59 protein-coding genes (2 of these 59 running past the window's edge) are annotated in these 54,552 nt (G+C 70.1%); 28 read left to right on the forward strand and 31 right to left on the reverse strand.

The window, feature by feature from the left end; translation table 11 throughout:
- Positions 1-301, forward strand: partial view of a TetR/AcrR family transcriptional regulator gene (locus KAF39_RS05625; protein WP_307805093.1) — the 3' portion only. The gene continues 272 nt to the left of window position 1, outside the view; the window shows 301 of its 573 coding nt (coding positions 273-573); its start codon lies beyond the left edge, outside the window; the stop codon is at positions 299-301.
- A gap of 442 nt (positions 302-743) precedes the next feature.
- Here the strand turns inward: KAF39_RS05625 and KAF39_RS05630 are convergent, their stop codons facing one another.
- The 3 genes from KAF39_RS05630 to KAF39_RS05640 all read right to left on the reverse strand — a co-directional run bounded on the left by KAF39_RS05630 (position 744) and on the right by KAF39_RS05640 (position 3,411).
- A complete protein-coding gene (locus tag KAF39_RS05630; RefSeq protein ID WP_210676342.1) occupies positions 744-1,019 on the reverse strand; it encodes a hypothetical protein in 276 nt (91 codons plus the stop codon).
- A 375-nt stretch (positions 1,020-1,394) separates the two neighbouring features.
- On the reverse strand, positions 1,395-2,330 hold the full coding sequence (locus tag KAF39_RS05635; protein WP_210676343.1) for a hypothetical protein: 936 nt from the start codon (positions 2,328-2,330) through the stop codon (positions 1,395-1,397).
- Between the two features lie 436 nt (positions 2,331-2,766).
- A complete protein-coding gene (locus KAF39_RS05640; protein WP_210676344.1) occupies positions 2,767-3,411 on the reverse strand; it encodes a hypothetical protein in 645 nt (214 codons plus the stop codon).
- 469 nt (positions 3,412-3,880) lie between these two features.
- Between KAF39_RS05640 and KAF39_RS05645 the strand changes: the two genes are divergently transcribed.
- On the forward strand, positions 3,881-4,054 hold the full coding sequence (locus tag KAF39_RS05645) for a hypothetical protein (RefSeq protein WP_210676345.1): 174 nt from the start codon (positions 3,881-3,883) through the stop codon (positions 4,052-4,054).
- A 12-nt stretch (positions 4,055-4,066) separates the two neighbouring features.
- Here KAF39_RS05645 and KAF39_RS05650 read toward each other — a convergent pair whose 3' ends face one another.
- Positions 4,067-4,585 (reverse strand): monooxygenase family protein, encoded by a 519-nt coding sequence (locus KAF39_RS05650; protein WP_210676346.1) that lies wholly within the window; start codon positions 4,583-4,585, stop codon positions 4,067-4,069.
- Positions 4,586-4,655: 70 nt separating this feature from the next.
- On the opposite strand from KAF39_RS05650, the gene KAF39_RS05655 reads away from it, so the two are divergent.
- The 4 genes from KAF39_RS05655 to KAF39_RS05670 all read left to right on the forward strand — a co-directional run bounded on the left by KAF39_RS05655 (position 4,656) and on the right by KAF39_RS05670 (position 7,703).
- The gene (locus KAF39_RS05655) at positions 4,656-5,276 is read left to right on the forward strand and encodes a MerR family transcriptional regulator (RefSeq protein WP_210676347.1); all 621 of its coding nucleotides are present in this window, start codon (positions 4,656-4,658) and stop codon (positions 5,274-5,276) included.
- A gap of 177 nt (positions 5,277-5,453) precedes the next feature.
- The gene (locus tag KAF39_RS05660) at positions 5,454-6,467 is read left to right on the forward strand and encodes a DUF262 domain-containing protein (RefSeq protein ID WP_210676348.1); all 1,014 of its coding nucleotides are present in this window, start codon (positions 5,454-5,456) and stop codon (positions 6,465-6,467) included.
- A gap of 7 nt (positions 6,468-6,474) precedes the next feature.
- Positions 6,475-7,467 carry a GTP pyrophosphokinase family protein gene (locus KAF39_RS05665; RefSeq protein ID WP_210676349.1) on the forward strand — a complete coding sequence of 331 codons (993 nt, stop codon included), beginning with the start codon at positions 6,475-6,477 and terminating at the stop codon, positions 7,465-7,467.
- A 95-nt stretch (positions 7,468-7,562) separates the two neighbouring features.
- On the forward strand, positions 7,563-7,703 hold the full coding sequence (locus tag KAF39_RS05670) for a hypothetical protein (RefSeq protein ID WP_210676350.1): 141 nt from the start codon (positions 7,563-7,565) through the stop codon (positions 7,701-7,703).
- A gap of 4 nt (positions 7,704-7,707) precedes the next feature.
- On the opposite strand, the gene KAF39_RS05675 is transcribed toward KAF39_RS05670, so the two are convergent.
- From KAF39_RS05675 to KAF39_RS05695, 5 genes are read right to left on the reverse strand one after another with little or no spacing between them, the layout of a single operon-like run.
- Positions 7,708-8,586, reverse strand: a complete 879-nt coding sequence (locus KAF39_RS05675; RefSeq protein WP_210676351.1) for a metallophosphoesterase — start codon at positions 8,584-8,586, stop codon at positions 7,708-7,710.
- Between the two features lie 41 nt (positions 8,587-8,627).
- Positions 8,628-9,650 (reverse strand): LacI family DNA-binding transcriptional regulator, encoded by a 1,023-nt coding sequence (locus KAF39_RS05680; protein ID WP_210676352.1) that lies wholly within the window; start codon positions 9,648-9,650, stop codon positions 8,628-8,630.
- Positions 9,647-11,506, reverse strand: a complete 1,860-nt coding sequence (locus KAF39_RS05685; protein WP_307805094.1) for an iron ABC transporter permease — start codon at positions 11,504-11,506, stop codon at positions 9,647-9,649. The genes KAF39_RS05680 and KAF39_RS05685 overlap by 4 nt, the downstream gene beginning before the upstream one ends.
- Before the next feature lies 1 nt (position 11,507).
- Positions 11,508-12,527, reverse strand: coding sequence for an ABC transporter ATP-binding protein (locus KAF39_RS05690; RefSeq protein ID WP_210676353.1), 1,020 nt, complete (start codon positions 12,525-12,527; stop codon positions 11,508-11,510).
- Positions 12,528-12,562: 35 nt separating this feature from the next.
- The gene (locus tag KAF39_RS05695) at positions 12,563-13,642 is read right to left on the reverse strand and encodes an extracellular solute-binding protein (RefSeq protein ID WP_210676354.1); all 1,080 of its coding nucleotides are present in this window, start codon (positions 13,640-13,642) and stop codon (positions 12,563-12,565) included.
- A gap of 266 nt (positions 13,643-13,908) precedes the next feature.
- Between KAF39_RS05695 and KAF39_RS05700 the strand changes: the two genes are divergently transcribed.
- Positions 13,909-15,252 carry an HNH endonuclease signature motif containing protein gene (locus KAF39_RS05700; protein WP_246878243.1) on the forward strand — a complete coding sequence of 448 codons (1,344 nt, stop codon included), beginning with the start codon at positions 13,909-13,911 and terminating at the stop codon, positions 15,250-15,252.
- 46 nt (positions 15,253-15,298) lie between these two features.
- Here the strand turns inward: KAF39_RS05700 and KAF39_RS05705 are convergent, their stop codons facing one another.
- The 3 genes from KAF39_RS05705 to KAF39_RS05715 all read right to left on the reverse strand — a co-directional run bounded on the left by KAF39_RS05705 (position 15,299) and on the right by KAF39_RS05715 (position 19,316).
- On the reverse strand, positions 15,299-16,900 hold the full coding sequence (locus tag KAF39_RS05705) for a glycosyltransferase (protein ID WP_210676355.1): 1,602 nt from the start codon (positions 16,898-16,900) through the stop codon (positions 15,299-15,301).
- A 129-nt stretch (positions 16,901-17,029) separates the two neighbouring features.
- Positions 17,030-18,532 carry a DUF4127 family protein gene (locus KAF39_RS05710; RefSeq protein ID WP_210676356.1) on the reverse strand — a complete coding sequence of 501 codons (1,503 nt, stop codon included), beginning with the start codon at positions 18,530-18,532 and terminating at the stop codon, positions 17,030-17,032.
- A gap of 67 nt (positions 18,533-18,599) precedes the next feature.
- Positions 18,600-19,316, reverse strand: coding sequence for a GntR family transcriptional regulator (locus KAF39_RS05715; protein ID WP_210676357.1), 717 nt, complete (start codon positions 19,314-19,316; stop codon positions 18,600-18,602).
- Positions 19,317-19,444: 128 nt separating this feature from the next.
- Here KAF39_RS05715 and KAF39_RS05720 point away from each other — a divergent pair, with 128 nt between their 5' ends.
- The 8 genes from KAF39_RS05720 to KAF39_RS05755 all read left to right on the forward strand — a co-directional run bounded on the left by KAF39_RS05720 (position 19,445) and on the right by KAF39_RS05755 (position 28,765).
- Entirely contained in the window at positions 19,445-20,734 is a 1,290-nt protein-coding gene (locus tag KAF39_RS05720; protein WP_210676358.1) for an ABC transporter substrate-binding protein, read from the forward strand.
- 10 nt (positions 20,735-20,744) lie between these two features.
- Positions 20,745-21,713: a sugar ABC transporter permease gene (locus tag KAF39_RS05725; RefSeq protein ID WP_307805095.1), complete on the forward strand. Its 969-nt coding sequence runs from the start codon at positions 20,745-20,747 to the stop codon at positions 21,711-21,713.
- A complete protein-coding gene (locus KAF39_RS05730; RefSeq protein ID WP_210676360.1) occupies positions 21,700-22,566 on the forward strand; it encodes a carbohydrate ABC transporter permease in 867 nt (288 codons plus the stop codon). The genes KAF39_RS05725 and KAF39_RS05730 overlap by 14 nt, the downstream gene beginning before the upstream one ends.
- Positions 22,563-23,246 carry a putative N-acetylmannosamine-6-phosphate 2-epimerase gene (locus KAF39_RS05735; RefSeq protein ID WP_307805096.1) on the forward strand — a complete coding sequence of 228 codons (684 nt, stop codon included), beginning with the start codon at positions 22,563-22,565 and terminating at the stop codon, positions 23,244-23,246. The genes KAF39_RS05730 and KAF39_RS05735 overlap by 4 nt, the downstream gene beginning before the upstream one ends.
- Positions 23,243-24,154, forward strand: coding sequence for an ROK family protein (locus KAF39_RS05740; protein WP_210676361.1), 912 nt, complete (start codon positions 23,243-23,245; stop codon positions 24,152-24,154). Before KAF39_RS05735 ends, KAF39_RS05740 begins: the two co-directional genes overlap by 4 nt.
- 71 nt (positions 24,155-24,225) lie before the next feature.
- Positions 24,226-24,849: a PadR family transcriptional regulator gene (locus tag KAF39_RS05745; RefSeq protein WP_210676362.1), complete on the forward strand. Its 624-nt coding sequence runs from the start codon at positions 24,226-24,228 to the stop codon at positions 24,847-24,849.
- 45 nt (positions 24,850-24,894) lie between these two features.
- Positions 24,895-26,673 carry an AarF/ABC1/UbiB kinase family protein gene (locus KAF39_RS05750; protein WP_210676363.1) on the forward strand — a complete coding sequence of 593 codons (1,779 nt, stop codon included), beginning with the start codon at positions 24,895-24,897 and terminating at the stop codon, positions 26,671-26,673.
- Positions 26,674-26,788: 115 nt separating this feature from the next.
- The gene (locus tag KAF39_RS05755) at positions 26,789-28,765 is read left to right on the forward strand and encodes a BCCT family transporter (RefSeq protein WP_210676364.1); all 1,977 of its coding nucleotides are present in this window, start codon (positions 26,789-26,791) and stop codon (positions 28,763-28,765) included.
- A gap of 20 nt (positions 28,766-28,785) precedes the next feature.
- On the opposite strand, the gene KAF39_RS05760 is transcribed toward KAF39_RS05755, so the two are convergent.
- The 3 genes from KAF39_RS05760 to KAF39_RS05770 form a co-directional block, all read right to left on the reverse strand.
- Entirely contained in the window at positions 28,786-30,384 is a 1,599-nt protein-coding gene (locus KAF39_RS05760; protein ID WP_210676365.1) for an SDR family oxidoreductase, read from the reverse strand.
- Positions 30,385-30,459: 75 nt separating this feature from the next.
- Positions 30,460-30,999, reverse strand: a complete 540-nt coding sequence (locus KAF39_RS05765; protein WP_307805097.1) for a MarR family transcriptional regulator — start codon at positions 30,997-30,999, stop codon at positions 30,460-30,462.
- Positions 30,996-31,232, reverse strand: a complete 237-nt coding sequence (locus KAF39_RS05770; protein WP_210676366.1) for a hypothetical protein — start codon at positions 31,230-31,232, stop codon at positions 30,996-30,998. Before KAF39_RS05770 ends, KAF39_RS05765 begins: the two co-directional genes overlap by 4 nt.
- 131 nt (positions 31,233-31,363) lie before the next feature.
- Between KAF39_RS05770 and KAF39_RS05775 the strand changes: the two genes are divergently transcribed.
- Together KAF39_RS05775 and KAF39_RS05780 are read left to right on the forward strand one after the other, a co-directional pair.
- Positions 31,364-31,810, forward strand: a complete 447-nt coding sequence (locus KAF39_RS05775) for a MarR family winged helix-turn-helix transcriptional regulator (protein WP_210676367.1) — start codon at positions 31,364-31,366, stop codon at positions 31,808-31,810.
- A gap of 68 nt (positions 31,811-31,878) precedes the next feature.
- A complete protein-coding gene (locus tag KAF39_RS05780) occupies positions 31,879-32,205 on the forward strand; it encodes a hypothetical protein (RefSeq protein ID WP_210676368.1) in 327 nt (108 codons plus the stop codon).
- Positions 32,206-32,373: 168 nt separating this feature from the next.
- On the opposite strand, the gene KAF39_RS05785 is transcribed toward KAF39_RS05780, so the two are convergent.
- A complete protein-coding gene (locus KAF39_RS05785; RefSeq protein ID WP_210676369.1) occupies positions 32,374-33,126 on the reverse strand; it encodes an SDR family NAD(P)-dependent oxidoreductase in 753 nt (250 codons plus the stop codon).
- A 194-nt stretch (positions 33,127-33,320) separates the two neighbouring features.
- Here KAF39_RS05785 and KAF39_RS05790 point away from each other — a divergent pair, with 194 nt between their 5' ends.
- The 3 genes from KAF39_RS05790 to KAF39_RS05800 all read left to right on the forward strand — a co-directional run bounded on the left by KAF39_RS05790 (position 33,321) and on the right by KAF39_RS05800 (position 36,154).
- Positions 33,321-33,728 carry a metalloregulator ArsR/SmtB family transcription factor gene (locus KAF39_RS05790; protein ID WP_210676370.1) on the forward strand — a complete coding sequence of 136 codons (408 nt, stop codon included), beginning with the start codon at positions 33,321-33,323 and terminating at the stop codon, positions 33,726-33,728.
- 1 nt (position 33,729) lies between these two features.
- Positions 33,730-34,707 (forward strand): SRPBCC family protein, encoded by a 978-nt coding sequence (locus tag KAF39_RS05795; protein WP_210676371.1) that lies wholly within the window; start codon positions 33,730-33,732, stop codon positions 34,705-34,707.
- 94 nt (positions 34,708-34,801) lie between these two features.
- Positions 34,802-36,154 (forward strand): NAD(P)/FAD-dependent oxidoreductase, encoded by a 1,353-nt coding sequence (locus KAF39_RS05800; RefSeq protein ID WP_210676372.1) that lies wholly within the window; start codon positions 34,802-34,804, stop codon positions 36,152-36,154.
- Here the strand turns inward: KAF39_RS05800 and KAF39_RS05805 are convergent.
- The 6 genes from KAF39_RS05805 to KAF39_RS05830 all read right to left on the reverse strand — a co-directional run bounded on the left by KAF39_RS05805 (position 36,145) and on the right by KAF39_RS05830 (position 39,954).
- Positions 36,145-36,852 carry a Pr6Pr family membrane protein gene (locus KAF39_RS05805; RefSeq protein WP_307805098.1) on the reverse strand — a complete coding sequence of 236 codons (708 nt, stop codon included), beginning with the start codon at positions 36,850-36,852 and terminating at the stop codon, positions 36,145-36,147. The genes KAF39_RS05800 and KAF39_RS05805 overlap by 10 nt on opposite strands.
- Positions 36,853-37,045: 193 nt before the next feature.
- On the reverse strand, positions 37,046-37,432 hold the full coding sequence (locus KAF39_RS05810; RefSeq protein WP_210676373.1) for a MauE/DoxX family redox-associated membrane protein: 387 nt from the start codon (positions 37,430-37,432) through the stop codon (positions 37,046-37,048).
- Positions 37,433-37,460: 28 nt separating this feature from the next.
- The gene (locus KAF39_RS05815) at positions 37,461-38,255 is read right to left on the reverse strand and encodes a ribonuclease H (RefSeq protein ID WP_210676374.1); all 795 of its coding nucleotides are present in this window, start codon (positions 38,253-38,255) and stop codon (positions 37,461-37,463) included.
- Positions 38,256-38,354: 99 nt separating this feature from the next.
- Positions 38,355-38,576, reverse strand: a complete 222-nt coding sequence (locus KAF39_RS05820) for a hypothetical protein (RefSeq protein WP_210676375.1) — start codon at positions 38,574-38,576, stop codon at positions 38,355-38,357.
- Positions 38,577-38,597: 21 nt separating this feature from the next.
- Positions 38,598-38,909 (reverse strand): protealysin inhibitor emfourin, encoded by a 312-nt coding sequence (locus KAF39_RS05825; protein ID WP_210676376.1) that lies wholly within the window; start codon positions 38,907-38,909, stop codon positions 38,598-38,600.
- The gene (locus KAF39_RS05830; RefSeq protein WP_210676377.1) at positions 38,884-39,954 is read right to left on the reverse strand and encodes a M4 family metallopeptidase; all 1,071 of its coding nucleotides are present in this window, start codon (positions 39,952-39,954) and stop codon (positions 38,884-38,886) included. Before KAF39_RS05830 ends, KAF39_RS05825 begins: the two co-directional genes overlap by 26 nt.
- A gap of 67 nt (positions 39,955-40,021) precedes the next feature.
- Between KAF39_RS05830 and KAF39_RS05835 the strand changes: the two genes are divergently transcribed.
- The gene (locus KAF39_RS05835) at positions 40,022-41,539 is read left to right on the forward strand and encodes an SDR family oxidoreductase (protein ID WP_210676378.1); all 1,518 of its coding nucleotides are present in this window, start codon (positions 40,022-40,024) and stop codon (positions 41,537-41,539) included.
- Between the two features lie 49 nt (positions 41,540-41,588).
- On the opposite strand, the gene KAF39_RS05840 is transcribed toward KAF39_RS05835, so the two are convergent.
- Entirely contained in the window at positions 41,589-41,915 is a 327-nt protein-coding gene (locus KAF39_RS05840; protein ID WP_210676379.1) for a helix-turn-helix domain-containing protein, read from the reverse strand.
- 77 nt (positions 41,916-41,992) lie between these two features.
- Here KAF39_RS05840 and KAF39_RS05845 point away from each other — a divergent pair, with 77 nt between their 5' ends.
- Positions 41,993-42,649: an FMN-dependent NADH-azoreductase gene (locus KAF39_RS05845; RefSeq protein ID WP_210676380.1), complete on the forward strand. Its 657-nt coding sequence runs from the start codon at positions 41,993-41,995 to the stop codon at positions 42,647-42,649.
- Positions 42,650-42,655: 6 nt separating this feature from the next.
- Here KAF39_RS05845 and KAF39_RS05850 read toward each other — a convergent pair whose 3' ends face one another.
- Positions 42,656-43,756 carry a HAMP domain-containing sensor histidine kinase gene (locus KAF39_RS05850; RefSeq protein ID WP_210676381.1) on the reverse strand — a complete coding sequence of 367 codons (1,101 nt, stop codon included), beginning with the start codon at positions 43,754-43,756 and terminating at the stop codon, positions 42,656-42,658.
- Positions 43,749-44,420, reverse strand: a complete 672-nt coding sequence (locus tag KAF39_RS05855; protein WP_210676382.1) for a response regulator transcription factor — start codon at positions 44,418-44,420, stop codon at positions 43,749-43,751. Before KAF39_RS05855 ends, KAF39_RS05850 begins: the two co-directional genes overlap by 8 nt.
- A gap of 87 nt (positions 44,421-44,507) precedes the next feature.
- Between KAF39_RS05855 and KAF39_RS05860 the strand changes: the two genes are divergently transcribed.
- Genes KAF39_RS05860 through KAF39_RS05875 form a run of 4 tightly spaced genes read left to right on the forward strand, consistent with a single transcriptional unit; the run spans position 44,508 to position 47,670 of the window.
- On the forward strand, positions 44,508-45,170 hold the full coding sequence (locus tag KAF39_RS05860; RefSeq protein WP_210676383.1) for a M15 family metallopeptidase: 663 nt from the start codon (positions 44,508-44,510) through the stop codon (positions 45,168-45,170).
- Complete coding sequence (alr, locus tag KAF39_RS05865) at positions 45,167-46,291, forward strand: alanine racemase (protein WP_210676384.1); 1,125 nt, start codon at positions 45,167-45,169, stop codon at positions 46,289-46,291. The genes KAF39_RS05860 and alr overlap by 4 nt, the downstream gene beginning before the upstream one ends.
- Positions 46,288-47,238: a D-alanine--D-alanine ligase gene (locus KAF39_RS05870; protein ID WP_210676385.1), complete on the forward strand. Its 951-nt coding sequence runs from the start codon at positions 46,288-46,290 to the stop codon at positions 47,236-47,238. The genes alr and KAF39_RS05870 overlap by 4 nt, the downstream gene beginning before the upstream one ends.
- A 42-nt stretch (positions 47,239-47,280) precedes the next feature.
- Positions 47,281-47,670, forward strand: a complete 390-nt coding sequence (locus KAF39_RS05875) for a VOC family protein (protein ID WP_210676386.1) — start codon at positions 47,281-47,283, stop codon at positions 47,668-47,670.
- Positions 47,671-47,686: 16 nt separating this feature from the next.
- Here the strand turns inward: KAF39_RS05875 and KAF39_RS05880 are convergent, their stop codons facing one another.
- From KAF39_RS05880 to KAF39_RS05905, 6 genes are all read right to left on the reverse strand, one after another.
- Positions 47,687-50,272 carry an RNA helicase gene (locus KAF39_RS05880; RefSeq protein WP_210676387.1) on the reverse strand — a complete coding sequence of 862 codons (2,586 nt, stop codon included), beginning with the start codon at positions 50,270-50,272 and terminating at the stop codon, positions 47,687-47,689.
- 24 nt (positions 50,273-50,296) lie between these two features.
- A complete protein-coding gene (locus KAF39_RS05885) occupies positions 50,297-50,767 on the reverse strand; it encodes a hypothetical protein (protein ID WP_210676388.1) in 471 nt (156 codons plus the stop codon).
- Positions 50,764-51,324, reverse strand: coding sequence for a hypothetical protein (locus KAF39_RS05890; protein ID WP_210676389.1), 561 nt, complete (start codon positions 51,322-51,324; stop codon positions 50,764-50,766). The genes KAF39_RS05885 and KAF39_RS05890 overlap by 4 nt, the downstream gene beginning before the upstream one ends.
- 71 nt (positions 51,325-51,395) lie before the next feature.
- Entirely contained in the window at positions 51,396-51,767 is a 372-nt protein-coding gene (locus KAF39_RS05895; protein ID WP_210676390.1) for a hypothetical protein, read from the reverse strand.
- A gap of 140 nt (positions 51,768-51,907) precedes the next feature.
- The gene (locus KAF39_RS05900; RefSeq protein ID WP_210676391.1) at positions 51,908-52,567 is read right to left on the reverse strand and encodes a DNA alkylation repair protein; all 660 of its coding nucleotides are present in this window, start codon (positions 52,565-52,567) and stop codon (positions 51,908-51,910) included.
- Between the two features lie 103 nt (positions 52,568-52,670).
- Entirely contained in the window at positions 52,671-53,708 is a 1,038-nt protein-coding gene (locus KAF39_RS05905) for an aromatic acid exporter family protein (RefSeq protein WP_210676392.1), read from the reverse strand.
- A 101-nt stretch (positions 53,709-53,809) separates the two neighbouring features.
- Between KAF39_RS05905 and KAF39_RS05910 the strand changes: the two genes are divergently transcribed.
- Together KAF39_RS05910 and KAF39_RS05915 are read left to right on the forward strand one after the other, a co-directional pair.
- Positions 53,810-54,265 (forward strand): SRPBCC family protein, encoded by a 456-nt coding sequence (locus KAF39_RS05910; RefSeq protein WP_210676393.1) that lies wholly within the window; start codon positions 53,810-53,812, stop codon positions 54,263-54,265.
- Between the two features lie 96 nt (positions 54,266-54,361).
- On the forward strand, positions 54,362-54,552 hold the 5' portion of the coding sequence (locus tag KAF39_RS05915) for a DUF998 domain-containing protein (protein ID WP_246878244.1). 898 nt of this gene lie beyond the right edge of the window; 191 of the gene's 1,089 nt are visible here — the first part of the coding sequence; it begins with the start codon at positions 54,362-54,364; its stop codon lies off the right edge, out of view.

Raw genomic sequence — 54,552 nt, forward strand, 5'->3', positions numbered from 1 at the left:
GGGGCTCGCTCGACCCGAGGGCGTCTCGCTCGCGCGGGCGCTCATCGAGGTGACGGCGGCTGATCCGGAGCTGGGGCTCGTCTTGAACGAGCGGCTGGCGGCGCCGATCCGGGAGTGGGTGGCGGAACGCGTCGCGCGCGGACGCGATGCGGGGGACGTGCGTGCGGATGTGGATGTCGCGGCGGTCGCCGACGAGTTCATCGCGATCGCCTCATACTCCGCTCTTATCGGACAGCCGTTGAGTGTGGAGCGCGTGGAGGAGACGGTGGTGCGGTTGCTGCGGGGGATCGCGGCGGGTTGAGTCTCTCGAGGGCTCTTGAAGGTGTAGTCGGGAATATGGCGAGCGTCGTCATATGTATGCTTTTATTGCCCACATGAACCAAATGACCCGATCGCGCGACCTGCTTCTTGCAGCTAGTCTCCGCCGTCGGAGAGCCGAGAAGACCACGGTGCGGGCGGAAGGTGTGGAGACGACGGTAGCTCTAAACGGAATCGGCTGGATGCGACCTTGGGCGACTAAGCCATGTCTTACATTGCGGTAGGGGTGGCGCTTCTCCTCTGGGGCGCCTTGGTGGGGCGGCTTGGTTTGAAGGTTGGTGCTGTCCTCGCGGTCATCCCTGTCCTGATCTGGTTGGGTTTCGTGGCCTGGTTCTCGTGGACGGGAAACCTCGATACTCCCGCAGGAGACGCGCTCCCCGCTTATTTGGTGATCGGACTCCTTGCCTTCCTCACTGGTTCACACCTCACTGGTCGATCGGCTGCTTCGGGGAGTGCCCGCGATAACTCGTGATCATCGCGACGTACCAGGTGGAGACGGCGACGGCGGCAGTCGCATCGAGCGCGGGAGCGAGCGGGGGAAGGAAGTCGTCGCCGACCAGAGCCACGACGAACCACGTCCATACGCACAGGGTGAAGATCAGGTGGCGGCGCGGGTGCGTGATCGTTTCGAACCACGTCGAATGCGCGACGATGAGCGGCTGCTCCGATCGCACGTCACGCACCATCGGGATTCCGGCCATTCGTCGCCCTTCGGGTTAGCCAACGCCTCATCATGTGCATGTACCACGCAGCACCGATCAGCGCGGTGATCACGAACAACCATGGCCCTGTAGGGGGATAGAGCACTGAGAGCACCGTGGTTGCTGCGATCAGCAGACCCATCGCGATCGTCAGTGCCCGTTCTCGCCCGCGCTCTGTGATGACTCCCCACCACGTTCGCGGCACATCTCTCATCTGCGGGGACCCCCTCGGTACGTGTCGACCCACCAGGCCAAGCCCGGAACGACGTACGGCTGGGTGGCGGTGACCTGGACACAGCGTTTCGGGCTGGGCCTTTGGGGGCGAAGCATCGTGGCTCCCTTCTCGCGTGGCTCGGTGTGAGCGAAAGACGCGCATCAGCGACTCGCGATGCGCTGCAGATCCGCATCGGTGACGTCCTGAAAGCCGATCGACACGGGCGCGAGGCGAGCGGTGTGTGTCTTGCCGCTATCGTCCGTGTAGTCAATGGCCGGGCTCATGACGCGGAAGTCGAAGTCTCCTTCGCACGCAAGCTCCGCTGTGACGGTGTGCGACCGGGCATCCAACGAGACCTCGTCTGCGCGGACGTCTGGTGACCCCGGGTCGAAGCGCTGGACCGACGCCACCGCATCAGGAACGGGGAAGTCGGCTGTTGTGCATCGCGGCATCCCGACCACGTCCGCACCGGCGTCTTCGGAGACGAAATCGTCGGCCGGCGCACCCGTCAGCGACCAGCCGCCGACGGGCACCTGGATGATCGTCGAGGAGCCTGCGAAGACGAGGCCGACCGTATGGAACGACAGCCCTGTGGGGGGAATGGCGACAGTGAAGGTGACGTTGCCGAGCGTGACCCCGTCGGCATCGTCTCCGCGGGCGACGGTGAAGTCGCCCGGTGGGACCGAGAGGTCGTCCGAGAGCACGATGCCGGTGAGGTTGGTCCAGATCGCGTCGTCGGCCTCGGCGACGAAGATCAGGTTGATCGGGTAGGTCGCGCCGGTCGGCTGGACGATCGTCGCGGATGTGCGAGCGAACGAGGCGGTCGAACGTGGCGTCTCCCCGGGAGAGCAGGATGCCAGGGTGGCGAAGAGGCTCAATGCGAAGATGCTCCACATGCTGAGCGTTGCGACGAGGTTCTGACGGGGGCGCGAGAGCATTGAGACCCACGGGCGGTCGCCTTCGGGCGGATCATTAGCGAAGATGTGGACTCCCACGGTGCTCCTGCTCGATATCAATACGAGAGTTGCGCTGAAGTCGGCGGTAGGCCGATCTTCCCGAGAAGGAGATGACGTACCCCGTACCACCGACGACGACAAGCCAGAAGAGGATGACCGTGACCGCGAAGACGTTTCCGAACATTGGGGTTCCTTCGTGCTGCGGCGCCGGCGGCGCCTAATAGGTGGAGACGGATGTGCCGCTAACGCGGACCCCGACTGCCACTTGTCGTTGTGTTGGCCGGCCGGCGGTACCGGCAGCGTCACGCTCTCGGACCGTAGCCCGGCCGTGGCTCACGGCGTGGGCCTGGGCGGCGACCAACCCCGGCGCGCGTCGCGATATCGCTTCATCATCCAGAAGTGCCACAGGGCGGCGCCCGTTCCCGCGCTCGGTTCGAGCGCCGGAGCGAGCTGCGGCACAGAGTTCGCGCCTACGAGCACCGCGAGGAACCAACCCCATACGCACAGGGTCGCGATGAGATGGCTTCGAGGGCGCGTGATCGTAGAGAACCACGTGACGGGCTTCATCGGCTGTTCCTCATCGGCAGGGTCCGCCGCGGTAGGTATCGACCCACCAGACGAGGCCAGGGAAGACGTAGGGCTGCGTCGCCGTCACCTGCACGCACTTCTTCGGGCGGGACTTCTCGGCGATACCGGCGTTCCACACCAGTGAACCCGCGGCGACGAGGCGCACGGGCGACATGGCCCCGCACGCGAGCCCTCCGAGGGCGCCGAAGCCGTTGTCATAGATGATCGCCGTCTCCGCACGGTTGAATCTCACTCGGTATTGGAAGAAGTTGGGGCGGTCGAACGTCGGGTCCGCGACGATCGGATACGTGTAGGCGCCGCTGCGGTGCTCGACGACTTGAACCAGCGTCGATCCGGAGGCCTCGTATCGTGTCGGCACGTCGATACCGTCCGCATCCCGTGCCCAGGGCGTCGCGACGTCGGCGACGATCTTCTCAATCGGGGTGGTCACGCCCGTGTCCGGGTCGGTGACCTCTTCCGTCGTATACGTGATCGCACTCCCGTCCTGCTGGATTTCGACCGTGACCCCTCCGCCGAAGTCGTACTCGAAGCGCTCGGTCTGCGAGGCATCGCTGATGATCGTGCTCGTGCGTGTCTTTTCCTCGCCTGCGATGACGTTGATCGATGGCGTGTTCGCGTCGCCGAGATAGGTCACTGACCCGTCCTTTCCGATGCTCGCGTCGTCAAGGTGGCCAGCGCCGGGAAGCGACACGGACATCGTTTCTTCACCGTCGGACGAGCGGACGGAGACTCCGTCGTCCGGCGCCGCGGCAATCGTGGCCGTTCCGTCGCCATGAGGGTGGCCACGATCTGCCCGGAACTCTCGCTCGTTTGGGTGGCGGTGATGGGGGCCGGCGCGACCTCCGCGACCAGGGCGGTGATCTCCTCGGTCGTGAGGTCGATTCCGTCCGCACCGGTATCTGCGGAGGCGGCTGGGACGGCCGCGAGGGATGATGAGCCGACGATCGCAGCGGTGAGCAAGCTGGCGAGTCTGAGGTGGTCGCGCACGTTCTCTCCGATCAGATCAACTGCCCGCCTGCGACCAATTCAAGACCTCATATGACGACATATGCAATATATTCGAGGAGCCCGCTGTGGAGCGGGCGGAGCGCTAGGATCCAGGCATGAGTGCGTCGCTCTTCAGCTGGACCGGGTTCGCCATCACCGCAGCGGTCGCGGTCGTGATTCTCGTGCTCGCGTTCCTTCTCGTGCGCGCGGTGTCGCGAGTGATCGCGCGACGTCGGAGTCGTGGCCGCGGGCGTGTGCCATCCGCACCTCGCCGTCCGTCCGGAAGTTGAGTGCGACCCGTTTCACGCTGTCGGCTCGTGCGCGGGCGCTGCCGCGGGGGCCACTGTCTTTCCGTCCGTGAACCGCGCCTGCGCACGGTCGTGGCGTCGCGGTACGGGAACGTGCTCCGTCGCGGCTGCGAGGCCCATGCGCTTCGTCGACACGTACACGCTCTCGGCGGTGTCGACGAGGAACGTCTCGTGCCACACGCCGACCGCTCCCGGAGCCTTGCGGGCGGCGCGGTTGAAGGCGGTCCACGCCGGACGATGCTGCTGGTCCGGGTTCGAGGCGTAGGCGTAGAGCTTGTCGACGGACGACCAGAACTGCACGACGTAGGGTCCGCCCGATCCGAGGAGGAGCTGGTAGCCGAGCAGGCCGGAGTCGGGCTCGGTGCTCAGCTCGCGGAGCATGCGCGGCATGGCGACGAACGCCGGCAGCCACAGGTCAGGGCGCCACCAGCGGTTGATCTGCATCCCGATGTGGAACACGACGAGCTCGCCCTCGTGGCGGTGGGTCATGCGACCCGTGATGACTTTCGACATGGCGACTCCTCGATTGGATAGTAGTGCTATCCATAATGGATAGCACTACTATCGAAGTCAAGAGGTGGCCATGAGGATTTCCGAACTGTCAGCGCAGACCGGTGTGACCGTGCCGACGATCAAGTACTACCTGCGCGAGGGGCTGCTGCCCGAGGGCGAGCGCACCTCCGCGACGCAGGCCGTCTATGGCGAGAAGCATGTGGAGCGGCTGCGCGTCATCCGGGCGCTGCTCGACGCTGGCGTGAGCATCGCCGAGACGCGACGGGTGGTCGCGGCGCTGGATGATCCGCCCGCGAACCCGCACGAGCTGCTGGGGACCGCGCATGCCGCGATCACCCCGCCGGCCGATGACGCGTTGGACCTCTCCGGCGCCGAGGCGCTCGCCGCCCGACTCGGGTGGAAGCCGGGGATGTGTGATCCGGCTGTGTTGCATGCGGTCGCGCGCGCGTTGCAGGGGCTGGAGCGCGTCGGGTTCTCGGTGCCGGACGCGGTGATGGCGGAGTACCTCGCAAGTGCGCGGCGAATTGCGGATGCGGAGATCGCGGGGGTGCCGGAGGAGTCGGCGGAAGCGGCGGTGCGGTATGTGGTGCTGGGGTCGGTGTTGGTGGAGCCGTTGTTGCTGGCGTTGCGGCGGGTGGCGCAGCAGGTGAGCTCGGGGGAGCGGTTTGGAGGAACTGGCACCGCCGTGTAACGCTCGCGCAAATCGAGCAGATGTCGACCCCGGTGCGCTGAGTGATCTTCTGCCGCGACTGAACTAGGGAAAGACAGATGTCTCGACATGCGCCCCGCTAGGCCTGACGTCGGCGAGTCGGTAGCGTAAGCCCAAGCCATATACTGGCGATATCGTTCGAGCCGAAAAGGAGCCGTCTTGGCGCCGAAGATCACGACCACCACCAAAGATGTCGGTCTACTGAAGCAACTCTACGATGACGGTCAACTGCAACTAAGTCCGGAGTTTCAAAGAAACGCCATATGGCCTCGCCCCGCGAAGGCGTATCTGATCGATACGATCCTCACAGGAAATCCCATCCCGGTACTCTACTTCCAGCGTTCGGTGAGCGCCCAAACCGGTCGAATCGAATACACGGTGGTCGACGGACAGCAGCGCTTATCGGCGGTGATGGACTTTCTCGCCAATAGATTTTCGCTAACCGAGTCGGAAGATCAGCCGTGGAGTCGGTTGAGGTGGAAGGGGCTTTCGGCGGAGGATCGTTCCAAAGTTCTCGAGTATGACTTTGTGATTCAGGAGCTTTCTGGATTTAGTCCCGCTTCGATAAGAGCGATGTTCGCACGAATGAACCGATTCGTCGTCGCTCTCAATCCCCAGGAGCGCCGCCACGCCGGAGAGGATGGTGAGTTCAAGAAACTGGCGGAGAGCGTCGGGCGCTGGAGTCATTGGAAGCGGATGGGAGTCGTCTCCACTCAAGCCGCGAAGAGAATGAAATCTGACGAACTCGCCGCGGAGCTCTTGATTCTAATTCAAGAAGGGCCGCAGGATAAGAAGCAATCCATCGACCTGTATTACGATGCCTACTCCGCTGACTTCCCGGATGGGGACGCTCTGGAGGCTCGCTTGTTGGGCTATGTCGAGTTGGTGGAGAGAGCGCTCCCAGAAATCAAGCATCTTTTTGTGAAGCGTCCAGCGAATTTCTATGCACTCATCGGCGCTCTCAGCGAAATCGAGCAGGACGGGGAGCCTCTTCCCTCTGATGATCAAGTCCGCGAACGACTAACGCGGTTTGACGCGGAGTTGCGAGATGAGGATGAGGTAAGTCAAAGGAAGGCGGCGTACGAGATGGCGCAGTCCAGGCAGACGGACAATATCAAGCCCCGACGAACACGTATAGACATCCTTCGCCAAATTTTGACCGGCCAGATCTGAGGATGTTGTGGGTATCGTCGCCGACCGATGGCTCGACGAGTATCGGGCGAATTTCAGAGACTACGAGGATGCGGCGCTCGAGGTGCGGCAGCAGATGGAGGACGCGCTGAAGGGCCGGGCCCTCGGCGTTCAGATGATCGATGTGAGAGCTAAAGATCCGGACTCCGCGGCAGAGAAAGTGTCGCGCAAGAGTTATGGTCGTCCCGCGATCCAAATGACTGACATCATCGGTGCCCGAGTTGTGACGCTCTTCGACCACTCAATAAAGCCTGCTGGAGATATGCTTAAGCGCCGCTTCGAGGAAGTGCCTCAGTATTCAGTCAACAAGACCGATGACCTCGGCCCCGGAGAAGTAGGATATCGGAGTGTGCACCTCGTGCTCAAGCCCAAAGTGACGGGGCTGGGCGGAGTGCGTGCAACACTCAGGAAATCTGTCGTAGAGGTGCAGATCCGAAGCGTAATCTCGCATGCTTGGGCGGAGATCGAGCATTCGTTCAGATACAAGGCGGGAGAATCGGTTCCGCCTGCTCTTAAACGGCGATTTGACGCGCTTGCCGGTGCGCTCGAGCTTGTCGACAGAGAGTTCTCCTCAATCGCAGGAGACGTGGTCACTCACGTGGCGGAGCTCAGCGATGGCTATGAAAAGGGGACCGGGCTGTCGGAACCCTTGAGCGCTCTACGTCTGCTCGGAGTGTTGTCGGCCAGTCTCAAGAACGCACCAAGGCTTGGTCCGGACGGGCTGCCATTGGAGATCGAGGATGCGTCGCGACTAGTGACCGTCCTAAGGGACGTTGGTGTGTTGACAGTAGCCGACATGCTGGGGGCTGTAGAGGATCCGCGGACGCTCGCGGTCCTGAGGGCATACTCGGACGCCTCGGGACACGACACGGAGCAAGCGTCAGCGATTGTCTATCTGGGAGCGGTTGTCGGAAGCCGTGACTTGGCGGTCCTCAAGAGAACGCGCTTACTGCACCACGACGCGATGTTGGCCGCTTTTTAAGAGTTCGAATGGTGAGAGTCTTATGAGGACGTCGATGCTTTGAGCGCACGGCGCTGCGGACCCTGGAGTGGGCGCAGTACGGCGTCGGGCTGCTCGTGGTGGTCGCGATCATCGTCTCGCACGTGTGGTTCGCGCTGATCCCGCTCGAGCAGTTCACCGGCGACTCCTGGACCGTGTTCAGCCCGTTCCCGTTCGGCGCGATCGACGTCGAGGTGACGCCGATGACGACCTCGTGACCGCTTAGTCGCGCCAGTCGATCCCGACGCCGGCGATCCGTCGCCCGGCCTCGTCGGCGGCGACCGGCTCTCCGACGTCCGCCCCGCGTTCGAGCGAGACGGCGGAGTGCACGATGGTGTCGGCGTACACGTGCACGAGGTTGTAGCCCTGCGCGGCGTCCTGTCCGCGTGTGGCGCCGACGGGCTGCGCGAGGTCCTGTCCGTACGCGCTCGACGAGGCGACGGCGACGGGGATCCCGGCGAACGTGCCGAACGACGGATGGTGCACGTGGCCGGACAGGATGCCCCGCACGTCCGTCCCCCGCAGCACCTCCGCGAGCGCGTCCTGATCCCGCAGCTCGACGGTCACGGCGAGGTCGAGCACCGTGGGCAGCGGCGGATGGTGCAGGAGCAGCAGCGTGCCCTGTGGTGCCGCCGTCGACAGCTCTCCCTCCAGCCACTCCAGCTGCGACGACGGCACCTCCCCCCAATGCGCGCCGGGCACCGTCGAATCGACGACGATGACGCGCATCCCCCCGAACCACCGCACCTCGACGATCGGCTCGTCACCCGCCCCCGCGAGTCCGAGCTCTGATCGCATGGCACGGCGGTCGTCATGGTTGCCGGCCGCCCACACGACCTCGCACCCGAGCGCCGCGGCTGCGGGCGTCACGAGCTCGCGCAGGCGCCCGTACGCGGCGGCATCGCCCCGGTCCGTCAGATCCCCCGTGAACAGCAGCGCGTCTGGACGGAGCCCCGAGGCGACGAGCCGGTCGAGCATCTCCGCCAGGTTCGCGTCGGCGTCGGCCCCGCTGCCGTACAGCGGCGACCGCTCACCCGGCAGGTGCGTGTCGGAGATGTGCACGAAGGTGTGCGACGGGCGAGGGTGTTCGGTGAGGATCATGTCTCTTCCTGGTCGGCGGACGGAGGCAGGTCGGGGCGGGGTCAGACGGCGGCGGCCGTGGACCCGGGGACGAGGGTTCCGGTGAAGGAGCGGCGCACGAGCGTCTCCGGCTCGTCCGCGGTGAGCAGCTGCTGCATGGTCTCGACGGCGGCCGCGGCCACCGCCTCCACGGGAATCCGCAGCGTGGTGAGCCCGAGCAGGTCGGCGCCGGGCAGGATGCCGTCGCAGCCGGTGACGCTCACGTCCTCCGGGACGCGAAGGCCCGCCGCACGGAGGGCGCGCATGACGGCGAGCTGCCGGTAGTCCGACGCGCACATCACGGCGGTCGATCCGGCGCGCACGGCCGCGAGGGCCTCGTCGACGCCGTCGTCGGGGCGGGCGCCGGCCGAGATCATCGTGACGGCGACCCCGGCGCGGATCAGCACCTCGCGCATCGCGAGGGCCCGCAGGTGCTCGGGATAGGACGCCTCAGGACTCCCGGCGAGCACGACGACCTTCCGGTGCCCGAGCGCGACGATGTGCTCCGCGAGCAGGCGCCCGTGCCCCTCGTCGTCGTAGTGGGCGGTGTGGATGCGGCCCGCCGACTCCACGCGCCCGGCGCGCAGGATCGGCACCTGGTCGGCGAACGGCTCGAGCTGCGCCGCGGAGATGCCGCCGGTGGCGACGATGAGCCCGGCGACGCGCATGCCGAGCAGTCGGTGCAGCGCATTCACCTGCTTGGCGCCCTGTTCGTCGGCGCCGATCGTGACGGTCACGAGGTCGAGGCCGCGCTGATGCGCCTCCTCCTGCAACCGGGAGAAGAGGAGACCGTACGCGGGGTTGCTGGCGTCGCGCAGCATGAGACCGACGGTGCCGGTGCGTCCCGCGGCGAGCTCGGCGGCCATCGTGTTGCGCACGTACCCCAGCCGCTCGGCCGCTTCCAGGATGCGCTCCTGCGTCTCCGGCGCGAACCGGCCCTCACCCTTCAGCGCCCTGGTCGCCGTCGCGCGGGACACCCCGGCCGCCGCGGCGACGTCGCTGATCGTGACCCGCAGGGCGGGCGTCCCGGCATCCGCCCCGCTCATGCGCGCTGCTTCCGTCGGCGGGGCGCTCCGGCGCGCGATCCTCGTCCATACACGAGATACATGGTGACACCCATGATGATCATGAGCAGCACGGTGTAGACGAACGTGATGGGCATCGCGTCGAGGTTGTTCTCGCCGCGCGTGCTCTCCTGGATCGCGACGCCGAGCGGCTTGTACAGCGGGTGGTAGAGGAAGATCGCGGCGTCGTAGTCGTCGAGCAGGCTGTTGAAGTTCAGCGCCGTGATCGCGGCCGCGGTCGGCAGCACGAGCGGGATCAGCACGCGCCGGAACGTGGTCAGCGAGCGGGCGCCGAGGATGCGGGAGGCATCTTCCAGCGAGTCCGGCACGGACGCGAAGCCGGCCTTGAGCAGCCGCAGCGTGAACGGGATCTTCACGCAGATGTACGCGACGAGCAGCAGGACCGGCGTCCCCGTGAGCACGATGTTGCCGACGAGGGGCTGCGGGGCATCGAACGCCATCACGAACGCCAGGGCGATCAGCACGATCGGCAGGATCCACGGGATGTGCAGCACGTACTCGATCGCCGTGGTGAGCAGGTTGCGGTGCTTCTGCATCATCCGCGCGACGAACAGGAGCCCGCCCACCACGATGACCGCGGCGAGGGCGCTGTAGACGACGCTCACGACGAACGGCCGGAGGGCCGCCGCGCTGGAGAACACGGTGATGTAGTTGTCGAGCGTGAAGTTGTCGAGCGTGATCGACCCGGCGAGGATGCTCCGCGCGTCGACGAACGAGAAGATCACGATGAGCACGACCGGGATGAGGTAGATCACCCAGAGCAGGTAGGCGACCACGTGCACGACCGCGTTCGCGAACGGGTTGCGGATCCGCTGCTTCTGGATCGGCGTCGCCACCTTCGCGACCGAGAAGTACACACCGGACTTCTCGGCGCGGTTCATGATCGCGAGCAGGATGATCGTCGCGACACCGAGCACGATCGCCAGCAGCGCCGCGATGTCACGCGTGATCGGGCTGCGCGACAGGTCGATGATGAGGGGCGCGACGGTCTGGAAGTCCGGCCCGCCGAGCACGAGCGGCGCGGTCAGCGCCCCGAGGCCGATCAGGAACGTCAGCACCGTGACGGCGAAGAGCATCGGCTTCATGACCGGCAGCACGATGCGGCGCAGGATCGTCCACGTCGAGGCGCCCATGAGTTTCGCGGCCTCGATCGACGCGTAGTCCACCTTGCCGAGCGACGACGACAGGAAGAGCATGTGGTTCGTCGTCGTCGCGAACGTCATCACGAACACGACCGCGAAGTAGCCGGAGAACCAGTTGCGATCCATGTCCGGCCAGATGTTCACCATCAGGTTCGTGATGAAGCCGAACTTGCCGTAGATGAAGTTGTAGCCGGCGGCGAGCACGATGCCGCCGTAGATCAGGGTCGTGGCGTAGCCGAGCCACAGGAGCTTCGCGCCGCGCACCTGGAAGTACTGCGTCACCAGCACGATGAACACCCCGACGACGTTCACCGTGACCGACAGCGTGATCGCGAGGAGGAAGCTGTTGCCGAGCGTCTTCAGCGCGCGCTCGCTGCCGAGCAGCTTCTCGACGGCACGGATGCTGAACTGGCCGTCCGGGAAGAAGGTCGCGGCGAGCAGTTCGGCGTTCGGCAGCACGAGGAAGGCGGCGGCGAACCAGATCACCACGATGCCGGTCACCCACGCGAGCGGGGAGCGGAGCATCGCCCGCACGCTGCCGGGACGGCCGCGGCGGAGGCGGGGCTTCGTCGCGGTGCCCGCCTCGGCGGCCTCGGTCGTCAGGGCGCCGGGGGTGTCGGTCATCGCCGCGGACGGCGGCGGCACCGGACGGGAATCGTTCTGCGGAGCGCTCATGTCACGCCGCCGGGTACTGCAGGATCCACCGCGGGTCGACGTCGATGCGCACGGCATCGCCGACGTCCCACCGGTGCGCGCTCGCCGCGGCCGGCACGCTCACCCGGAGCGTCGCATCGGCCGCCGACACCGTGTAGACGCTGTGGCTGCCGTGGTACGTGCGCTCCGCGACGGTGCCGTCGAGCGACGCCGTGCCGTCGGCGGTGGCGTCGGACGGCGACGCGAGGTGCAGCTTCTCCGGCCGCACGTAGCTCTCGGCCGTGGCGTCGAGGCCCGCGCCGATCGCGACGAGCTGCGCGGGGCTGAGCCGGTTGTTCTCGCCGATGAACCGGCAGACGAAGGGGGTCGCGCTGCGGTCGTAGATCTCCTCCGGCGTGCCCACCTGCTGCAGGGTCCCGGCGTCGAGCACCGCGATGCGGTCGCTGAGGGTGAGCGCCTCCTCCTGGTCATGCGTGACGTACACGGTGGTCACGCCGACCTCGTGCTGCAGCTCCTTGAGCTGCTCGCGCAGCTGCACGCGGAGCTTGGCGTCGAGGTTCGACAGCGGCTCGTCGAGCAGCAGGATGCTCGGGGTCAGGGCGAGTGCCCGGGCGATGGCGACGCGCTGCTGCTGGCCGCCGGACAGCTCCGCCACGTTCTTCTCCAGCTGCGACGCGGCGAGTCCGGTGCGGTCGGCGACTTCGTCCACGCGCCGCCGCTGCTCGGCCTTCGACACCTTCTGCACCGACAGGCCAAACGCGATGTTCTCCCGCACGTTCATGCTCGGGAACAGGGCGTAGTTCTGGAACACCATGCCCACGCCGCGCTTCTCGCTCGGCACCCTGGTCACGTCGCGACCGGCGATGTGGATGCGCCCGCCGGTGGGCTCGATGAACCCCGCGAGCGTGCGCAGGGCGGTGGTCTTGCCGCATCCGGACGGACCCAGGAGGGTGAAGAACTCACCCTCCTGGATCTCCAGATCGAGGTGCGAGACCGCACGGTGGTCGCCGAACACGACCTCGACGTCGTCGAAACGGATCATCGTCTTCTCTCTCTGCCGGTGCGGGACTGCGCGGGTCAGCCGATGTACTCGAGCGTGACCTTCTCGACCCAGGCGCCGAGGTTCTCGCTCACGAAACCGAAGTCGATGTCCTGACGGTCGAGCGTGCCCATGAGCTCGACGACCTCGGGGTTGGCCTTCTCGACCGCGCCCTCGTTCACCGGCATGGCGTTGAACTCCGCCGCGAACTCACCCTGTACCTCGGCGCTGCCGAACCAGTCGATGAACTCCTGTGCCTTCTTCTCGTTGTCCGTGCCGTTGATCTGCGCGATCTGCTCGGTCACATAGGGGACGCCGTACTCGGGCACGATCATGCCGGTGCTGGTGCCGTACTCCGCGTCGCGGGCGGCGATGCCGCTCGACGGCAGCACGCCGTAGTCCACCTCGTCGCGGGTGATGCGGGCGTAGAGGTCGGTGCCCTCCACGGCGGGCGAGCCGTTGGCGTAGTACGACTTCACCAGGTCCCAGCCCTCGTCGCTCACGCCGAGGTCACCATCCTCGTCGAGGTGGCGGGTGAGCATGCTGGCGAGCACGAGCTGCGGGGTTGCCTGGCCGAGCGCGGGGTTGACCTCGTAGCGGCCCGCGAACTCCTCATCGGTGTAGAGGTCGTCGGGGTCGGAGGGCGCATCGGTGATGCGGTTCGAGTCGTAGACCGTGACGATGGCCTGCTCGACGAGCGGCCAGAACGCGCCGTCCTTCGGGTCGCCGGCGTCCGCGGGCACCTCGCCGCTCCAGCTCGGCTCGTAGGCCGTGATGGCCTCTTCCGTCTTGAGCTGCTCGAAGAACATGTTGTTCAGGCCGAAGACCACGTCGCCGACGGGGTTGTTCTTCTCCGCGATGATGCGGTTGGTCAGGTCGGCGCCGCCGAGGCCCACGATCTCGATGTCGATGCCCGCGTCCGCCGCCTTCTCGGTGATCCACTCGCCGCGGCCGTCGCTGTTCGAGTTCGTGTAGACGATGAGGGTGTCTCCGGAGCCGCCGTCGCTGCCACCGTCGCCCGCGTCTCCGTCGCCGCTCGCGGTGCATCCGCTGAGCGCGATCGCCGCCGCGGCCGTCATTCCGATGAGCGCCCAGCGCCTCTGCTGCCTGTCGGCCATGTTCGTCCCTTTCTCGCCTTCGAGGTGTGTCGATGCGACACTACCGGTTCTTGTGGTGAAGGCACAAAGATTGTCTGGTTTCGTGGGCGCGGTCGCGCGTCCGCACTCAAGGTAGGCGGGGAGCGTGAACAGGAGGATGCGGTGAGGTGAACGGGCGGGGGATGGTCCCGGACCGGAGTGTGGGGTGTCCTGCCGGAGGGCGCTGAATGCCGGTATTGACTCGAACATTTCTTCGAAACTCGCGCCTCGCGGAGATAAAATGAAGCATGTCGAAAATGTCCGGGTTGCGCGAGGCGATGGATCGCCTCGACGAGGCGTGGGGCGCCGCGGACGAGGCGACAGAGCTCTCCCGCGCGCAACTCGTCGACGTCGTCGACGCGATCGGGCGTCTACAGCGCCGGCTCGACGCGATGCACGTCGACGTGGCCGCCGGCATCGCTCGGGAATCACGCGCGGAGCTCGGGGCCGACAGCCTCGCCAAGCAGCGCGGATACCGTACGGCGGCGAAGCTCATCGCCGCGATGACGGGCATCTCGACGGGGGAGGCGCAGCGCCTCGTGAAGGTCGGAGAGGCGACGGCGCCGCGCAGCGATCTGCTCGGCGCGCCGCTGCCCGCGCGGTATCCGCTCCTCCGGGAAGCGCTCGCGTCGGGTGCACTCGGTGCCCCGACGACGGCCCTCCTCGTCGCTCTTCTCGACCGCTGTCGTGTGGCCGCCGGTGCGGAGCGCATCGCCGAGGCAGAGCGCGTGCTGGTCTCGGCCGCCGAAGGTCTCGAGCTCGACGCCGTGCGCAAGCTCGTCCTCCGTGCCGAAGCGTGGCTCGACCCCGACGGCGTGGCGCCGCGGGCGGAGGAGCAGCGGGGCCGGCGCGGGCTGCGCATCTTCGAACGGGACGGCATGGTGCACCTGCACGCGCAGCTCGATGCCGAGACCGCGGCGCCGGTCGTCACCGCGATCCGCGGTCACGTGTCCGCCGTGTTCGCCGCCCGCCTCGACGCGCCCGACGCCGACGCGCCCGACGCGGATCGGCGTACGGTCACGATGATCCAGGCCGATGCGCTGTCCCTCTTCTGTGCGCACGTTCTCGGGTGCGAGAGCGACCGGGTGCCGCTCGCCGGAGCGACGGTGGTCGTCCGGGTGTCGCTGCGCGACTTGCAGGCGGGAACCGGGTCGGCGACCATCGACGGGCTCGACCAGGTGATCGACATCGGTGCCGCTCGGCGGATGGCCGCCGGCGGCGGCGTCATCCCGTGCGTCCTCGGCGGGGCGAGCGAGGTGCTCGACTGGGGGCGCCAGAAGCGCCTCTTCACGCGGGCCCAGCGCCTGGCCCTCGTCGAACGGGACGGCGGGTGCGCCATGTGCGGGTTGCCGCCCGGAATGACGAAGGCTCACCACCTCCGCTGGTGGCAGCGCGACCGAGGCCCGACCGATCTCGCCAACGGGATCCTGCTGTGCGAGACCTGCCACCATCGCATCCACGACAACGGGTGGGAGATCGTGATCGAGGGGGCCGGTGTGACCGGACGCCCCTGGTTCGTTCCGCCGCGGTGGGTCGACCCGCGGCGTACTCCGCGGCTGGGCGGACGGGCGCGCTTCGATGTCGCTGCGTGAGCAAGATCACACCTGCGTCAGTGTGTGTGGCTGGCGTGTGGTGGGGTCAGCGGCGGAGTCGGGCGCGGATGCGTCGAGCGGTGTGCGCGAGGGCATCGCGCCAGGCACCGCCCGGCCATTCGCGGCGCAGCCGCAGGCTGCCGTCCTCGTTCCGCACGATCTCGACCCGGCGACCCGCGAGAAGCGGCGACCTGCCGAGGTGCGCCGTCACGTCCGGCGCGGCGGTCAGCGGGGCGGTGAACATCCACCCGGCGAAACGCACGGCCACCGACAGATCGGCCTCGCGCTCGCCGTCCTCGCGGAACACCTTCATCGGGTCCAGGGCGATCGGCACCGCGTCGAGGCGCTTCGGGCGGCGGCCGCCCACCTTGCGCTCCGAACCCGCGGTCGACTCCGTCGGCTGTCCGGGCGCCGGCGTATCCCGCGCGACCAGGTCCACACGGTCGGCGCGGCGCTCCTTGCGGGCGTTGAGCAGCCCCGACGGAAGGTCTGCGGTCGTCGACAGGGGGAGGGAGACGAGGCGGTCGGCGGACCCGACGGTCTCGAACACGAACGCCTCCTCGCCGTCCCGCATCAGACGGACGCGCACGGTCAGCTGCAGGCCGCCGCGCGACCAGCGCGCCGCCGTCACGGTGGCCGTGCAGGTGGTCTCCGCCTCGAACGCGGCGAACGCGATGAGGTCGTCCCGGCGGTCTGCGCGCAGCAGCGCCGCCCGGATCCGCTGCGGGAACGACAGCCCGGCGTCGACCCCCGGGCCGAAGCGCCGCTGCACGAGCGGCACCACCACATCCAGCAGGCGGTCGCGGTACTCCGCCGGGTACTTCACCATCCGGCGGCCGGCGATCCGGTTGAGGATCTTGCCGCGGAACCAGTGCCGCAGCAGCCGGTCCCGCACCTTGCCCGGCTCGGTGTTCGCCTCGACCACGTCGAGCACGGTCTCCAGATGAGGGAAGTACGACTCCGGCTCGATGCGGGCCGAGCTCGCGCTCCCCGGCTCCTTCACCCAGGCGTAGCAGGGCTCGCTCGCGAGCACCGAGATCGTATCGGCGGCGAAGTACGCCTGCATCACGAAGAGGTGGTCCTCGAGCCGGACCTTGCCGTCGGGGAAGCGGATGCCGTGCTCACGCAGGAACGCCGTACGGAACATCTTGTGCGGCGTCAGCATCTCCAGGATCGGGTCCTCACCGAGCACCGCCCGCGGGATGTCGCGCTGGAAGATCTTGGCGGGCAGCTTGCGCCCGATGCCCACCTCTTTGCCGATCACGACGTCGGAGCCATTCTCGTCCGCGTAGTCGCACAGCCGCTCCAGCGCCCGCGGGTAGAGGCGGTCGTCCTGATCGACGAACTGCACGTACGTGCCGCGGGCCTCCTCGACGCCGCGGTTGCGCGGCGTGCCGGGCCAGCCGGAGTGCGGCAGGGACAGCACGCGCACGTGCGGGCGGTCCTTCGCGATGTGCGCGAGCCGTTCGGCGGTCTCCTCTCCGGAGCCGTCGTCGCACAGCAGCACCTCGAACGCGTCGCGGCTCAAAGTCTGGGCGTCGAGCGACGCGATGAGGTCGTCGAACGACTCCTTCGGCCGGAACACCGGCACCACCACGCTCACCCGCACCCGGCCGTCTGCCGTCTCACCCGCGGTCGCACTGCTCATGGACGTCGTCCCCCCTGTGGTCATGCCCGGCTCGAATCTCCCCCGCCGGAGATCCCAGCCAACCATCCCTTCCTGTGGGGCGCACCAGGCTTGCGTCGGCTCCGGGTGTATGCAGCCGTCCGGACGCGCTCAGCGCAGGGTGAGTCCGATCTCGAAGGAGCGCCGCCAGGGGAGGGTCAGCTCCTCGATCCGCACGTCATCGGCGGGCAGCATCGACTCCAGCAGTGCCGTCAGCTCCGCGCGGATGACGCGCTCGGCGGTCGCCACCTGTGCGTCGTCGACCATCGGGTAGATGTCAGGGAAGAGCGACGGGCCCACATCCGTGCGGACGACGGCCTGGTAGGCGAAGTCGTCGAGCAGGCGGGTGAGCAGGGCGATCCGCGCGGCGCGTTCGTCGAACGAGCCCGTGGCTCGGCCGACGACTCCGGCCGCCGCCACCGCGACCACGCTGCCGAGCGTGTTCCCCGCCGTGTTCCAGCCGCCGAACGCCTCCAGGCGCCCGAGCAGTCCGGCCTCGGCCAGCGCGCGCACGAGCGCCTCGTCCGCGCCGTTCGGATACCGCACGTCGGCCAGGGCCACGTGCTCCCCGGCGTCCAGACGCTCCCGCACGAGGGCGACCGTGCCCGCGACGGCCTCCGCGTCGACGACGTCGGGGCGTCCGCGGAACATGTCGTGCCGGTCGGGATCGGGAGCGTGCAGCACGAGCGTGACATCGCCCCTGGCGGTCACCTCGACGGCGCCCGCGGCACGGATCTGCCGGCTGGCGGACGCCGCGAGCGACATGTTCTCGTACGGCGGGATGCGCTCCATCCCGGCGGCATCCGCGCAGGCGACCGAGAACGACGCCGTCACGCCGGCGTTCGCGGCCAGGGCCCGCGCGACCAGCGCCGCGCCCACTTCGTCCGCCCCCGGGTACATCAGCACCTGACGACCCGACGGCAGCATCCGCATCCAGTGCCGCAGCCACACCTGCTCGGCGCTGCCCGCCGCGAAGGGCGCGGTGTCGTCGGCGGTGATCGCCAGGAAGTCGAGGGTCCCGTCCTCCACGAGGCCGAGGGTGGAGAGATTCACGATGTGATTGCGCAGCCGCCGCGACGAGTAGTCGGAGACGACCTCGGCGGGCACCGGGGTCAGTTCGTCGAGCGGCAGCACCTCGGTCTCGCCGAGCAGTCGGTGCGCGTCGCCGCCGAGCGCGTGGATCTCCTTGCCGTGCTCCGTCCAGTAGGTCGGCTCCTCGGCCGCAGAGTACGAGTTGCTCGCCCGGGTCACCAGCGACACCGCCGAGATCGGCAGGTCGGGCCGCAGCCGCCGCACCTCGCGCAGCACGTCCAGGCGCGCCAGCACGTCGCGCGTGGTGTCGGCGCTCGTGCGGCTCGCGATCAGTCCGCCGTACAGGAGCATGTCCACCGACACGACCACGTGCACGGTCGCCGGGTCTGCAGCCCGCTCGCGCAGCCAGGCGCCCAGCGCGTCGGCGTCGCCCGCGGTGCGGTAGGAGGGGAGGATCTCCGCGGGCGGGACGTCGAGGGTCACCCCGGCGACGGCCGCGACGTCGCCCGGGAGCTTGACGTTCACCGGCCGGTCGTCGAGGGGGAGCAGCGCGATGCGCGGGCGGAGGGTCGGGTCGGACACGAGGAGCCTTTCGTCGGTGAAGGGGATCGCAGGTCGGGGGTGGTCGAGTGTCAGGAGCGGGCGAGGATCAGGGGCGGGCGATGGAGACCAGGTACGAGTACCGGTCGCCGCGGTACACCGACTCGGCGTACTCGATCGGGCGGCTGCGGGCGTCGTAGGTGGTGCGCTTCACGAGGAAGGCGGGCGAGAACGGCGGGGTCTGGAGTGCCGCCGCCTGCTCCTCGTCCAGGACGACCGCGTGGATCTCCTGGTCGGCACGCACGGCGGTGATGCCGAAACGGGTGCGCAGGTCGTCGTAGAGCGAGTCGCCCTCGATGCCGTCCTCCAGGCCCGGCACCGCGTCGGCCGCGATCGAGCACACCTCGAGGCAGATCGGGATGTCGTCCGCGGTCCGTACCCGGCGGATGCGCACGACGGGCGATTGGGGACTGAGGTGCAGCGCATAACCGGCGGTCTGTCCGGCCGCGGCGGTGCCGACGTCGACGGAGAGGGAGCCCGGCCGCATGTTGCGCGCGAGCATGTCCTCCGAGAACGAGGTCAGCTCGAACGCCTTGCTGATCCGCGAGGCGCTGACGAACGTGCCGGCGCCCTGCAGGCGGTACACGAGGCCGTCCCGTTCGAGTTCGTCGAGGGCGCGCCGCACGGTCTGCCGGTTGACCTCGAGGGACTCGGCGAGCTCGCGCTCGGTGGGGAGCTTCTCGTGGGGCGCGAGACCCTGCTCGATGACGTTCTCCAGATGCCGTCGCACGCGTTCGTGCTTCGTGACGCCCTCGATGGCCGACATGTCTTCCCCCTCATTTGGACTAACCCAATCTTGACGATCACCCCGGATTGTGTCAATGTCTCCTCTCAGCGGTTCTTAATTGGTCTATTCCAATCCTTTGCACGGTCAACGATGAGCGGAGAATCCCCATGCACGTGAAGCACAACCTGCGCCGACGCGTCCTGGTCGCCGGAGCGCTGGGCACGGCGACGATCGTCGCCCTGAGCGGCTGCGCCGGCGGCACCGGCGACGCAGACGGCCCCACCGAGATCACGTTCTCCTACCTGTGGGGCGGCGAGGAGGCGAAGGCGCTGGAGGCGATCATCGCCGACTTCAACGCCAGCCAGGACGACATCGTCGTCACGGGCGTCTCCAGCCCCGACACCCAGAAGCAGCTCACCTCCATGTCGTCGTCGAACGGCTCGTTCGACATCTCCGACAACTTCGGCAACACCGTCGGGGCCTGGGCCTCGAAGGGCATCCTCGCCCCGCTCGACGACGCGATCGCGGCCGAGGGCATCGACGTCGACGACTTCGTCCCCAGCGCCATGGAGCAGATGAGCTACGACGGCAAGATCTACTCCCTGCCGATCGCCATCCACAGCTTCCAGCTGCTCTACAACCCGCAGCTGCTGGAAGAGGCGGGCGTCACCCCGCCGACCACGATGGACGAGCTCGCCGCCGCCATCCCGAAGCTCACCAAGAAGGACGCCTCGGGCAAGATCACGCAGCTCGGACTCGGGTCGGCGAACGACAGCACCACGCTCACGACCCTGGGCTACGCGTTCGGCGGCAGCTGGGACGGTGAGGACGGCCCGACCCCCGCGGAGGACGGCAACCTCGAAGCGCTCCAGTGGTACCAGGACAACGTGATCGAGCCGGTCGGCGCCGACGCCATGGCGACCTTCGTGTCCGGACAGGGCGAGTACCTCTCCGCGCAGGACCCGTTCTTCAGCGGCCAGGTCGCCATGATCATCGACGGCGAGTGGCGATCGGCCAGCGCCGCCAAGATCGCCCCCGACTTCGAGTGGGGCGTCACCGCGATCCCCGCCGCCTCGCCCGACCTGGAGAACAGCACGCAGGTCACCGCGAGCACCCTGTTCATCCCCGCCAACTCGAAGCACAAGGAAGAGGCGGCCACGTTCCTCGCCTACCTCGTGAGTGACGAGCCCATGGAGAAGTTCGCGGTCGCGCTCGGCAACCTTCCCGGTCGCTCCTCGCTCGCCGGCAGCGCCGCGTTCGACGAGCTGCAGGACTTCGGCGTGTGGGCAGAGGCGGCGTCGTCCCCGAACGCGAAGTCCCTGGCCAGCCGCCCGTACAGCGCCGAGTATGCGACCGACCTCGCGACCGCCTTCGACGAGGTCGTGCGGCTCACCGCCACCCCGGAGGAGGCGATCGCGACCGTCGAGGAGCGCATGGCCTCCTACGCCTCGAAGTGAGCCGGTCCTCGTGACCACGGCAACAGCACCCCGGGCCCGGCAGGAGAGCGCTCCTGCCGGGCCCGGCGCTCCCGTCCGTCGGCGCCGGAGCCGCCGGACCACGCTGATCGGCCTGGCGTTCGCGTCGCCGTTCATCATCGGCTTCCTGTTCCTGTTCGCCTACCCGATCGCGGCGTCGGCGTACTACAGCTTCACCGACTTCAACCTGTTCCAGGCGCCCGAGTGGGTGGGGCTCGACAACTACACCCAGATGTTCGCCGACGGGGTGTTCTGGAAGTCGCTCGCCAACACGGCCGTGCTCACGGTGTTCGGCGTGCCGCTCGCGATCGGCATCGCCCTCGCCGGCGCGCACCTGCTGAACACGCCGGTGCGCGGCCAGCCGCTCTATCGCGCCCTCGTCTACCTGCCCTCGATCGTGCCGGTCGTCGTCGGCGGATACCTGTGGCGGTGGCTGCTGAACGCCCAGTACGGCTTCATCAACCACTTCCTCTCCTGGTTCGGCATCGAGGGGCCCGCCTGGCTGCAGCAGCCGGAGTGGACGAAGCCCGCCATCATCCTCATGTCGCTGTGGACGGTCGGCGGCACCATGATCATCTACCTCGCCGCGTTGCAGGAGGTGCCGAAGGAGCTGTACGAGGCGGCCGAGCTCGACGGTGCCGGTGCCTGGCGCCGCTTCACGAACGTCACCTGGCCGACCGTGTCGCCCGTGACCCTGTTCCAGGTGATCGTGAGCATCATCGGGTTCCTGCAGATCTTCACGCAGCCCTACATCCTTTCGCAGGAGAGGCTGAACCAGGCCGGGTCAGGGCCCGGTCAGTCGATGCTCTCCTACGCGATGTACCTGTACCAGAACGCGTTCGTGTTCCTGAAGATGGGGTACGCCTCGGCCATGGCGTGGACGCTCTTCCTCCTCACGCTCGCCGTGAGCCTCATCGTGCTCGCGACCTCGAAGAAGTGGGTGCACGATGGCGCACGCTGACCTCTCCGCTGCGGTGCGCCGGCCCCGTCGCCCCCGCCGCACGCTCCGCCGCGTCCGGCAGCAGATCGGGGTGACGCTGCTCGCGCTGCTGTTCCTGTTCCCGCTGCTGGTGATGCTGTCGACCGCGTTCAAGACCCCCGGCGACGTGTTCTCGTCCCCGCCGACCCTGCTGCCGGCCGAGTGGACGACGGACAACTTCGCGGAGGCGTTCGCGCAGATCCCGGTGTGGCGCTACCTCGCCAACACCCTCTTCGTCTCCGGAATGAGCATCCTCGGGACGGTGATCTCCTGCCCGCTCGTGGCCTACGCACTGGCGAAGGTGAGGTGGCGCGGCGCCCGTCCGCTCCTGATCCTCGTGCTCGCCACGATGATGCTGCCGCCGCAGGTGACGCTGATCCCGCTGTTCCTCGTGTGGAACGGGCTGGAGGCGACGAACACGTACCTCCCGCTCATCGTCCCCGCGTTCCTCGGCACGCCGTTCTTCATCTTCATGATCCGGCAGTTCCTGCTCGCGGTTCCGGACGAGCTCATCGAGGCCGCCCGTCTCGACGGCGCCTCCGAGTTCCGCACGTACGCGACGATCGTGCTGCCGTTGGCGCGTCCCGCCATCGTGACCGCCGCGATCTTCCAGTTCGTCTGGGCGTGGACCGACTTCCTCAATCCCCTCATCTACCTCAACGACCAGTCGACGTACACGCTGTCGATCGGTCTGTACGCCTTCTTCGGGGAGAACGACGTGGCCTGGGGGCCGCTCATGGCCGCGTGCGTGATGTTCACGCTCCCGGCCGTGGCGATCTTCCTCCTCGGCCAGAAGTTCTTCATCGGTGGTGCCAGTGCAGGAGCCCTCAAGTGACCCATGAAATCCTCGGCCGCCTCCGCGGTCGCCTCGTCGCCTCGGTCCAGGCGTCCGCCGGCGCCCCCGCCCGGGACACGCACGTGATCGGCGCGCTCGCCGAATCGGCGCTGCTCGGCGGTGCCAGTGGCCTGCGCCTGAACGGACCGGACGACATCCGTCGGGTGCGGCCCGTGACCGCCGTGCCGATCATCGGCCTCCACAAGGTGTGGAACGGGGTGCGCAACGTCATCACACCGGAGGTCGCGCTCGCCGCCGGGCTGGCGGAAGCAGGAGCCGACATCATCGCGGTGGACGCCACCGCGGAGCAGCTCGGCACCGACTTCGGGCTGCTCGCGGAGATCGCCGCGGCCACGGGGCGTCCGGTGATGGCCGACGTGTCCACCGTCGCGGAGGGCGAGCGCGCGTGGGAGGCGGGCGCGGCCGTCGTCGGCACGACCCTCTCCGGCTACACCCCGCACTCGCCGCGGCTGGACGGACCGGACCTCGACCTCGTCGCCGCGCTCGCCGCCGCCGGCATCCCGACGATCGCGGAGGGGCGGTACCAGACCCCGGCGCAGGTGCGCGCGGCCTTCGATGCGGGAGCGTTCGCCGTCGTCGTCGGCGGGGCGATCACCGATCCCATCGCCCTCACCCGCCGGTTCGTCGCGGCGACGCCGGCGGTCCGGGAGCGCGCGTGATCGTCGGCATCGACATCGGCGGCACCAAGATCGCCGTCGCCGGGTTCGCCGGGGGTCCGGGCGGCTCCGTCCGGCGTGTCACCGCCGTGCACACCCGGCCGACGCCGGCCCGCGAGGGCGGCGAGGCGATCGTGCGCGCGGTGGCGGACGCGGTCGCGATGGTCGCCGGGACGGCGGAGATCACGGCGGCCGGGGTCGGTACGGCGGGGGTCGTGGGGGCCGACGGCGGCATCGCCTCGGCGACCGATGCGATCCGCGGCTGGGCGGGCTTCCCGCTGCGGGCGGCCCTCGGGCATGCCCTCGGCGTTCCGCCGGCGGTGGTGAACGATGTGCACGCGGCGGCGGTCGCCGAAGCCGCGGCGGGAGCGGGGCGCGGGGCGCGCGGCCTCCTCATGGTGACGGTCGGCACCGGCATCGGCGGCGCTGTCGTGCTTCCCGACGGTCTCCGCACCGGCGTGACGGGCACGGCGGGGTCGGTCGGGCACACGGAGCTCGCGCTCCCGACGGCGTTGGCCGACCGCCGCTGCGGCTGCGGAGCGATCGGACACGTCGAGGCCGTCGCCTCCGGTCCGGCGCTCGAGCAGACCTACCGGGAGCGCACGGGCGTCGCCCTCCCGCTCCGCGAGGTCGATGCGGCCGCCCGCGCCGGAGACCCCGTCGCGAGCGAGGTGATCGCCGAGGGGGCGCGGTTTCTCGGACGTGCGCTGGCCGGGGCGCAGGCCGTCCTCGACGTGGAGGTCGTCGCTGTGGGCGGCGGCGTCGCGGCCATCGGCGAGCGGTACCTCGATGAGGTGGCCCGGGCGTATCGCGCGGCCGCGATGCCGGGGCCTGCGGTCGCCCGCGTGCGTCCGGCGGAACTCGGCATCGACGCGACGCTCACGGGAGCTGCACTGCTCGCCGTGTCCTGAGCGCGGATTCCCACCCCACACCCAGCGTTAACGATATATCGTTGACTATCGTTCACGACTGGGAGGTCATCATGAACAACGCATTCCCCTCCACCCCGTTCGGCGGCACCCCGGGCAACGGTTCCGGCGGCGACTTCGGCGCCGGACTCGGCAACCTCTTCGGGGGTGCCCACGGTCCGGCCGGGGCGCTCTTCGAGGCGATGGACCAGCTCCGCAAGTCGTTCGAGTCGCGTCCGTCCGGCGGATCCCGCATGGCCCGCGGCGACGTGCGCGCCGCCGTCCTCTCGCTCCTCACCGAGCGCCCGATGCACGGCTACCAGATCATCAACGAGATCGCGGAGCGCAGCGGCGGCACCTGGAAGCCGAGCGCCGGCTCCGTCTACCCCACCCTCCAGCTCCTCGCCGACGAGGGCCTGATCGAGGCCGAGGAGCAGAACGGTCGCAAGACCTACGCGCTCACCGAGGCCGGCCGGGCCGTCGCCGCCGAGAGCACCGAGACCCCGCCGTGGGTGCCGTCCTCCGACAAGGACCGCAGCCGCGACGCCCGCTACAGCGCGCTGCCCAAGGCCGGGGTCGACCTCGCCGCCGCGGCCGCGCAGGTCGGACGCAGCGGCTCCGCGGAGCAGGTGCAGCAGGCCATCGAGGTGCTCGACGAGGCCCGCCGTAGGCTGTACACGATCCTCGCCCAGGACTGACCGCGTCGTGCGGCGTCCGGCGCGGAACGGCGGAAGGATGACGCGATGACGGCAGCGACGGCCCCGGGTCCTCATCGCGCCCGGTACCGCCGCATCCTGTCTTTCGCGAGCCGCGAGTTCGTGGCCATCTGGTGGTTCGAACTCGTCCTTCCGCGCTTCGGGCTGTCCGGCGTGGCGGAGCGCACGCGCGCGCACCGCATGCAGCGGTTCGCGCGGCGCTTCCACACCCTGGCGGTCGAGCTCGGCGGCCTGATGATCAAGGTCGGACAGTTCATGTCGTCGCGCCTCGACGTTCTGCCGCCCGAGATCACGGCCGAGCTCGAAGGACTGCAGGACGAGGTCCCGGCGGTGCCCACCCCGCAGATCCGGGCGCTCGCGGAGGCCGAGCTCGGCATGCCCCTCGACCGGGTCTACGCCTGGTTCGACGACACCCCGGTCGCCGCCGCGTCGCTCGGGCAGGTGCACCGGGCGCGGCTGTCGCCGCTCGATGCCCAGGACACCGGGCTCGACGAGGTGGTCGTCAAGGTGCAGCGCCCGGGCATCGACGAGATCGTCGCGGTCGACCTCGCCGCCCTCCGCCGGGTCGCCCGCTGGCTGACCAGGGTCAGGATCGTCGCCGACCGCGTGGACGCCCCCGCCCTGGTCGAGGAGTTCGCGGTGACGAGCCTGGAGGAGATCGACTACCTCCACGAGGCCCGCAGCGCCGAGCGGTTCCGCGAGAACTTCGCCGACGACCCGCGGGTCGCCGCCCCCGAGATCGTCTGGGAGCGCACGACGCGTCGGGTGCTCACCCTGTCCGACGTGACGGCGATCAAGATCAACGACACCGCCGCCCTCCGCGCGGCCGGCATCGACCCGTCCGCCGTCGCCGACGCGTTCGCGGAGGTCATGTTCGACCAGGTCTTCACCCACCGGTTCGTGCACGCCGACCCGCACCCCGGCAACATCTTCGTCACGCCCGTCCCTTCGACGAGCTCAGGGACCCAGGCGGGCTCAGGGACCCAGGCGGGCTCAGGGACCCAAGGGGGCCCAGGGACCCAAGGGGGCTCAGGGACCCAAGGGGGCTCGGGGGGCTTCCGGCTGACGTTCATCGACTTCGGCATGATGGCGGACGTCTCCGACAACCTCCGGCAGGGCCTGCGGACGCTCCTCATCGCGGTGACCGCGCGGGACAGCAGGGGCCTGGTGCGGGCGGCGCAGGAGATCGGCGTGCTCCTGCCGTCCGCCGACACGGGGGAGCTGGAGCGGGCGCTGACGGCGCTCTTCGCGCGCTTCGGCGGCATGGGATTCGCGGAGCTGAGCCGGGTCGATCCGCGGGAGTTCACCGACTTCGCGGAGGAGTTCGGCGACATGGTGCGCCGCCTCCCGCTGCAGCTGCCGGAGGACATGCTGCTGCTGATCCGCGCCGTGTCCCTCACCTCCGGCATGTGCAGCGGCCTGGATCCCGCGTTCAACGTGTGGGACGCGGCCGAACCGTACGCCGCCCGCCTCCTCCGCGACGAGTCCGGCTCCCTCATGCAGGACATGGCGGCGCAGGCGATGGCGAACGCGGCCACCACCTGGCGGCTCCCGAAGCGCATCGACGACATCATCACCCGCGTCGACGACGGCAACGTCTCCTTCGACACCTCGCGGCTGGAGCGGCGGCTCGACCGGCTGGAGGGCATCGCGCGGCGGATCGCCTCCGGCGTGCTGTTCGCCGCGATGCTCGTGGGCGGCGCACTGCTCGTGACGCCGCTGCCGCCGTTGGGCATCACCCTGCTGTGCGTGTCCGTACTGCCGCTGCTCGGCGCCCTGTTCCTGGGCCGACGCCGCCCCCGCTGACCCCGCGAGACGGTCCGCGAGAACAGGCCAACCCCGCGAGATCAGGCGCTCCTGCGCCGGAGCGCCTGACCTCCCGCGTTCGCCTGACCCCGCGCAGGTGGAATGATGGTTTCTCATGGACACGCCTGACGAGAAGCCCACCGAACGCTCCGCAGGATCCCCGACCCGTCCGCGCACCGACGCCGTCGTGACCGCGACGCACCGCCAGGCGGCCAAGGCGTCCGAGACCGCGCGCAAGATCGTCCGCGACATCACGACCGTCCCGCCGCGCAGCGTGCACCCGGCGCTCGTGCCCGGGGTCTCGGTCGAGGAGACGGGGCGCACCTACCGCACCGACCCGCTCGTGTTCGGTGTCGCCGCCGCGTTCGCCCTCGCCTTCATCGCGTGGGGCGTGTTCGCCGGGGACAACCTCGCCGGCACCACGAGCACGGTCCTCGCCTGGGTGGTGGAGTACTTCGGATTCTTCTTCACGACGATCGCCACGGTCATCCTCGTGTTCATGCTGTTCGTCGGGTTCAGCCGCTACGGGCGGATCCCGCTCGGCCGCGACGACGAGGAGCCCGAGTACTCGATGTTCTCGTGGATCTCGATGCTCTTCGCCGCCGGCATGGGCATCGGTCTCGTGTTCTGGGGTGCCGCCGAGCCGCTGACGTTCTTCGAGAACCCGCCGCCCGGGACCGTCGAGGCGAACACGCTCGAGGCCATGCACACCGCGCAGACGCAGGTGCTCTACCACTGGGGTCCGCAGGCCTGGGCGTTCTACGCGCTCGTCGGCGGTGCCATCGCGTACGGCGCGTACCGGCGCGGCCGCACCCCGCTGATCTCCTCGATCTTCGCCCCGCTGCTCGGTGAGAACCGCACGACGGGTCCGGTCGGCCGCACGATCGACATCTTCTCCATCATCGTGACGCTGTTCGGCACCGCGGCCTCCCTCGGCCTCGGCGCGCTGCAGATCGGCCACGGCGTCGAGATCGTCAGCGGTGCAGGGCCACTCGGCAACGGCGTCCTCATCGCGGTGATCGCGGTCCTCACCGCATGCTTCATCGCGTCCGCCGTGTCGGGTGTCTCCAAGGGCATCCGGGCGCTGTCGAACATCAACGCCGTCGTGGCCATCCTGCTCGCGTTCTTCGTGTTCTTCGTCGGGCCGACGCTGCTGATCCTCAACGTGATCCCGTCGGTCGCCGTGCAGTTCCTCGGCGATCTGCCGACCATGATCGGCCGCTCCGCCTCGCAGGGGGAGGCCGCGCAGGCCTTCCTGTCGAGCTGGACGATCTTCTACTGGGCGTGGTGGATCTCGTGGTCGCCCTTCGTCGGCATGTTCATCGCGAAGATCTCGCGCGGCCGCACGCTCCGTCAGTTCGTGTCGGTCGTCATCGTCGTGCCGTCCGCGATCTCGCTCGTGTGGTTCGCGATCTTCGGCACCACCGCGATCCAGCAGCAGATGGACGGCGCCGGCCTCGTCGTCGATCCGCCGGAAGAGGTCCTGTTCGGGGTGCTCGAGAACCTGCCGTTCCCGCTGATCACGAGCATCATCCTCATCCTGCTCATCGCGATCTTCTTCATCACCGGTGCCGACTCGGCCTCGCTCGTGATGGGGACGCTGTCCCAGCAGGGTCGCCCGGATCCCTCGCGCTGGGTCGCCGTCGTCTGGGGCGTCCTGGTCGGGGTGATCGCGGCCGTGCTGCTGGTGAGTGGTGTCGAGGGCAGCGGGCTGCAGTCGCTGCAGAACGCGACGATCATCGCGGCGCTGCCGTTCGCGATCATCATGGCGTTCATGATGATCGCGTTCATGAAGGATCTGCGGCGCGATCCGCTGATCCTGCGCGACCGGTATGCGCGGGCCGCCGTCCGGCACAGCGTGATGGCCGGTCTCGAGGAGTACGGCGACGACTTCGCGCTCGTGCCCGTCGAGTACGACCACTCGGAGGACGACCTCGCCTGGATCGACGAGGACACCGTGGATGACACCCTCGCGGAGGTGTACGAGGCGGCCACCGAGGCGATCGACATCATCCCGCCGGCCGAACTGGAGGCCCCCGTCGACCCCGCGCCGGACGCCCCTGCGGAGCCCACGGCCCCGCGCGCGGACTGAGCGTCGGAGAGGTCAGGCGCTCACGCCGGGTCAGGCACATCCTCACGGGGTGCGCCTGACCCGGCGTCGTCGCCTGCTGCGGCGGGCGGCGTTTCGGCCGCCGCCGTGATCCGGGCGGCCATGCCCGAGAAGATGAGCCCGTGGAACGGCAGCACGGCGAGCCAGTACAGGCGTCCGAGCAGCCCCCGGGGGAAGAACACGGCCCGCTGCTCGTAGCGGGCGCCCTCACCATCGGGCACGGCCCGCAGTTCGAGCCACGCCTCGCCGGGCACCTTCATCTCGGCGCGGAGCCGCAGCAGATGCCCGGTGTCGGTCTGCTCGACCGCCTCGACGCGCCAGAAGTCGATCGCATCCCCGACTCGCGCGGCCGTGCGGCTCCGGCGTCCGCGCCGCAGGCCCACGCCGCCGATCACGCGGTCCATGAGCCCCCGCACCGCCCAGAGCAGCGGTGACGAGTACCAGCCGTTCTCCCCGCCGATCCCGAGGATCACACGCCACAGCTCCGCGACCGACGCCCGGGTCGCGACCGAGCGCTGGTCCGTGAACACGGTGCGTCCGGCCCAGTCCGGGTCGCTCGGGAGCGGGTCGCTCGGGGCGCCCGTGACCTCGGCGTCCTGCCAGCTGGTCTCCACGGCGTCCGCGTCGACCCGGCCGAGTGCGAGCGCCACCGACCGGCGATACGGGGTGAGGCCGCCTTCCGGGCGCGGGATGAGCGCGTCGACCGCGTGATCCTTCATGATGCACTCGTTCTGCAGCGAGGCCACCAGCGGGCGGGCGATGGAGCGCGGCACGGGCGTGACGAGGTTCACCCAGTGCGAGGCCAGCTCCGGCGTCAGGACGGGGAGCGCGGCGATGGCGCGCTGCCGGAGCCCCGCCTCCACGGCGTAGCCGTTCATCATCTGGCCGTAGCGCAGCACGTCGGGTCCGCCGATGTCGACGGCGCGATTGACGTCGGCGTCGACGCGCGCGGCGCCGAGCAGATAGTGCAGCACGTCGCGCACGGCGATGGGCTGGATGCGGTTGCGCACCCACTTCGGCGCGGGCATGTAGGGCAGCACGTCGGTCAGGTGCCGGATCATCTCGAACGAGGCGGAGCCCGAGCCGATGACGACACCCGCCTGCAGGACGAGGGTGGGCACGCCCGAGCGGAGGAAGATCTCGCCCACGTGCACCCGCGAGCGCAGGTGCGGGGAGAGGCGCACGTCGTCGGGGTGCAGGCCGCCGAGGTAGACGATCCGCCGTACCCCGGCGCGGGCCGCGGCGGTGGCGACGGTGGTCGCGGCGCGTTCGTCGCTCTCCTCGAAGCCCTTCCCGGCCGACATGGAGTGGATGAGGTAGTAGACGACGTCGACGTCGTCCATCGCGGCCGCCACGGCCGCGTCGTCGTCCGCGGAACCCTCGACGATCTCGCACTCCTCGCCCCACCCGAACGAGGCCGCCCGGGCCGCGTCGCGGGCGAGCACCCGCACCCGGTAGCCGGCGCCGAGCAACCGCGGGGTCAGGCGCCCGCCGATGTAGCCGGTGGCGCCGAGCACGAGGGCGCGGGGTGCCGAGCCGTCGTCGCGGGGGACCGCCCGCAGGGCCTCTTCGCGACCGGTGGGCTGGGTGAGCTCGCTCATGGTCCGAGCGTAGATGCCGGTGGGGCCGCCGGGAACGGGCTTGCGCCGCGCACCCCGGCGGGGGCAGGCGTCCGGCTAGGCCTGGACGAGCTCCGGTCCGTCGTGGTCGGCGTCGGCGTCCGCCGCCTCCTGGATCGCGGCGGTCATGCCGACGAGGAATCGCATGACGACCGCGCGCTCCTCGTCGGTGAGGTCGTCCACGAGGGCGAGCATCCGGCGGTGCATCGCGCCGAGGGTCGCACGCACCTCATCGTCGCTGCTCACGGTCGGCACGACGATGCCCGCGCGCCGGTCGGTCGGGTGCGGTTCGCGACGCGCGTGCCCGCCCTTCTCCAGCCGGTCGATGAGCGTCGTCGTCGACGCGGTCGAGATGTCGAGCATGCGGGCGAGGTCGATCGGCCGCACGATGCGTCCGGCCTTCTGCTCGCGCAGCAGGAAGCGGAGCGCGACGAGGTCGGTCTCGTTCATCCCCATCGATGCGCGCGTGCGGGCGCGCATGGCCGTCTCGGCGCTGCGATAGCGCCGCAGCATGTTGAGCACGTCCACCGTGGTGGCTCGTTCGCTGTCGGGGTACCAGTACCCGGAGGCGTGGAACTCGCCGGTGCTGTCGGTCACGCGACCTCTCCTTCGTCGCTGGTACCGGCCTCCCGCTCGAGCATCTCCATCGCGCCGGTCTCGACCTCGGCCGGGACGATGCGCAGGAGCCCGCCGGTGATCGCGTCGGTCTCGGCGGTGATGATCTGCTCGATCCGGCGCCGCGGGACGGAGGGGAAGGTCTCCTCCAGGCGTGCGAGCAGATCGGCGTAGCGGATGTACGACGCCTCCTCGAGACTGAGTCGCTCGGGCATGGCATCCTTTCGGGGGGCAGGGGTTCCATCATCGCACCTCCGGAAGTCCCTGGTCTCCCCGCAATATCGCTAGTCCGTCTTATTGTCAGGCTGTCGAGGTACCATGGAGAGCGGGGAAGGAGGATCTCTGCATGGGGAACACGAGCACCGACGTCACGACCTCTGCGCTGGCGCGCGATGTCGACGACTTCCGTCGTGCCGACGCGCAGTTGAACCGCCGACTGGCTGCCCGTCGCGAACCCAACGATACCGACCGCGCCGCGATGCACTTCATCAGCACGGCGCCGGTCGAGAAGCCCGTCACTCCGCGCGACCTCGCGACCTATCTCGGCATCAGCACCGCTGCGGTCACCAGCGTGGTGCGGCGGATGTCGGAGCGGGGGCAGATCGTCGTGGCCCCGCATCCCCTCGATGCGCGCTCCAAGGTGCTGCGCCCGTCCCTCCGCGATCTGCAGGGCCAGGGCGACGAGCTCGCCCGCCGCGTGGCGGCGCTCGAGGGCGAGTTCGACCCGGAGGAGGCGGCCGCGATCTCCCGTTTCCTGCGTCGTCTCACCGACGAGATCGCCGATCTCCCCTGATCGATTTGATTTAACTAGTTAAACTAGTAAACTATCCTCGTCCAGTCTTTCTGCACGAGGAGAAGATCATGGGAACCCTCGCCTACGCGAACCTCGCGACCCCCATCGAGATCGACGACCTGGTGCTCGCGCATCTCCGCGCCGCCACCGTCACCAAGCTGCGCCGCAACGAGCCGTTCGCGCTCACCGTCCAGACCGGCGCCGACCGCACCGAGACGCTGTGGATCCACGCGTCCATCCCGATCCGCTTCGTCGTCGACTCCTCCATCACGCTGGACCGGCCGCTGCTGGCCCGGCTCATGCGCGCGGCAGGGTCGACCGGAGGCCTCGACCTCACCGATCCCGAGCTCTCGTTCGAGACGGCACCGCGCGAACTGCACGCGATGACCGCCTGATCACGGAGGGGCACAGACCCGCCGCACCGTCTCGGGATCCTCTTCCAGGGCTCTCGGATCCCCCGATGGTGACGGCTACGGCGTGAACGGAGCGGGGGCTCTCGATCGCCGACCGCGGCATCCGGCCGCCGGGATTCGGGTTCCCGGCAGCCGGATGCCGTTTCTTCGTCAGAGGGCGGTGTAGCCGCCGTCGACCAGGTGGTAGCTGCCGGTGATGAAGCTGGCGGCGTCGCTCGCGAGGAACACGACGAGGTTCGCCACCTCGTCGGCCTGGCCGAGGCGCCCGATCGGGTGCTTCGACACGAGGAAGTCCTTCGCCTCGTCGCCCATGTTCGCCAGGAGCGGGGTGTCGATGAAGCCGGGGCCGACCGAGTTCACGCGGACGCCCTGCGCGGAGTACTCGAGGGCGGCGGTCTTCGTCATGCCGACGACGCCGTGCTTGGCGGTGACGTAGGCGGGGGAGCCGGCGAAGCCGACGCTGCCGAGGATCGAGGCGATGTTCACGACCGAGCCGCCGCCGTTCGCGAGGATCGACGGGATCTGCGCCTTCATGTTGCGGAACACGGCGTTGAGGTTGATCGCGATCACCTTGTCCCAGGCGTCCTCCTCGTAGTCCGCGGTGGGGGCGGTGGCGCCGCCGATGCCCGCGTTGTTGACGCCGATGCGGAGCGGGGCGAGCGAGTTGGCGAGCTCGACCGAGGAGGCGATCCAGGCGGCGTCCGTCGCGTCGCCGACCGACGCCTCCGCGGTGCCGCCGGCGGCGCGGATCTCCTCGACGACCGCGTTCGCGTGCTCCGCGTTCAGGTCGTTCACGACCACGGCGGCGCCGTTCTGCGCCAGCAGCAGCGCGACCGCGCGGCCGATGCCGCTGCCTGCTCCCGTCACGATGGCCGAGCGATTCGAGACGTCGTACTGAGCCACTTTTCGGGCTCCTTCCCGGGCGGGCACGGTGCCGGGAGATCTTCTCGGACGGTCCGTCCTTGCCTCCAGCCTACGCCCGGAATACCGGTGTGGATTCATGTGAATGGAAACGGCAGGTCGGTTGGCTACGCTGTGGGGACCGTCCGCGGGGAAACCCTTGACGCGATCCCGATGCAGGTCTAACGTACAACCAAATGGTTGCACAAACGGAGTTGAGCGAAGCGGAGGTCGACCGTGTGTTCCACGCACTGGCGACGTCGACCCGGCGCGACATCCTGCGCCGGACGATCGAGCGGGAGCAGTCCGTCTCGACCCTCGCCTCCGAGTACGAGATGTCGTTCGCGGCGGTCCAGAAGCACGTGGCCGTGCTGGAGGCGGCGAACCTCATCGTCAAGCGCGCCGAGGGACGCGAGCGGCTCGTCCGCGCGAACCCCGAGATGATCGCCCGCGCCAGGGCGCTCCTCGCCCGATACGAAGAGCTGTGGCGATCGCGCATCGCCCGGCTCGACGATCTCCTGGCCGAACCGTCCCCACCCGCGGGGAAGCGACCGGCCACCACCGACCCCACCAGCAGTCAACGCACCGAATCGCAAGGAGACTGACATGCCTGTCACGGACATCATCACGGATGCCGAGAACCTCACCATGACCGTCGTCGCCGACCTGGCCGCGCCCGTCGAGCGCGTCTGGGCCGCCTACACCGACCCGCAGCAGCTCGAGCGGTTCTGGGGTCCTCCCGGCTGGCCGGCCACCTTCACCCGGTGGGACCACACCGTCGGCGGCCGAGCCGTGTACACGATGAACGGTCCCCGCGGGGAGAAGGCCTCCGGCACCTGGGAGTTCCTGGAGATCGACGCGCCGCGCAGCTTCACGGTGCTCGACTCGTTCGCCGATGAGGAGGGCACGCCGGACGCCAACCTCCCCTCCATGCGCATGACCTTCACGTTCGAGCCAACGGCCGAGGGCACGCGCATGGTCAACACGAGCCACTTCACGTCTGCCGAAGCGCTCGAGCAGGTCGTCGCGATGGGTGCCGTCGAGGGCACCCGGATGGCCATGGCCCAGCTCGACGCCGTGCTGCAGGACCTCCGCGACTACGCCCAGGGCAAGGGCACCCGGGTGGAGCTGCTGGACGACACGCACGTGCGCATCACCCGGCTCGTCGAGGGTCCGCGCGAGCTGGTGTGGCGCGCCCACTTCGAGCCCGACCTCATCCGCCAGTGGATGCTCGGGCCGGACGGCTGGGAGATGACGGAGTGCGTCGTGGCGACCGAGGTCGGCCAGTCGTACCGGAACTCCTGGGCGCCCGTGGGTGACACGGAGGGCGAGCCGTTCGGCTTCGAGGGGGAGGCACTGCTGATCGACGCCCCGAAGCGTGCCGTCACCACCGAACGCATGCAGGGCATGCCGACCGAGACGCTCAACGACCTGAACCTCTACGAGGAGGACGGCGCGACCCTCGTCACGGTGCTCATCGAGTATCCGGACAAGGAGACGCGCGACATGATCCTCGCCACCGGCATGGCCGACGGCATGGAGGCCTCGTTCGCGCGGCTGGAGCGGCAGCTGCTGTCCGTCTGACACGCAGGCACTCGCGCCGGAACAGGCGGTTCTCCAGGGGAGCGCCTGTTCCGGCGCTTCCGCCTGTGGGAAAGCGGGATAAAGTGGCGGCACGATGAGGATCACGCGCCGTACCCTGCTCCTCGGCGCCGGAGCCGGTGCCGTCTCGGTGCTTCTCGCCTCCTGCGCCCCGGAGCCGGCCCCCACGCCGAGCCCCACCCGGACCCGCGAACCGGAGCCGCCGCCCGGTGTCCCCGCCCCGAGCGGAAGCATCCGCAGCACCTGGACCACCGATCCCTTCGCCCGGGGCGCCGCGAGCTTCACCCCCATGGGGGTGCTCGCCGCGACCCGCACGGCGCTCGCGCAGCCCGTCGACGACCGGCTCTTCTTCGCGGGCGAGGCGACCGACGATGAGGCGCCCGGCACGGTCCGCGGCGCCCTGCGCTCGGGCCGGCGTGCGGCACGGGAGCTCACCGTCGCCGCGGAGGACGGCGAACGGGTGGCCGTGATCGGTGCCGGCATCGCGGGAGCGACCGCATCCGCGCAGCTCGCACAGGACGGCCTGCAGGTGACGGTGTTCGAGGCGCGGGACCGGATCGGCGGCCGCATCCTCTCCCGCACGGACGACGACTGGCCGGTGCCGGTGCAGCTCGGTGCGTGGCTGTTCGGCACCGCGGACGCGGACCTGCTCGACATGATCGGCGAGGGCGACACGGACCTCGTCGACATCGAGGGGGAGCAGTGGCGTTCCGCCGACGGCGACGTGGACCCCGTCGACCCGGCGCCGGTGCAGGCCGCGGTGACGACCGCGCAGTCCGCCCCGCAGGACTCCTCCGTCGCCGACGCGCTCGTCGCCGCGGGCCTCGACCCCGATGACCCCGCGACCGCTGCGCTGCTCGCGCTGCTGGCCGCACGCACGGGCGCCGATGCCACCGACCTCTCGAGCTGGTTCGCGCCGCCGCTTCCGGAAGCGGAGCTGCAGGGCGTCGGCGACGACCTGACCCCGTTCATCGAGCGCACCCTGGACGGTGTGGAGGTCGGATTGAGCTCGCCCGTCACGCGTCTCGCCTGGGACGACAGCGGGGTGAGCGTCCGCCTCGGCACCGGGGAGGCCCTCTCCTTCGACCGGGTGCTGCTGACCGTGCCGCTCGGGGTGCTGCAGGAGCAGGGCATCGAGTTCGAGCCGCCGCTCCCGTTCGACAACCGGGGAGCCGTGTCCGCGCTGGGCATGGGGGCCATCGAGACGGTGTGGCTGCGGTGGGACGAGCCGTTCTGGGACGGCGACGAGGCGATCTGGCACGCGGTCGGCGACGACATCGCGATCCCCACGTGGATCAACCTCCGCCCCGCGACCGGCGAGAACGTGCTCGTCGGGATCGTCGGGGGTGCGGCGGCGCGGGAGTTCGCCGAGCTCGGGGACGCCGAGGCCGTCGAGGCGGCGCTCGCGTCGCTGGCGCTCTACGCCTGAACCGGCGCCGCCTCGCGCGAGGGATCGACGGGCGCGTCGACCTCCGGCGGCGGATCGTCGCGGTCGCGGTGCTCCCCCGGCGCCGGTAGCCGGCTGATGAGGATGAGCGCGGTCGCCACAGCCGCGAAGGCCGTCAAGGCGATGGCACAGGAGACGGTGAACTCGATGGGTCCGCTCACCTGTCGCGGGTCGAGGAAGTAGTAGGGGTACCAGCCGATCAGCGGTCCGCGGATGAGCGTGGCGACGCCCCACAGCACCGGGTAGGCGAGGGCGGCCGGGATCACCCGCCACGGCACCCTCCGATGCCCGGGCGCGAGGACCCACGCGGCGACCGTGACCGCGGGCAGCCAGAAGTGCAGCACCTGGTCCGACCACGGCACGTCGATGCGGATGCCGCGGACGCCCGCCTGCCACACGAGGATCGCGAACACCAGCCCGGCGGTGATCGTCCAGGTCAGCACGAGCGCGAGAGCCACGGTGAGCCAGCGCGGGTCACGGGCCCGACGTAGCGCGAGGACTCCGGCGATGGTGAGGAGGACGACGAACGCGATGTTCGACTGATTCGTCAGATACGCGAAGAAGTTCTGGCTCGCGATGGTGTTCGACGCCAGTCCCCAGGCGAGGCGATGGATGAGCGCGACGAGACAGACGGCGGCGGCGGCGAGTCGGAGCAGGCCGAAGACGGTGCGCTGCGTCACCGTCGCTTCGTCCTTTCCGCCATCCGCCGAGTCTACGGAGCCGACCCGGGGTGACGCCGCATCAGGCCGCCGCGCCGGGTCAGGCGCGGGTGGGTCTGGGGGCCTGTTCTTGGGTGAGGGCTTGTTCTCGCGGTGTGGCCTGACATCACGTGAGGGCCTGATGGTGCGTGAGGGCCTGTTCTCGCGGGGTGGGTCAGCGGCGCGGGGCGCGCGTCGACCACAGGGCCAGCGCGATCAACGCCGGCTGGAAGAACAGCCGCACGAAGCGCTTCATGTCGGTGTCGAGGCCGAAGCCGTCGCGATGATGCATCCACTGCGCCACGTTGCCGGGGAAGACCGCGGCGAAGAAGAGGGCGGCGACGGTGCCGACCGTGCGACGGCGGCGATGGTCGAAGAGCAGGGCGGAGCCGAGCGCGACCTCGGCGACACCGGACGCGAGCACCGTGGTGTCCGGATCGAGCGGCAGCGACTCCGGCACCTGCGCCTGGAACTCCCTGCGGGCGAACGTGAGGTGCGAGACGCCGGCGAACACGAGCGAGGCGCCGAGGAAGATCCGGCCGATGGTGCGGGGAGTCGACATGGTGCGAGTGTACGCCTCGCCGTCTCCGTCAGATCAGGCGGCGGAGCGCTTCTTCGAGGGTGATGCCCTGCGCTTCGGCGCGGTCCCGGAGGCGCGCGTGTTCGTCGGGCGACAGCGGGAGCTGGAGCACGATGGGGTCGTCCTGCGCGAGGTCGAGTCCGTCGAGGAGGTCGGAGGTCTCGGCCCACAGTGGCGCGGCGAACTCCGCCTCGGCGACTGGCGCCGAGGCGCGGGACGAGGGTGCCGTCGAGGAGGATGCCGGGGCTTCCGCAGGGGCGGGGGCGGGGGCGTCCGCAGGGGCAGCGGCAGCGGCGACCGGGGCGGAGGCGGAGGCGGCGACGGCGGCTCCGGCATCGGTGGCACGCGTGAAGCCCGGACCCCGGCGCGGCTCCTGCTTCTGCTGGTAAGCCTTGGCCGCGGCGTTCGCGCGCTCGTCGGCGGCCTCGTTCAGCGGATGACCGGCATGGCCCTTGACCCAGGAGAACTCGACGTCGCGACCCCGCAGGGCCTCATCGATGCCCTCCAGCAGATCGCGGTTGAGTACGGGACCGCCGTCGGACTTCCGCCAGCCGCGGCGCTTCCAGCCGGGCATCCACTTCGTCACCGAGTCGATCACGTAACGGCTGTCGCACTCGATGAGCAGCTTCTCGTCGGTGCCGGCTGTGGCCCGGAGCAGTTCGAGGACGGCGCGCAGCTCGCCCTGGTTGTTCGTGCCGTGCGGCGAGCCGCCGGCCGCCCAGTTCGCGTCGTCGATGTACCAGGCCCAGCCGTTCGGGCCGGGATTGCCCAGGGCGGAGCCGTCTGCGGCGGCGGTGATGGTCATCCGTCCACCGTATCGCTGGCCGCGGACGCACCTTCACGCCGGGGTCGCACGGAATTCCCGGAACCAGCGACGGGAGTGCGAGACAGCGCCGCGCGGGTGTCAGTCCTCGGGGTCGGCGTTCTCGGTGCTCGCGGCCTCAGGGGCGGGTGGGGTGACGGGGAACACGATCGAGCTCACCGACGACGGGGTGTCGAGGCCGAGGGTCAGCGGGTCGAGCGCCGGTGCGGCATCGAGCGTGTCCGCGGCCGAGCTCTCGAGAGGTTCAGAGGGGAGACCCCACTGCTTCTCTTCTTCCTCGGGTCGCTGCTGGAAGAGTCCCATGCCTCCATTGTCACCCCGACCTCACCTCTCGCGCGCGGCTTCCCGCACGGCGTCGACGAGCGTGCGCCACGGACCGTCCACGGCGGAGTCGGGCAGCTCGCGCTCCCGGCGCTCGGATGGGGTGCGGGCGCGGATGCTCCAGACGAACCGGTCGGCTCCCGGGGCGGTCTCGTCGTCGTCGTCCCAGGGGCAGCTGTCGATCAGGGCGATCCACTCCGCGGCGGCCGGTGGCTCGGCCTCGACGCGCCACTGGCGACGGACGCCGGCGATCCCTCCCGAGCGCACCACGGCGATGACGACGGGCGCGTCAGGCGGAGTCGGGTCCTCGCTCATCCTCATAGACTCCCACGGTCGTCCAGGCGCGTCGAGCGGCAGCGACCGCCTCCTGATCGACCGTGTCCGCTGCGGCGACCGTGGCGTCGGCGAACTCCGCGAAGCTCGCGGAGTTCGACAGCCCGCCGGTGAGCGCCCGGTACCAGACCGTGCCGGCGCGCTCCCAGGCGTTGCCCCCGAGGTCGAGGGCGAAGAGGGCGAAGGCGCGGTTCGGGATGCCGGAGTTGATGTGCACGCCCCCGTTGTCCTCCGTGGTGCGCACGAACCCGCTCATGTGGTCGGGCTGCGGGTCCTTGCAGAGCTCATCGTCGTCGTAGGCGGTGCCCGGCGCGATCATCGAGCGCAGGGCCGAGCCCTGCACGGCATCCGTGAAGATCTCCGCCCCGATGAGCCAGCGCGCCTGGTTGGCGGACTGCCCCAGGGCGTACTGCTCGGTGAGGGCGCCGAACACGTCGGCCACGGACTCGTTGAGTGCCCCGGGCTGACCCTGGTACTCCAGGTTGGCCGTGTGCTGCACGACACCGTGGGCGAGCTCATGCCCGATCACGGTGAGCGAGCCGGTGAAGTGCTGGAACACCTCGCCGTCGCCGTCGCCGAACACCATGCGCTCGCCGTCCCAGAACGCGTTGTCGTAGTCGACGCCGTAGTGGACGGTCGCGTCGAGAGGAGCGCCGGCGTCGTCGAGCGAGTTGCGGCCAAACGCGGAGAGCAGCATCTCGAACGTCGCGCCCAGGCCGTCGAACGCCTCGTTGACCGCGGTGTCGGCCACCGGTTCGTCGTCCTCCGTGCGGACAACGGCCCCCGGGAGCTGCTGCGTGTTGCCGGCGTCGCTGATCGTGCGGTTCGGCGCATCGGAAAGCTGCGCCACGAGGTCGCCGTTCTCGTCGATCGAGAGGTCGATGCGGGCGCGGAACGGCGGGCGTCCGGCGGTGAGCGTCTGTCGCGCCGCGGCGGCGGCCTTCGGGAAACGACCCGACTCCGCCAGGCGCGCGAGCAGGTAGGAGGGGACGACGCCGGGATGCCGGAAGGATTCTGCGCTGCTCATGCGTCGACCCTACGCCGGGGTGCCGACACGGCGGAGACGTCCAGGACCGTCGCGTAAAATCGGCCCAATGACCGACGCGCCCGACGCCACCCCCGACCTGGGCCCCGGCATCGACCCCGACGACCTCGCCACGACGCTGCGCGTCCTCGCCGAGCTGCACACGATCGACAACGAGCACCCCGACTTCGTGGCCGTGCGCCACGCGACCGCGGCGATGTTCAAGGCGGTCAAGCGCGTGCGGCGCAAGGAGATCAGGGACGCGATCGCCGAGGCCGACAAGGCCGTCGTCGCGCGCACCGCCACCGGTGCCCCCGACCGCATCGACGATGAGACGCGCGGGCACGACCTCGCGTCCCGCGTGATCGACGCCCCCATCGCGGGCGAGCTGCTCAAGCCCCGCAACTGCTACATCTGCAAGCAGCCGTACACGCTCGTCGACGCGTTCTACCACCAGCTCTGCCCCGACTGCGCCCGCTTCAGCCACGGCAAGCGCACCGCCCGTACCGACCTCACCGGCAAGCGCGCCCTGCTCACCGGCGGCCGCGCGAAGATCGGCATGCACATCGCGCTCCGGCTCCTCCGCGACGGCGCGCACACCACCATCACCACCCGGTTCCCGCGCGACGCCGTCCGCCGGTTCTCGGCCCTGCCCGACGCCGCGGACTGGCTGCACCGGCTGCGCGTGGTCGGCATCGACCTCCGCGACCCCGCTCAGGTGATCGGGCTCGCCGACTCCGTCGCGGCGCAGGGGCCCCTCGACATCCTCATCAACAACGCCGCGCAGACGGTCCGCCGCTCGCCGGGGGCCTATTCGCTGCTCGCCGATGCCGAGCTCCAGCCGCTGCCCGACGGCCCCCTGCCGGAGATGGAGACCTTCGGACACACGGTCGACCCGCACCCGCAGGCGCTGCAGGCGTCCGTCGACGCGCACCCGCTGCTGTCGGTGGCCGCGCTCGGCGGCACGGTCGCCGAGCAGGGGGGCCAGGCGCTCACGGCCGAAGACCTCGCGCGCCTGGCGATGGCGCCCGGTTCCTCCTCGCTGGAGAAGCACGCGGACGGCACGGCGATCGACGCGGGCGGGCTCGTGCCGGACGTGAACCGCGTCAACAGTTGGGTGCAGTCGGTGGATCAGGTCGATCCGCTGGAGATGCTCGAGGTGCAGCTCGCCAACACGACCGCGCCGTTCCTGCTCATCAGCCGGCTGCGGGCGTCGATGGCCGCATCGCCGTCGCGCCGCAAGTACGTCGTGAACGTCTCCGCGATGGAGGGGCAGTTCTCCCGGCGCTACAAGGGCCCCGGCCACCCGCACACGAACATGGCGAAGGCCGCGCTCAACATGCTCACCCGCACGAGCGCGGGGGAGATGCTCGAGAAGGACGGCATCCTCATGACCGCCGTCGACACGGGCTGGATCACGGACGAGCGTCCGCACTACACCAAGGTGCGACTGGCCGAGGAGGGCTTCCACGCCCCGCTCGACCTGGTGGACGGCGCGGCCCGCGTGTACGACCCGATCGTGCGCGGCGAGGCCGGCGAGGACATCCACGGCGTCTTCCTCAAGGACTACGAGCCCAGTCCCTGGTGACGGGTGCGCCCCTCCGTTCGCGTCGCGCGGATGGCGCGATTCGCAGGTGTCAGGCGAGGTTCGCCGAGGCCCAGCGACCGAGCTGATCGAGGATCGGCAGCAGGCCGTCGCCGCTCGGGGTGAGGGCGTACGACACCGTCACTGGTGGGCCGGCATCGACCGTGCGAGCGACGAGCCCGGCGTCGGCGAGCTCCGCGAGGCGGTCGGAGAGCATGGTGTCGCTGATGCCGCCGACCGCGCGGCGCAGCGCGGCGAAGGTGGACGGGCCCGAGCCCAGCGACGAGAGGATCATCCCGTTCCAGCGTTTGCCGAGCACGCTGAAGGCCAGGGTGACGGCGGTATCGCACACCCGATGCTCCTCGTCGACCTCGGCCATGCCCCCATCCTACCCGTGCTACGTTAACCGGTGTCGCTAAGAAAAACGGAGCGACTAGGAAAACGAGAGGTAGGCTCATGTCCCTGTTCCGCCTGGATGCCAGCATCCTTCCCGCGTCGTCCGCCAGCCGCGCGCTCGCCGACATCGTCGAGGCCGAGTGGACCGCGTCGCACCCCGACTCGCGCGTCACCCGCCGCGACCTCGCGAGCGACCCCGTGCCCGCGACCGCCTGGGCGGATGTCGTGACCGGCGGCTTCGTCGACGAGGCCCAGCGCACGCCCGCCCAGAACGAGGCCCGCGCACTCGCGACCCGGCTGGCCGACGAACTGATCGGCGCGGACGCGCTGCTGTTCGCGGTCCCGCTCTACAACTACGGGGTCTCGCAGCACTTCAAGACCTGGTTCGACCTGGCCTACACCGACCAGCGGATCGACCCCACCGGCACCGCGCTCAACGGAAAGCCGGCGACCCTCGTGACCGTCCTCGGCGGCAACTACTCGCCCGGCTCGCCCAAGGAGGGCTGGGACCACTCGACCGGCTGGCTGCGCCGCGTGCTCGAGGACGTCTGGGGTCTCGACCTGCGCGTCGTCCAGCGGCCGTTCACGCTCGTGGGGGTCAACCCGGCGCTCGACGCGTTCGCCGACACCGCTCGGGAGCTCAAGGAGAACGCCGAGGCCGCCGCGCGCACCTACGGCCGGGAGCTCGCCGCGACGCGTGATCCCCGCGTGGCCTGACCGCGGTCAGGTGCGGGCGGCGGGGAACGGATGGGGGAACCAGACCGTCACGATGAGGCCGCCGCTCGCGCGCGGGGTCAGCACGAGGGTGCCGCCGTGGGTCTGCGTGATCCGCTGGACGATCGCGAGGCCCAGGCCGACCCCGGCGTGATCGGCCGACCGGACGCGATCCGTGCCCCGCTGGAAGGGCTCGACGAGGGTCGCGACCTGCGCCGCGGTGAGCGGGGCCCCCGTGTTCTCCACCACGAGAGCCACGGCCTCCGGGAGGGCGTGCGTCCGCACCGCCACGGAGCCGCCGCCGTCCGTCCTGTTGTGGACGATCGCGTTCGCGACGAGATTCGTGGCGAGCTGCGGCAGCAGCGCCGCCGAGCCGAGCACCGTCGCCGGGACGCCGCTCACCTCCACGGCGACCCCGAGGCGGTCGGCCAGCGGCACGAGGGCCTCGACGGACTCCTCGGCCAGGAGGGACAGATCGACCAGGGTGCGCGGGAACGTGCGCTGATCCGCCCTACTCAGCAGCAGCAGCGCCTCGGTGAGGTCGATCGCACGCGTGTTGACCTCGCGCAGCCGGTCGATCAGCGCGTCCACGTCCCGGTCGGGGTCGGTGCGGGCCACGTCCAGGAGCGTCTGCGAGATCGCCAGCGGGGTGCGCAGCTCGTGCGAGGCGTTGGCGGCGAAGCGCTGCTGTTCGGCGACGTGCGCCTCCAGCTGCTCCAGCATCGTGTCGAAGACGTCGGCGAGATCGCGGAACTCATCGCTCGGACCCTCCAGGCGGATCCGGTGGGAGAGGGAGCCCTGGGCTGCGAGCCGCGCCGCATCGCCGATGCGTTCGAGCGGAGCCAGCATCCGCCCCGCGAGCAGCCACCCGCCGCCGAGGCCGATCGCGAGCAGCGCGACCATGACCATCGCGGCGACCGGCACGAACGCCCGGATCAGGTCCGAGCGGTTGGGGACGAAGAACTCCACGACGGGGATCTGGACGTCCGGCACGTAGCGCAGCAGATACGCCGCCACCGCCCCGAGGAGCAGCGCGCCGGAGACGACGACGATGCCCGCGTAGCTCAGCGTGAGCTTGAGGCGGACGCTCAGCCCTCTCCGCCTAGGCATCCGCGTCGTCCCCGATCCGGTAGCCGACGCCGGGCACCGTGAGGATCAGCCACGGCTCGCCGAGGCGCTTCCGCAGCGACGAGACCGTGATGCGGACGGCGTTCGTGAAGGGATCGGCGTTCTCGTCCCAGGCGCGCTCCAGCAGCTCCTCGGCGCTGACCACCCCGCCCTCGGCGTCGACGAGCACCTCCAGCACGGCGAACTGCTTGCGCGTGAGGGCCACGTACCGGCCGTCGCGGTACACCTCCCGGCGGAAGGGATCCAGGCGCAGGCCCGCGATCTCCAGTACCGGCGGCCGCGATCGCTGTCGCCGGCGATCGAGCGCGCGCAGCCGCAGCACCAGCTCGCGCAGCTCGAACGGCTTGGTCAGGTAGTCGTCGGCGCCGATCTCGAAGCCCGATGCCTTGTCGTCGAGGCGATCGGCGGCGGTGAGCATGAGGATGGGGATGCCGCTTCCCGAGGCGACGATCTCCCGCGCGATGTCGTCGCCGGAGGGGCCGGGCACGTCGCGGTCGAGGACGGCGATGTCGTACGCGTTGATGGTCAGCAGCTCCAGCGCGGTGTCGCCGTCGCCGGCGATGTCGGCGGCGATCGCCTCGAGCCGGAGGCCGTCGCGGACCGCCTCGGCGAGGTAGGGCTCGTCCTCGACGATCAGCACACGCATGGCTGTGATCCTACGCAGTGGGGTATATCGGCGATGTATGGAAAACGGCATACGCCGGGGCAACCGCGACCTCTCTTCACTGGAGGCATGAACGACCTCCGCCCCTCCCGAGACGTCCGGACGCGGCGACGCCGCCGGATCGTCGCCACGGTCGCTGCGCTCGCGCTCGTCGTGCTCGCCGCCGTCGCCGTCCAGCAGTCGCTGTCGGCCGCCTTCGCCGGGACGGCCCCGGCCGCCACCGGTCCCGCCCCCTCCGGCGGATCGCACGAGGCCTCCGGCGCGTCCGGCGCGCCGAGCGAGGCCGACGGCGTGATCCGCGACGGCGACCAGCCCACCGTGTTCGACACCGACCGGGTCGCGATCGCCCGCCTCGACCCCGCGCTGCTCGACGCCCTGCAGCGTGCCGCGACGGACGCACGGGCCGACGGCGTCACGTTCCTCGTGAACAGCGGATGGCGCTCGGCGGCGCTTCAGGAGCACCTGCTCCGGGAGGCCATCGCCGAGCGAGGCGAAGAGGAGGCGCGACGCTGGGTGGCGACCGCCGAGACCTCCGCGCACGTCTCCGGCGACGCCGTTGACCTCGGCCCGCTGCCGACCCTCGACTGGGTCGTCCAGCGCGGATGGCGGTACGGACTCTGCCAGACCTATGCGAACGAGTCCTGGCACTACGAACTGCGACCAGAGGCCGTCGACGACGGGTGCCCGGCCGCGTACGCCGACCCCACCGAAGACCCGAGGATGCGGCGATGACCGCCGTGCTCGCCCCGGAGGGGGCGATCCTCCGGCGACCGCACGCCCCGACCCTGCGCACGCTCCCCGACGCGGTCGCCGCGAACGTCCGCCGGGTCGGCGCGACCGCGGCGGTCCCGATCATGGCCGTGGTCAAGGCCAACGGCTATGGCCACGGAGCCCTCACGGTCGCGACGGCCGCCGTCGCCGCCGGCGCCGACTGGCTCGGGGTCACGGACGTCGCCGACGGCGTCGCGCTGCGGGAGGCCGGACTGCGCGTGCCGATCCTCGCCTGGCTGCACCCCGCCGGCATCGACGCGCCGCTCGCCACCGCCGCGGGCATCGACGTCGCGGTGGGGTCCGTCGACGAGCTCCGCCAGCTCGTCGCCGAGGCCGACGGGCGCGTGCGCGTGCACCTGCACCTGGACACCGGGATGGCCCGCGGCGGGTGTCCGGTGGAGGACTGGGACGCCCTGCTCCGGACCGCGAGAGCCACCGACGGCCGGGTCGAGGTCGTCGGGGTCATGGGCCACCTGCCACGCGCGGAGGCCGCGGATCCGCGCGCCAACGCGGCCGCCGTGCTGCGGATGCGGCAGGGGAGGGACGCGGTGCTGCGCGCCGGCTTCGGACCGCTGCTGGTGCACCTCGCGGCGACGGCGGGCGCGCTCACCGACCCGTCCACCCACTTCGATCTCGTGCGGATCGGGGCCGGACTCGTCGGGATCGATCCGTCGGACACGGTCCCGCTGGCCGGGGCCTCCCGCTGGACGGCGCCCGTCGTCCACAGCGCCGCCGTCCCGGCCGGGACCGCGGTGGGCTACGGCAGCACGTATACGACGCGGGTGGCCACGCACCTCAGCGTCGTCGGCGTCGGGTACGCCGACGGCATCCCCCGCGAGCTCGCGCCGGGGGTGGGCATTGCGATCGGAGGGGAGCGGCACCCGCTCGTCGGAAGGGTGTCGATGGACCAGATCGTCGTCGACACCGGCGACAGGGTCTACCCGCGCGGGGCGGTGGCGACGGTGTTCGGCCCGGACGGCGGCGCGGTGCCGTCGGTGCAGGACTGGGCACGGTGGGCGGGGACGATCCCGCACACCATCGTCACGGGCATCGGCCCGCGAGTACGGAGGAGTGCGGCATGACGTCGAAAGTGCTGGTCATCGGAGGAGGGCGGAACGCGGAGCACGAGGTGTCGCTGGCCTCGGCCGCGGCGGTCGCCGCGGCCCTGCGGCAGGGCGGACACACCGTCACCACGGTCACGATCGATCGCGACGGGGTCTGGCGGGCGGACGGGATCCCGCCGGGCGCGAGCCCCGTCGCGTCCCTCGAGCGCGCCTTGCCGCTGCTCGCGGCGTGCGATGTCGTCTTCCCGGCGGTGCACGGCGTGCTCGGCGAGGACGGCGCCCTCGCGGCGCTGTGCGCGCTCGCCGGGGTGCCCGTGGTCGGATCGGCGCTGGGCGCGGGAGCCCTCGGCATGGACAAGTGGGCCACGAAGCTGGTGGCGCAGGCCGTGGGCCTCCGGACCGCTCGCGGACGCCTGGTCGCGGCGGACGACATCGGCGACGTGGAGTTCGACGGCGCCGTCGTCGTCAAACCCGTGACGGCCGGATCGAGTCACGGGGTGAGCCTGGTGACCGCCGCGGACGACCTCCTTCCCGCCCTGCGGGAGGCGGCCCGTTTCGACCGGCGGATCCTCGTCGAGGAGGTCGTGCGCGCCCGCGAGATCGACGTCGCCGTGCTCCGGGAGAAGGGCGGGGTGCGGTGGGCGGCGCCGCCGCTCGAGATCCATGCGCCCGGGCTCTTCGACACCGCGACGAAGTACGACGGCACGGCCCGCTTCACCGTCCCCGCGGCGCTCGACGCGGCCGCCACCTCGGCGCTCCGGCGGGCGGCGATCGCGATGTTCGATGCGCTGGGATGCGCCGGCGTCGCCCGCATGGACTTCTTCCTCACCGACGACGGCCCGGTGCTCAACGAGGTCAACACCATGCCGGGGCTGACGGCGGCGTCGCAGGTGCCGCGGATGTTCGCGGCGGCCGGGGTGGACTACGTCGACCTCGTGGACCGGCTGGTGCGCGCGGCCGTCTGAGAGGGTCTCGACACGGGGCGTCCGGAGGCGGATGCTGGGGAGATGGCAGCCTTCACAGCGGAGAACGCGTTCAGCGGGTTCAGCGTCGACGACATCGACGCGGCGAAGGAGTTCTACGGCACGACCCTGGGGCTCGACGTCGAGGTCAATGCGATGGGTTTCCTCGAGCTGCGGCTGTCCAGCGGCGGATCGATCCTCGTGTACGCGAAGCCGAACCACAGCCCGGCGAGCTTCACGATCCTGAACTTCCCGGTGGACGACGTCGACGCCGCCGTGGACGAGCTCAACGCGCGCGGGGTGCAGACCAAGATCTACGGGGACGACGAGTTCCCGTCCGATTCGCGCGGCATCGTGCGCGGGAACGGGCAGGGTCCGGACATCGCGTGGTTCCGCGACCCGGCGGGCAACGTCCTCGCCGTCCTGCAGGCGTGATCCCGGGCCGTGCCGGTCAGAGCCGGTCGACGGCCGTCACCGTGAGGACGGCCTCGCCGGCCTCATCGGACGCCGCCAGGTCGACGGTGGCGCTGATGCCCCAGTCGTGATCGCCCGCCGGGTCGTCGATGATCTGCCGCGCGGTCCACTCCGTCGGTCCTTCCGTGAAGAGCAGCATGCGGGAGCTGCGGGCGTCCGGACCGGTGCCGATCTCGTCGTGCTCGGCGAAGTACGCATCCAGCGCGTCCGACCAGGCGGCGCCCCCGAACGACGGATCGAGGTCGGCCAGGGCGTCCACGTCCTCCCGCGCGGCGAGCTGCACGCGCCGGAAGAGCTCGTTGCGCACCAGGGTGCGGAAGGCGCGCGTGTTGCTCGTGAGGCGCTTCGGGGCGGGCGGCACGATCGGTTCGTCGTCGTCTCCCCGGGCGACCGGCCCCGCGGCCAGCTCGCTCCACTCGTCGAGCAGGCTGGAGTCGATCTGGCGGACGAGCTCGCCGAGCCACGCGATGAGGTCGTGGAGGTCCTCGTCCTTCCGCTCCTCCGGGATCGTCTGGGAGGCGGCACGATACGCGTCCGACAGGTACCGCAGGACGACGCCCTCGGAACGGGCGATCTTGTAGAACGCGACGTACTCGCCGAACGACATAGCCCGCTCGTACATGTCGCGCACGACGGACTTCGGGTGCAGCTCGAAGTCGCGGATCCACGGCTGCGCCGCGCTGAACGTCTCGAACGCGGCCTCGAGCAGTTCCTCCAGCGGCTTCGGGTAGGTGATGCCCTCGAGGAGTTCCATGCGCTCGTCGTACTCGATGCCCTCCCGTTTCATCGCCGCGACGGCCTCGCCCCGGGCCAGGAACTCCTGCTGGCTGAGCACGGCGCGGGGGTCGTCGAGCGTCGCTTCGACGATGGAGATCATGTCGAGCGCGTACGACCCCGTCCCCACCTGGGTCCCTGAGCCCTGGGTCCCTGAGCCTGTCGAAGGGTGGGTCCCTGAGCCTGTCGAAGGGTCCAGTAGGTCGAACGCGGCGAGGGCGAACGGCGACAGCGGCTGGTTGAGCGCGAAGTTCGGCTGCAGGTCGACCGTGAGGCGGACGCCCGGGGGTGCACCGGGCACTCCCGTGTCGAACGTCTGCACGACCCCGGACTCCCGGAGGGTGCGGAAGATCGCGAGGGCGCGGAGGGCGAGCGCGCGCTGGCGGGCGCGGGGCTCGTGGTTGTCGAAGACGAGTCGGCGGACGTTGCCGAACACGTCGCCGCCCCGCGCGATGACGTTGAGCAGCATCGCGCTGGTGATCTGCATGTGCGAGGTGAGGGTCTCCGGCGTCGCGTCGATGAGCTTGCGGAACGACGGCTCGCCCCACGACACGAACCCGTCGGGTGCCTTCTTGCGGATGATCTTTCGCTTCTTCTTCGGGTCGTCGCCGGCCTTGCGGATCGCGGCGAGGTTCTCCGTCTCGTGCTCCGGCGCCTGCGCCACGACGGTGCCCGCGGTGTCGTAGCCCGCGCGTCCGGCCCGGCCAGCGATCTGGTGGAACTCCCGGGCGTTGAGCTGGCGCATCCGGGTGCCGTCGAACTTCGTCAGCGCGGTGAGGAGCACGGTCCGGATGGGGACGTTGATGCCCACGCCGAGCGTGTCGGTGCCGCAGATCACGCGGAGCAGGCCGCGCTGGGCCAGCTGCTCCACGAGCCGGCGGTACTTCGGCAGCATGCCGGCGTGGTGCACGCCGATCCCGGCACGGAGGAAGCGGGAGAGCGTCTTGCCGAACGCCGTCGTGAACCGGAAGCCGCCGATGAGCGCGGCGATCTCGTCGCGCTGCTCCCGCGTCGCCACCTTCGTGCTCGACAGCGCCTGCGCCCGCTCCATGGCGGCGGCCTGCGAGAAGTGCACGATGTAGATCGGCGCCTGGCCCGTGTTGAGGAGGTCGTCGATGGTCTCGTGGATCGGCGTCGTCTCATAGAAGAAGTGCAGCGGGACCGGGCGCTCGACGCCGGTGACCGAGGCGGTGTCCCGCCCGGTGCGGCGCGTCAGGTCGGCGGCGAGGGTGGTGACGTCACCGAGGGTCGCCGACATCAGCACGAACTGCGCCTGCGGAAGCTCGAGGAGCGGCACCTGCCACGCCCACCCGCGGTCGGGGTCGCCGTAGAAGTGGAACTCGTCCATGACGACGAGACCGACGTCCGCGGCCTCGCCCTGCCGTAGCGCGAGGTTCGCGAGGATCTCGGCGGTGCAGCAGATCATCGGGGCGTCGGCGTTCACCGACGAGTCGCCCGTCACCATGCCGACGTTCTCCGCCCCGAACACCTCGGCGAGGGCGAAGAACTTCTCGCTCACGAGGGCCTTGATCGGCGCCGTGTAGTAGCTGCGGCGTCCGCCGACCATCGCCGCGAAATGGGCGCCGACCGCGACGAGCGACTTCCCAGTGCCGGTTGGCGTGGACAGGATCAGGTTCGCGCCGGAGACGATCTCGATCAGCGCCTCGTCCTGCGCGGGATACAGGCGGATGCCCGTCGACTCCGCCCACTCCACGAACGTCAGATACACCGCATCCGCGTCCGCCGCGTCGGGGACGAGAGAGGGGTCGAGCCGCGGCGTGGGAGTCATGATGCTTCGATCATCCCATCTGCGTCATGCCGCCGATCCCGTGACCCCGAGCGCGGTGAGCAGCTCGTACGCGGTGGAGCGGGCATGCACGATGACCGTGCCGAGCTGCGACGAGGACGCCGACACCGACAGCAGCAGCTGTCCGTACGGCACGAGGATGAAGCTCAGCAGCGCCATCTGATTCTCGCCGATCGACAGCGACACGATCGCCGACAGGGTCGGCTCGGTCCCGCCGGCGATGATCTCCGCCTCGGCCCGCGCGACCCCGAACAGGGTGCCGTTCATGGCGGCGAGCCGCTCGCCACCGTCTTCATCGACGCCGACGGCGGCGATGGGGAGGCCGTCGGCCGTGCTGAGGACCGCGGTCGTCAGCTCCGGGAAGCGCTCCTCCAGCTCCTGCAGCCGGGTCCGTGCGGACAGCCCGACGATCTTCGACCACAGCGTCCAGTTGCCGGCGACGTCGGGATGCATGTGGGACGGATCGGGTGTGGTCATGACTTCTCCTCCGGAAGGTCGAGGGCGACGCTGACGGCGCGCATCACGTCGTCGCGGTCACGGGCGTCGGCGAGGAGGACGCGCGTGAGGGGGATGCCGTGGTGTTGCAGGACGTCGGCGAGCGTCCGCCGGATCTCGCGGAGCGGGCGGCCGGCATCGTGGCTGATCGCGATGGCCACGCGGTGCTCCTCCCCGGCGAACACCCCGAGCCATTCCGCGGCGTCGGCGACGAGCGTGTCGCTGTCGGCGCGGAGCCAGAGCAGCACCCGCGTGCCGGCGACCGCGGCACGCTGGCGCGCGGCGGCGAACCGCTGCTGCCCGGGGATGCCGATGAGCGCGACCGTGACGCCCGGCGCCGGGCGCCAGGTCCCGAAGTCGAGCCCCACAGTCGTGGTGGTCTTGCCGTCGCCGCGCGTGAGGGTCATCGGCACATCGGTGTCCACCGGCGGCGCGTCGCTCAGGGCGCGGATCGCCGTCGTCTTGCCGGCGCCGACCGGGCCGGCGAACAGCACGCGGTACCGCGAGGGCAGATCCGTCCGGCGGCGGCGCGGACGCATGATCCCGCTCCCGCCTCGACGGCTCCTCCGCGGCCGGGGACCGCCGGGGCCGCTCCCCACGGCCCCGGTGGTCACGCGCGGAGAGCGGCGACGCGGCGGTTGACCGAGGAGCGCAGCAGCGCGAGGTTCGTCGCCTGGCGGTCGGCGGCGAGGTAGATGAACAGGTCGTCGTCGAGCATCTTGAGCAGGTGCAGCTGCGTGTTCAGCGTCAGCAGCATGTCCTCCAGCTCCGCGTCGATGCCGAGGGCCTCGATCGTGCGCCTCTTGTTCTTCACGATCTCGCTGTTGAACGCGCTCGCGACCTCGAGGTCGAAGTCGGGACGGACCGAGCTGGAGGCGAGCGGCAGCCCCGACTCGAGGTCGACGATCGAGGCGCCGATGAATCCGTTGACGTCGTGCTTGATGTCCGCGAGCAGCGTGTTGAGCTCGTCTTGTGTGGCCATGGTCCTCTCCCCAGTTCCTGTTCGTGGTGTGCGGCAGCGGCCGCGGTCTGCGATCCCCCAGCGCCGCACGACCTGTGAAGTGTATAACGTTACCCGCCGACAGACCAGTCGTGGACCGGATTCCGGCGGTGGGATCGCGGTCAGCCCTCGCGGCGGCGGACGATCTCCGCGATCCAGAGAGGCGCGAACGGGGACGTGCAGCCGGGGGCCGTGGGATAGTCGGCGAGCACCTGCAGGCGCTCGCCGATGCGCACCGCGCGGGCACGCAGCTCGGGGTGGAAGATGCCGATGTTCGCGAGGGTCTCGTTCATCGCCCACTGCAGGCGCGGCGCGGCGTCCTTCAGGTCGCGCTCGATGAGGTCGAGCAGGTGCGGCAGGTCGAGACCGTCGGCGTCCTTCGTCACACGGACCGTCGTGAGGGACCACGCGGCGGCGGCGACGGTGGGGTCGTCGTCGTCGAACCAGCGCCGCCGGAGCTCCTCCGCCAGGGGCGACTTCTTGAGGACGTAGTTCACGAACCAGTCGTTCACCTTGGGTGGCCGGGTCTCCCGCAGCATCGCGTCGAGTTCGTCCGCGGAGAAGTCGGCCGGACGGCACACCAGCAGCGCGAGCAGCCGCGCCGCCGTGTCCCCCGTCGCCCACAGTTCGCGTGCCAGGGCGTGGTCGGTCCGGATGCGCTTCGCCAGCGCGCGCATCCGGCTGAGGTTGATGCCGTGGTCGTCGCCGCGCTTCTCGTTCGCCGCGCGCTGCTTCGGATCCTCCAGCGCCGCGAGCTCCGCCAGCGCCTCCTCGACTGTCATCCCGTCAGGGTAACCCCCGCGACCCACCCCTTTCGGTGCGTCCCGGCCCGTTGCGGACGCACGCACGGGGCCGGGAGGCGCGAAAGGGGGTGGGTCGGCGAAATCAGTCCTCGTCGAGGAGCTCGCCGCGGATGCGGCGGAGGTCTTCCATGAGCGAGCCGATGAGGATCCAGTGCTGCGAGGACGGCGGGCGGATCACGAGCGGAGCCGTCAGAGCGGGGATCGCGGAGGTGAGGGCCTCCGGCTCCGGAGCCGGCGCCGCGGTCTGCACGGCCAGGCGCACATCGTGCCCGGCGCGGCGCAGCTGCTCCGCGATGGCGGCGACCGCCGGCTCCTCGCCGAGGCGGTCGTCGTAATGGTCGAAGTAGGCGCGAGTCATGCCGATGGTCTGCGTGACGATGGGGGAGAGCCGGTCGAGCAGCGCCTTCAGCTCCTGCAGATCGGCCCGGTGGGTCGAACGCCGCGGATTCAGCGTGAGCGACTCCTCCCCGGCGGCGATCGCGGCGTCGGCGGCATCCTTCATGGGGCGCAGCAGCCGCACCTCGAGCATGAGCTCCTGGAGCCGCGCCGGGGTCTGCGGCTCCGGCAGCGCCTCCGCGAGGCGGTCGAGACTCGCGGCGAGCTCGCGCCCCAGCATGCCCACGTTCTGCCGGGCCGGCTCCACGAGGACGGGAGGCACGATCAGCGCGTTCACGACGATCCCGATCACGACCCCGATCAGGGTCTCCCCGATCCGGGCGACCGCGTACTCCGGACTCGACGACCCGAGCGCGAGCACGAGCATCGCCGAGATCGCGACCTGGTTGCCGGTGCCCGGCGACGCCCGGAAGACCCACGCCACGAGCATCGCCACGACGATCGCCAGCAGCACGATCCAGCTCGGCGAGCCCAGCAGCAGGCCGAGGCCGACCGCGATCACCACCCCGACGATGACGCCGATGCTGCGCTCCAGCGCCTTGGACAGCGACTGGTTGACGCTCGGCTGCACGACAAGCAGCGCGGCGATCGCCGCGAACACCGGCAGCTGCCCCGGGAACACCAGGCCTGCGATCAGCCACGCGACGATCGTGGCCGCGGCCGACTTCACCACCTGCAGGAGGGGCGAGCGCTGGGAGGCGCGGATCGCGGCGGGGATGCGCATGACCTCCACGGTAGTCGCGCCGATGTCAACCCCATCGCCCATCCCGCGCGGAGCGGGCTGAATAGAAACACACGAACGACGAACAAGTGAGGAGCATCCCCATGGTGCAGATCATCGAGACCATCGACGTCGACGTTCCCGTCCGCACGGCGTACAACCAGTGGACGCAGTTCGAGAGCTTCCCGAAGTTCCTCGACGAGGTCGTCTCCATCACGCAGATCGACGAGACCCACACGCACTGGAAGGTGAACGTGGGGGGCGCGGAGCGTGAGTTCGACGCCGAGATCACCGAGCAGCACCCGGATGAGCGCGTCGCGTGGAACAGCGTCGGCGGCGAGACCGAGCACGCGGGCGTCGTGACGTTCCACAAGCTCGACGACAGCACCACGCGGGTCACGGTCCAGCTGGACTGGGAGCCGGAGGGGCTGCTGGAGAAGGTGGGCGCCCTCGTCGGCGCCGGATCCCACGCGGTGAAGAAGGATCTGAAGAACTTCAAGGAGTTCATCGAGGGCCGCGGTGTCGAGACCGGCGCCTGGCGCGGTGACGTGGACGCCTGACGTCCCCTTCGACGAGGCCCGGGATCGCCCTGTGCGGTTCCGGGCCTCGTCGCGTCTGGGCGTGCGGACGTCGGACGGGCGTGCTTGCATGGGCGCATGGACACGAGGGAGCGTCTGCGCGGTGAGGCTCGGGCGGTGCTCGCGACCGTGGTCTGCTTCGTCGCGGGAGCTGTCGCCGGAGCGCTGCTCCTCGCCGGCCCGCCCCGCCCGCTGACCGGGGAGGGCTCGCTGGCGCTCCCGGCCGCGGGCGTCGCCGGCGTGGTCGCGGCGCTCGCGTTCGTCGTCTC

It is taken from the genome of Microbacterium sp. BLY, assembly GCF_017939615.1.
GTDB lineage: Bacteria > Actinomycetota > Actinomycetes > Actinomycetales > Microbacteriaceae > Microbacterium.

Excerpts from the sequence above, each read along its gene's own strand:
- KAF39_RS05685 (WP_307805094.1), bottom strand. The coding sequence starts at position 11,506 with ATGAGCGCTCCGCAGAACGATTCCCGTCCGGTGCCGCCGCCGTCCGCG.
- KAF39_RS05700 (WP_246878243.1), top strand. The coding sequence starts at position 13,909 with ATGTCGAAAATGTCCGGGTTGCGCGAGGCGATGGATCGCCTCGACGAG.
- KAF39_RS05790 (WP_210676370.1), top strand. The coding sequence starts at position 33,321 with ATGGTTGCACAAACGGAGTTGAGCGAAGCGGAGGTCGACCGTGTGTTC.
- KAF39_RS05875 (WP_210676386.1), top strand. The coding sequence starts at position 47,281 with ATGGCAGCCTTCACAGCGGAGAACGCGTTCAGCGGGTTCAGCGTCGAC.
- KAF39_RS05845 (WP_210676380.1), top strand. The coding sequence starts at position 41,993 with ATGTCCCTGTTCCGCCTGGATGCCAGCATCCTTCCCGCGTCGTCCGCC.
- KAF39_RS05775 (WP_210676367.1), top strand. The coding sequence starts at position 31,364 with ATGGGGAACACGAGCACCGACGTCACGACCTCTGCGCTGGCGCGCGAT.
- KAF39_RS05835 (WP_210676378.1), top strand. The coding sequence starts at position 40,022 with ATGACCGACGCGCCCGACGCCACCCCCGACCTGGGCCCCGGCATCGAC.
- KAF39_RS05705 (WP_210676355.1), bottom strand. The coding sequence starts at position 16,900 with ATGAGCAGTGCGACCGCGGGTGAGACGGCAGACGGCCGGGTGCGGGTG.
- KAF39_RS05690 (WP_210676353.1), bottom strand. The coding sequence starts at position 12,527 with ATGATCCGTTTCGACGACGTCGAGGTCGTGTTCGGCGACCACCGTGCG.
- KAF39_RS05905 (WP_210676392.1), bottom strand. The coding sequence starts at position 53,708 with ATGCGCATCCCCGCCGCGATCCGCGCCTCCCAGCGCTCGCCCCTCCTG.
- KAF39_RS05840 (WP_210676379.1), bottom strand. The coding sequence starts at position 41,915 with ATGGCCGAGGTCGACGAGGAGCATCGGGTGTGCGATACCGCCGTCACC.
- KAF39_RS05650 (WP_210676346.1), bottom strand. The coding sequence starts at position 4,585 with ATGTCGAAAGTCATCACGGGTCGCATGACCCACCGCCACGAGGGCGAG.
- KAF39_RS05860 (WP_210676383.1), top strand. The coding sequence starts at position 44,508 with ATGAACGACCTCCGCCCCTCCCGAGACGTCCGGACGCGGCGACGCCGC.
- KAF39_RS05855 (WP_210676382.1), bottom strand. The coding sequence starts at position 44,420 with ATGCGTGTGCTGATCGTCGAGGACGAGCCCTACCTCGCCGAGGCGGTC.
- KAF39_RS05850 (WP_210676381.1), bottom strand. The coding sequence starts at position 43,756 with ATGCCTAGGCGGAGAGGGCTGAGCGTCCGCCTCAAGCTCACGCTGAGC.
- KAF39_RS05795 (WP_210676371.1), top strand. The coding sequence starts at position 33,730 with ATGCCTGTCACGGACATCATCACGGATGCCGAGAACCTCACCATGACC.
- KAF39_RS05825 (WP_210676376.1), bottom strand. The coding sequence starts at position 38,909 with ATGAGCGAGGACCCGACTCCGCCTGACGCGCCCGTCGTCATCGCCGTG.
- KAF39_RS05900 (WP_210676391.1), bottom strand. The coding sequence starts at position 52,567 with ATGACAGTCGAGGAGGCGCTGGCGGAGCTCGCGGCGCTGGAGGATCCG.
- KAF39_RS05760 (WP_210676365.1), bottom strand. The coding sequence starts at position 30,384 with ATGAGCGAGCTCACCCAGCCCACCGGTCGCGAAGAGGCCCTGCGGGCG.
- KAF39_RS05870 (WP_210676385.1), top strand. The coding sequence starts at position 46,288 with ATGACGTCGAAAGTGCTGGTCATCGGAGGAGGGCGGAACGCGGAGCAC.
- KAF39_RS05715 (WP_210676357.1), bottom strand. The coding sequence starts at position 19,316 with ATGTCGGCCATCGAGGGCGTCACGAAGCACGAACGCGTGCGACGGCAT.
- KAF39_RS05780 (WP_210676368.1), top strand. The coding sequence starts at position 31,879 with ATGGGAACCCTCGCCTACGCGAACCTCGCGACCCCCATCGAGATCGAC.
- KAF39_RS05830 (WP_210676377.1), bottom strand. The coding sequence starts at position 39,954 with ATGAGCAGCGCAGAATCCTTCCGGCATCCCGGCGTCGTCCCCTCCTAC.
- KAF39_RS05645 (WP_210676345.1), top strand. The coding sequence starts at position 3,881 with ATGAGTGCGTCGCTCTTCAGCTGGACCGGGTTCGCCATCACCGCAGCG.
- KAF39_RS05910 (WP_210676393.1), top strand. The coding sequence starts at position 53,810 with ATGGTGCAGATCATCGAGACCATCGACGTCGACGTTCCCGTCCGCACG.
- KAF39_RS05770 (WP_210676366.1), bottom strand. The coding sequence starts at position 31,232 with ATGCCCGAGCGACTCAGTCTCGAGGAGGCGTCGTACATCCGCTACGCC.
- KAF39_RS05895 (WP_210676390.1), bottom strand. The coding sequence starts at position 51,767 with ATGGCCACACAAGACGAGCTCAACACGCTGCTCGCGGACATCAAGCAC.
- alr (WP_210676384.1), top strand. The coding sequence starts at position 45,167 with ATGACCGCCGTGCTCGCCCCGGAGGGGGCGATCCTCCGGCGACCGCAC.
- KAF39_RS05695 (WP_210676354.1), bottom strand. The coding sequence starts at position 13,642 with ATGGCCGACAGGCAGCAGAGGCGCTGGGCGCTCATCGGAATGACGGCC.
- KAF39_RS05800 (WP_210676372.1), top strand. The coding sequence starts at position 34,802 with ATGAGGATCACGCGCCGTACCCTGCTCCTCGGCGCCGGAGCCGGTGCC.
- KAF39_RS05745 (WP_210676362.1), top strand. The coding sequence starts at position 24,226 with ATGAACAACGCATTCCCCTCCACCCCGTTCGGCGGCACCCCGGGCAAC.
- KAF39_RS05885 (WP_210676388.1), bottom strand. The coding sequence starts at position 50,767 with ATGACCACACCCGATCCGTCCCACATGCATCCCGACGTCGCCGGCAAC.
- KAF39_RS05815 (WP_210676374.1), bottom strand. The coding sequence starts at position 38,255 with ATGACCATCACCGCCGCCGCAGACGGCTCCGCCCTGGGCAATCCCGGC.
- KAF39_RS05655 (WP_210676347.1), top strand. The coding sequence starts at position 4,656 with ATGAGGATTTCCGAACTGTCAGCGCAGACCGGTGTGACCGTGCCGACG.
- KAF39_RS05675 (WP_210676351.1), bottom strand. The coding sequence starts at position 8,586 with ATGATCCTCACCGAACACCCTCGCCCGTCGCACACCTTCGTGCACATC.
- KAF39_RS05880 (WP_210676387.1), bottom strand. The coding sequence starts at position 50,272 with ATGACTCCCACGCCGCGGCTCGACCCCTCTCTCGTCCCCGACGCGGCG.
- KAF39_RS05680 (WP_210676352.1), bottom strand. The coding sequence starts at position 9,650 with ATGAGCGGGGCGGATGCCGGGACGCCCGCCCTGCGGGTCACGATCAGC.
- KAF39_RS05730 (WP_210676360.1), top strand. The coding sequence starts at position 21,700 with ATGGCGCACGCTGACCTCTCCGCTGCGGTGCGCCGGCCCCGTCGCCCC.
- KAF39_RS05630 (WP_210676342.1), bottom strand. The coding sequence starts at position 1,019 with ATGGCCGGAATCCCGATGGTGCGTGACGTGCGATCGGAGCAGCCGCTC.
- KAF39_RS05720 (WP_210676358.1), top strand. The coding sequence starts at position 19,445 with ATGCACGTGAAGCACAACCTGCGCCGACGCGTCCTGGTCGCCGGAGCG.
- KAF39_RS05750 (WP_210676363.1), top strand. The coding sequence starts at position 24,895 with ATGACGGCAGCGACGGCCCCGGGTCCTCATCGCGCCCGGTACCGCCGC.
- KAF39_RS05820 (WP_210676375.1), bottom strand. The coding sequence starts at position 38,576 with ATGGGACTCTTCCAGCAGCGACCCGAGGAAGAAGAGAAGCAGTGGGGT.
- KAF39_RS05810 (WP_210676373.1), bottom strand. The coding sequence starts at position 37,432 with ATGTCGACTCCCCGCACCATCGGCCGGATCTTCCTCGGCGCCTCGCTC.
- KAF39_RS05890 (WP_210676389.1), bottom strand. The coding sequence starts at position 51,324 with ATGCGTCCGCGCCGCCGCCGGACGGATCTGCCCTCGCGGTACCGCGTG.
- KAF39_RS05755 (WP_210676364.1), top strand. The coding sequence starts at position 26,789 with ATGGACACGCCTGACGAGAAGCCCACCGAACGCTCCGCAGGATCCCCG.